Annotated in this window: 48 protein-coding genes and 2 pseudogenes; 28 read left to right on the top strand and 22 right to left on the bottom strand. The window is 71.2% G+C overall.

The window, feature by feature from the left end:
- The first annotated feature begins 148 nt into the window (after nt 1–148).
- Nucleotides 149–1,060, top strand: a complete 912-nt coding sequence (locus HNR01_RS20470; RefSeq protein WP_183669437.1) for an outer membrane protein — start codon at nt 149–151, stop codon at nt 1,058–1,060.
- 174 nt (nt 1,061–1,234) lie between these two features.
- On the opposite strand, the gene trxA is transcribed toward HNR01_RS20470, so the two are convergent.
- On the bottom strand, nt 1,235–1,555 hold the full coding sequence (gene trxA / locus HNR01_RS20465; protein ID WP_012456650.1) for a thioredoxin: 321 nt from the start codon (nt 1,553–1,555) through the stop codon (nt 1,235–1,237).
- 346 nt (nt 1,556–1,901) lie between these two features.
- Here trxA and HNR01_RS20460 point away from each other — a divergent pair, with 346 nt between their 5' ends.
- Entirely contained in the window at nt 1,902–3,200 is a 1,299-nt protein-coding gene (locus tag HNR01_RS20460) for a PQQ-dependent sugar dehydrogenase (protein WP_183669435.1), read from the top strand.
- 107 nt (nt 3,201–3,307) lie between these two features.
- On the opposite strand, the gene addA is transcribed toward HNR01_RS20460, so the two are convergent.
- Nucleotides 3,308–6,742 carry a double-strand break repair helicase AddA gene (gene addA / locus HNR01_RS20455; protein WP_183669433.1) on the bottom strand — a complete coding sequence of 1,145 codons (3,435 nt, stop codon included), beginning with the start codon at nt 6,740–6,742 and terminating at the stop codon, nt 3,308–3,310.
- Nucleotides 6,739–9,876 carry a double-strand break repair protein AddB gene (addB, locus tag HNR01_RS20450; RefSeq protein WP_183669431.1) on the bottom strand — a complete coding sequence of 1,046 codons (3,138 nt, stop codon included), beginning with the start codon at nt 9,874–9,876 and terminating at the stop codon, nt 6,739–6,741. Before addB ends, addA begins: the two co-directional genes overlap by 4 nt.
- A 239-nt stretch (nt 9,877–10,115) precedes the next feature.
- Between addB and HNR01_RS20445 the strand changes: the two genes are divergently transcribed.
- The gene (locus HNR01_RS20445) at nt 10,116–11,552 is read left to right on the top strand and encodes a phospholipase D-like domain-containing protein (RefSeq protein ID WP_017483693.1); all 1,437 of its coding nucleotides are present in this window, start codon (nt 10,116–10,118) and stop codon (nt 11,550–11,552) included.
- Here HNR01_RS20445 and HNR01_RS20440 read toward each other — a convergent pair.
- A complete protein-coding gene (locus HNR01_RS20440) occupies nt 11,443–12,222 on the bottom strand; it encodes an endonuclease/exonuclease/phosphatase family protein (RefSeq protein ID WP_183669429.1) in 780 nt (259 codons plus the stop codon). The two genes, HNR01_RS20445 and HNR01_RS20440, sit on opposite strands and share 110 nt — an antisense overlap.
- A 79-nt stretch (nt 12,223–12,301) precedes the next feature.
- Nucleotides 12,302–13,099, bottom strand: coding sequence for an enoyl-CoA hydratase (locus HNR01_RS20435; protein WP_183669538.1), 798 nt, complete (start codon nt 13,097–13,099; stop codon nt 12,302–12,304).
- 135 nt (nt 13,100–13,234) lie between these two features.
- On the opposite strand from HNR01_RS20435, the gene HNR01_RS20430 reads away from it, so the two are divergent.
- The 10 genes from HNR01_RS20430 to HNR01_RS20385 all read left to right on the top strand — a co-directional run bounded on the left by HNR01_RS20430 (nt 13,235) and on the right by HNR01_RS20385 (nt 27,387).
- Nucleotides 13,235–13,846: a nitroreductase family protein gene (locus HNR01_RS20430; protein WP_183669427.1), complete on the top strand. Its 612-nt coding sequence runs from the start codon at nt 13,235–13,237 to the stop codon at nt 13,844–13,846.
- A 140-nt stretch (nt 13,847–13,986) separates the two neighbouring features.
- Nucleotides 13,987–15,609: an AMP-binding protein gene (locus tag HNR01_RS20425; RefSeq protein ID WP_375373187.1), complete on the top strand. Its 1,623-nt coding sequence runs from the start codon at nt 13,987–13,989 to the stop codon at nt 15,607–15,609.
- Nucleotides 15,610–15,806: 197 nt separating this feature from the next.
- Nucleotides 15,807–17,213, top strand: coding sequence for an adenosylhomocysteinase (gene ahcY, locus HNR01_RS20420; protein WP_153874793.1), 1,407 nt, complete (start codon nt 15,807–15,809; stop codon nt 17,211–17,213).
- A gap of 559 nt (nt 17,214–17,772) precedes the next feature.
- Nucleotides 17,773–20,298 carry a sensor histidine kinase gene (locus HNR01_RS20415; RefSeq protein WP_183669425.1) on the top strand — a complete coding sequence of 842 codons (2,526 nt, stop codon included), beginning with the start codon at nt 17,773–17,775 and terminating at the stop codon, nt 20,296–20,298.
- A gap of 153 nt (nt 20,299–20,451) precedes the next feature.
- Nucleotides 20,452–22,071 carry a bifunctional tRNA (adenosine(37)-N6)-threonylcarbamoyltransferase complex ATPase subunit type 1 TsaE/phosphotransferase gene (locus HNR01_RS20410; protein ID WP_017483701.1) on the top strand — a complete coding sequence of 540 codons (1,620 nt, stop codon included), beginning with the start codon at nt 20,452–20,454 and terminating at the stop codon, nt 22,069–22,071.
- A 46-nt stretch (nt 22,072–22,117) separates the two neighbouring features.
- On the top strand, nt 22,118–22,864 hold the full coding sequence (locus HNR01_RS20405) for a nucleotidyltransferase family protein (RefSeq protein WP_017483702.1): 747 nt from the start codon (nt 22,118–22,120) through the stop codon (nt 22,862–22,864).
- 46 nt (nt 22,865–22,910) lie between these two features.
- Nucleotides 22,911–23,360: a tellurite resistance TerB family protein gene (locus tag HNR01_RS20400; protein WP_153874797.1), complete on the top strand. Its 450-nt coding sequence runs from the start codon at nt 22,911–22,913 to the stop codon at nt 23,358–23,360.
- Nucleotides 23,361–23,616: 256 nt separating this feature from the next.
- Nucleotides 23,617–25,596, top strand: coding sequence for an ATP-binding protein (locus HNR01_RS20395; RefSeq protein ID WP_183669534.1), 1,980 nt, complete (start codon nt 23,617–23,619; stop codon nt 25,594–25,596).
- Nucleotides 25,597–25,726: 130 nt separating this feature from the next.
- Nucleotides 25,727–25,930 (top strand): DUF3311 domain-containing protein, encoded by a 204-nt coding sequence (locus HNR01_RS20390; protein ID WP_183669423.1) that lies wholly within the window; start codon nt 25,727–25,729, stop codon nt 25,928–25,930.
- Complete coding sequence (locus HNR01_RS20385; RefSeq protein ID WP_183669421.1) at nt 25,927–27,387, top strand: sodium:solute symporter family protein; 1,461 nt, start codon at nt 25,927–25,929, stop codon at nt 27,385–27,387. Before HNR01_RS20390 ends, HNR01_RS20385 begins: the two co-directional genes overlap by 4 nt.
- A 23-nt stretch (nt 27,388–27,410) precedes the next feature.
- Here HNR01_RS20385 and HNR01_RS20380 read toward each other — a convergent pair whose 3' ends face one another.
- The 5 genes from HNR01_RS20380 to HNR01_RS20360 form a co-directional block, all read right to left on the bottom strand.
- Nucleotides 27,411–28,295, bottom strand: a complete 885-nt coding sequence (locus HNR01_RS20380; protein ID WP_017483707.1) for a metallophosphoesterase family protein — start codon at nt 28,293–28,295, stop codon at nt 27,411–27,413.
- Complete coding sequence (locus HNR01_RS20375; RefSeq protein WP_183669420.1) at nt 28,292–29,215, bottom strand: diacylglycerol/lipid kinase family protein; 924 nt, start codon at nt 29,213–29,215, stop codon at nt 28,292–28,294. Before HNR01_RS20375 ends, HNR01_RS20380 begins: the two co-directional genes overlap by 4 nt.
- Before the next feature lie 85 nt (nt 29,216–29,300).
- Nucleotides 29,301–29,813, bottom strand: coding sequence for a DUF3016 domain-containing protein (locus tag HNR01_RS20370; protein ID WP_183669418.1), 513 nt, complete (start codon nt 29,811–29,813; stop codon nt 29,301–29,303).
- Nucleotides 29,810–30,025 carry a hypothetical protein gene (locus tag HNR01_RS20365; RefSeq protein ID WP_012456626.1) on the bottom strand — a complete coding sequence of 72 codons (216 nt, stop codon included), beginning with the start codon at nt 30,023–30,025 and terminating at the stop codon, nt 29,810–29,812. Before HNR01_RS20365 ends, HNR01_RS20370 begins: the two co-directional genes overlap by 4 nt.
- Nucleotides 30,026–30,233: 208 nt before the next feature.
- The gene (locus HNR01_RS20360; RefSeq protein WP_183669416.1) at nt 30,234–30,803 is read right to left on the bottom strand and encodes a ComEA family DNA-binding protein; all 570 of its coding nucleotides are present in this window, start codon (nt 30,801–30,803) and stop codon (nt 30,234–30,236) included.
- 313 nt (nt 30,804–31,116) lie between these two features.
- Between HNR01_RS20360 and HNR01_RS20355 the strand changes: the two genes are divergently transcribed.
- Nucleotides 31,117–32,310: a patatin-like phospholipase family protein gene (locus HNR01_RS20355; RefSeq protein WP_043376930.1), complete on the top strand. Its 1,194-nt coding sequence runs from the start codon at nt 31,117–31,119 to the stop codon at nt 32,308–32,310.
- A gap of 31 nt (nt 32,311–32,341) precedes the next feature.
- Here the strand turns inward: HNR01_RS20355 and HNR01_RS20350 are convergent, their stop codons facing one another.
- The 5 genes and pseudogenes from HNR01_RS20350 to HNR01_RS20330 all read right to left on the bottom strand — a co-directional run.
- Nucleotides 32,342–32,521: a hypothetical protein gene (locus HNR01_RS20350; protein WP_375373188.1), complete on the bottom strand. Its 180-nt coding sequence runs from the start codon at nt 32,519–32,521 to the stop codon at nt 32,342–32,344.
- A gap of 281 nt (nt 32,522–32,802) precedes the next feature.
- Nucleotides 32,803–32,931 (bottom strand): TFIIS helical bundle-like domain containing protein, encoded by a 129-nt coding sequence (locus HNR01_RS20345; RefSeq protein ID WP_183669413.1) that lies wholly within the window; start codon nt 32,929–32,931, stop codon nt 32,803–32,805.
- A 112-nt stretch (nt 32,932–33,043) separates the two neighbouring features.
- A complete protein-coding gene (locus HNR01_RS20340) occupies nt 33,044–34,213 on the bottom strand; it encodes an MFS transporter (protein ID WP_183669411.1) in 1,170 nt (389 codons plus the stop codon).
- A gap of 75 nt (nt 34,214–34,288) precedes the next feature.
- Nucleotides 34,289–35,287, bottom strand: coding sequence for a l-ornithine N(alpha)-acyltransferase (gene olsB / locus HNR01_RS20335; RefSeq protein ID WP_183669409.1), 999 nt, complete (start codon nt 35,285–35,287; stop codon nt 34,289–34,291).
- 214 nt (nt 35,288–35,501) lie between these two features.
- A pseudogene (locus tag HNR01_RS20330) lies at nt 35,502–35,906 on the bottom strand (DUF2267 domain-containing protein); the annotation flags it as partial.
- A 131-nt stretch (nt 35,907–36,037) separates the two neighbouring features.
- Between HNR01_RS20330 and HNR01_RS20325 the strand changes: the two are divergent.
- The 7 genes and pseudogenes from HNR01_RS20325 to HNR01_RS20295 all read left to right on the top strand — a co-directional run bounded on the left by HNR01_RS20325 (nt 36,038) and on the right by HNR01_RS20295 (nt 41,425).
- The gene (locus HNR01_RS20325; RefSeq protein ID WP_183669408.1) at nt 36,038–37,582 is read left to right on the top strand and encodes a helicase HerA-like domain-containing protein; all 1,545 of its coding nucleotides are present in this window, start codon (nt 36,038–36,040) and stop codon (nt 37,580–37,582) included.
- A gap of 232 nt (nt 37,583–37,814) precedes the next feature.
- Nucleotides 37,815–38,123: pseudogene (rplU, locus tag HNR01_RS20320) on the top strand (50S ribosomal protein L21); the annotation flags it as partial.
- Nucleotides 38,124–38,259: 136 nt separating this feature from the next.
- Nucleotides 38,260–38,526: a 50S ribosomal protein L27 gene (gene rpmA / locus HNR01_RS20315; protein WP_017483720.1), complete on the top strand. Its 267-nt coding sequence runs from the start codon at nt 38,260–38,262 to the stop codon at nt 38,524–38,526.
- Between the two features lie 186 nt (nt 38,527–38,712).
- Entirely contained in the window at nt 38,713–39,312 is a 600-nt protein-coding gene (locus HNR01_RS20310; RefSeq protein ID WP_153874807.1) for a GNAT family N-acetyltransferase, read from the top strand.
- On the top strand, nt 39,309–39,788 hold the full coding sequence (locus HNR01_RS20305; protein ID WP_183669406.1) for a hypothetical protein: 480 nt from the start codon (nt 39,309–39,311) through the stop codon (nt 39,786–39,788). Before HNR01_RS20310 ends, HNR01_RS20305 begins: the two co-directional genes overlap by 4 nt.
- A gap of 34 nt (nt 39,789–39,822) precedes the next feature.
- Nucleotides 39,823–40,857 (top strand): GTPase ObgE, encoded by a 1,035-nt coding sequence (gene obgE, locus HNR01_RS20300; RefSeq protein ID WP_017483724.1) that lies wholly within the window; start codon nt 39,823–39,825, stop codon nt 40,855–40,857.
- Between the two features lie 124 nt (nt 40,858–40,981).
- A complete protein-coding gene (locus HNR01_RS20295; RefSeq protein ID WP_183669404.1) occupies nt 40,982–41,425 on the top strand; it encodes a hypothetical protein in 444 nt (147 codons plus the stop codon).
- A gap of 70 nt (nt 41,426–41,495) precedes the next feature.
- Here HNR01_RS20295 and HNR01_RS20290 read toward each other — a convergent pair whose 3' ends face one another.
- The 7 genes from HNR01_RS20290 to HNR01_RS20260 form a co-directional block, all read right to left on the bottom strand.
- The gene (locus tag HNR01_RS20290) at nt 41,496–42,431 is read right to left on the bottom strand and encodes a LysR family transcriptional regulator (protein ID WP_183669402.1); all 936 of its coding nucleotides are present in this window, start codon (nt 42,429–42,431) and stop codon (nt 41,496–41,498) included.
- 94 nt (nt 42,432–42,525) lie between these two features.
- Nucleotides 42,526–42,816: a formate dehydrogenase subunit delta gene (locus HNR01_RS20285; protein ID WP_017483727.1), complete on the bottom strand. Its 291-nt coding sequence runs from the start codon at nt 42,814–42,816 to the stop codon at nt 42,526–42,528.
- 229 nt (nt 42,817–43,045) lie between these two features.
- Nucleotides 43,046–45,898 carry a formate dehydrogenase subunit alpha gene (gene fdhF / locus HNR01_RS20280; protein WP_183669400.1) on the bottom strand — a complete coding sequence of 951 codons (2,853 nt, stop codon included), beginning with the start codon at nt 45,896–45,898 and terminating at the stop codon, nt 43,046–43,048.
- 11 nt (nt 45,899–45,909) lie between these two features.
- Nucleotides 45,910–47,469 carry a formate dehydrogenase beta subunit gene (locus HNR01_RS20275; RefSeq protein WP_183669399.1) on the bottom strand — a complete coding sequence of 520 codons (1,560 nt, stop codon included), beginning with the start codon at nt 47,467–47,469 and terminating at the stop codon, nt 45,910–45,912.
- Nucleotides 47,466–47,939, bottom strand: a complete 474-nt coding sequence (locus tag HNR01_RS20270) for a formate dehydrogenase subunit gamma (RefSeq protein WP_017483730.1) — start codon at nt 47,937–47,939, stop codon at nt 47,466–47,468. The genes HNR01_RS20275 and HNR01_RS20270 overlap by 4 nt, the downstream gene beginning before the upstream one ends.
- 324 nt (nt 47,940–48,263) lie before the next feature.
- The gene (locus HNR01_RS20265; RefSeq protein ID WP_183669397.1) at nt 48,264–49,481 is read right to left on the bottom strand and encodes a serine hydrolase domain-containing protein; all 1,218 of its coding nucleotides are present in this window, start codon (nt 49,479–49,481) and stop codon (nt 48,264–48,266) included.
- A 73-nt stretch (nt 49,482–49,554) separates the two neighbouring features.
- A complete protein-coding gene (locus tag HNR01_RS20260; protein WP_183669395.1) occupies nt 49,555–50,049 on the bottom strand; it encodes a DUF427 domain-containing protein in 495 nt (164 codons plus the stop codon).
- 100 nt (nt 50,050–50,149) lie between these two features.
- On the opposite strand from HNR01_RS20260, the gene otsB reads away from it, so the two are divergent.
- The 7 genes from otsB to HNR01_RS20225 all read left to right on the top strand — a co-directional run.
- On the top strand, nt 50,150–50,905 hold the full coding sequence (gene otsB / locus HNR01_RS20255) for a trehalose-phosphatase (protein ID WP_183669393.1): 756 nt from the start codon (nt 50,150–50,152) through the stop codon (nt 50,903–50,905).
- A 90-nt stretch (nt 50,906–50,995) separates the two neighbouring features.
- Nucleotides 50,996–51,997, top strand: a complete 1,002-nt coding sequence (locus tag HNR01_RS20250) for a glucokinase (protein ID WP_183669391.1) — start codon at nt 50,996–50,998, stop codon at nt 51,995–51,997.
- A 161-nt stretch (nt 51,998–52,158) separates the two neighbouring features.
- Nucleotides 52,159–53,055 carry a DUF3108 domain-containing protein gene (locus HNR01_RS20245; protein ID WP_183669389.1) on the top strand — a complete coding sequence of 299 codons (897 nt, stop codon included), beginning with the start codon at nt 52,159–52,161 and terminating at the stop codon, nt 53,053–53,055.
- Nucleotides 53,056–53,262: 207 nt separating this feature from the next.
- Nucleotides 53,263–53,607: a hypothetical protein gene (locus HNR01_RS20240; protein ID WP_183669387.1), complete on the top strand. Its 345-nt coding sequence runs from the start codon at nt 53,263–53,265 to the stop codon at nt 53,605–53,607.
- Nucleotides 53,608–53,695: 88 nt separating this feature from the next.
- A complete protein-coding gene (locus HNR01_RS20235) occupies nt 53,696–57,094 on the top strand; it encodes a helicase-related protein (RefSeq protein ID WP_183669385.1) in 3,399 nt (1,132 codons plus the stop codon).
- A gap of 22 nt (nt 57,095–57,116) precedes the next feature.
- A complete protein-coding gene (locus tag HNR01_RS20230; protein WP_096487203.1) occupies nt 57,117–57,392 on the top strand; it encodes an RNA-binding S4 domain-containing protein in 276 nt (91 codons plus the stop codon).
- 121 nt (nt 57,393–57,513) lie between these two features.
- A partial coding sequence (locus HNR01_RS20225; RefSeq protein ID WP_246417579.1) for a GTP-binding protein occupies nt 57,514–57,671 on the top strand: 158 nt, incomplete at its 3' end.

Raw genomic sequence — 57,671 nt, 5'->3', positions numbered from 1 at the left:
CGCGAAATCTGGTTTCGGCATCGTCCTGAGCGGGTTGCAACCGCCTACCGGCCGGATTGTCGCGCGGCGGGTGTGTCCTGCTCGCTACATCTCGGGCCAGAGAAATGGTCTAGCTTGCCGGCGATCGGGTTTCTGCTGGGGATCAAAAATGAAAAAGCTTCTGACTTCTCTCGCCGCCTTCACGGCGCTGACCGCCGCGGCCTCCGCCGCCGATCTGCCGCGCCGCGCCGCGCCGCCGCCGGTCTTCACGCCCGTCCCGGTGTTCACCTGGACCGGTTTCTACGCCGGTCTCAACGCCGGTTACGGCTTCGGCGTCGAGGACTCCCTGGCGCCGACGCAGGTCGTCACGATCGATCGTCGCGTCGTCGGCGGCCCGGTCGGCGCGATCGCCGGCTTCGCCTTCGACAACGGCGGCCGCAGCGACGGCTTCGTCGGCGGTGGTCAGATCGGCTACAACTATCAGTTCACCCCGGGCTCGGGTGTCGTGATCGGTATCGAAGCCGACGCTCAGTACGCTGACCTCGGCGGCCGCTTCGGTCGTGCGGGCGTCTGCGGCACGGGCGGCATCGCCTGCGCCGTGACGCCGGGCGGCTTCGTGCAGCCGGGCGTGACCCTGATCAACCCAACCGGTCTCCAGGGCCTCGACTTCTTCGGCACCGTCCGCGGCCGTATCGGGTACGCCTTCGACCGCGTCCTGTTCTACGGCACCGGCGGCTTCGCCTACGGCAGCTTCGGTGGCGGCCGCGCCGTCGACACCGACGACTTCAAGACCGGCTACGCGGCTGGCGGCGGCGTCGAGTACGCGCTCCCGACCGACTCGTTCCTGAACTTCTTCCGCTCCTCGGCGGTGACGCTCAAGGTCGAAGGCCTGTACGTGAACTTCGACGGCAACAACAGCCGCTACGGCTTCGCCAACGCCAACGGCGTGATCGTGACCGCGACCCCGCTGACCGCGGCCGGCCCGATCTCGCCCTCGACCATCCTCAACAACACCGCGCGCCGCGACGTCGACTTCGCCGTCATCCGCGCCGGCCTGAACTACAAGTTCGGCAGCTACTAAGCCGAACCTCCGATAAAGGGTCTCGAAACCAGGAAGCCCGGCCGCAAGGCCGGGCTTCTTGCGTTTCAGGATCCGCGGCATCGCACTCAGGGATGGCGCCGCCCGCGCGCATGAAAAAGCCCGGCCTCGCGGCCGGGCTGTCTCGGTTCGGCTCGGCCGGAAGGCGGCGTCGCGTCAGGCGCTGGCCTGGATCCAGCGGGAGAGGTCGCCCTTGGGAGCGGCGCCGACCTTCTGGCTGGCGAGCTTGCCGTCCTTGAAGATCATCAGGGTCGGGATCGAGCGGATACCGTAGGTCGAGGCGATGCCGGGGTTCTCATCGACGTTGACCTTGGCGATCTTCACCTTGCCCTGAAGATCGACGGAGATCTCCTCCAGCGCCGGGCCGATCTGCCGACAGGGGCCGCACCACTCCGCCCAGAAATCCACTACGACGGGCTCGGCGGACTGCAGAACGTCCTGCTCGAAGCTCGCATCGGTCACTTTCACGGTCGCCATCTTACGTCCTTTCGACACGCGGTCCCATACGGGCCCATGGGAGGCCTCGGCATGGACGGCACCGGGGAGTGGGTTCGGCGCCTCACGGTGGCTGAGAATTGGCGACGCCCCCCCGTCCGGTCAAGGCGTCGCGCCCCGGCAGCGGGTCTGGCGCGCCGGACCCACATGGGTCGGGCCTCGCTCGTCCCCGCAATCCCCGCGCCGATCTTCCCCCGCGCCGATCTTCGCGCCGATGCTCGCGCAAAGCCGCCGCCTTCGGGCGCCTGCGGCGCCGCAGCCCTCGCCGCGGGCCGCCCGCGCCCCATTTGGCGGGCAGGATCGGCGACCCGTACAAGGATCAATCGACGTGACGCGCACCCTTTCCCTTCTGCTCGCCACCGTCGCGGCCCTCGGCCTCGATGCCTCCGCCTTCGCGCAAGCCCCCTCCGGACAGACCGGCGGCGAGGATACCCGCGCGCCGCGCATCCAGGGCGAATCGTTCCAGGCGCCGGCCGCGCCGAGCGCCGGCTCCACCGTTGCGGAGAAGGATCCGCCGAACACCGAGTACAAGCCGCTCCTGCCCAACCAGACCCGCGCGCCGGAGCCGGCGCAGAAGACCGAGATCGAGACCGCGGTGGTGGCGAAGGGCCTGGAGAGCCCCTGGGCCATGGAGTTCCTGCCCGACGGGCGGATGATCGTGACCGAGAAGGCCGGCAAGATCCGCCTCGTGGCCAAGGACGGCAGCGTGGGGCAGCCGGTGGCGGGCGTGCCGAAGGTCGATTCCAGGGGGCAGGGCGGCCTGCTCGACGTGGCGCTGAGCCCGAGCTTCTCAGCCGACCGCACGATCTACTTCAGCTACAGCGAGCCGCGGGACAAGGGCAACGGCACGACCGTGGCGAAGGCCAAGCTGGTCGAGAGCGACGGCAAGGCGCGGCTCGACGACGTCAAGGTCATCTTCCGCCAGATGCCGACCTATGACGGCGACAAGCATTTCGGCTCGCGCCTCGTCTTCGCGCCGGACGGCAAGCTGTTCGTCACGGTGGGCGAGCGCTCCGACAAGCAGACCCGCGGGCAGGCGCAGGACCTGACCAGCGGGCTGGGCAAGGTCTTCCGCATCGACACCGACGGCAACGCGCCCAAGGACAACCCCTTCACCGGCGGCGAGAAGGCCAAGCCCGAGATCTGGTCCTACGGCCACCGCAACGTCCAGGCCGCCGCCCTGGACAATCAGGGCCGGCTCTGGACCGTGGAGCACGGTCCGCGCGGCGGCGACGAGCTGAATCGTCCCCGCCCCGGACTCAACTACGGCTGGCCCGTGGTCACCTACGGCATCGAGTATTCCGGCGAGAAGATCGGCGACGGCCAGACCCAGGCCGGCGGCACGGTGCAGCCGGTCTATTACTGGGACCCGGTGATCGGCCCGTCGGGCATGGCGCTCTACGACAAGGACCTGTTTCCGGCCTGGAAGAACCAGTTCCTCATCGGCGGCCTCGTCAGCACCGGTCTCGTCGTGCTGAAGCTCGATGGCGACAAGGTCGTCACCGAGGAGCGCATTCCCCTGGAGCACCGCGTCCGCGACGTGCGGGTCGGCCCCGACGGCGCCGTCTACGCCGTGACCGAGGATGACGGGCAGATCGTCAAGCTGACGCCGAAGAAGAGCAGCTGAGGCTGCAGAGGCGTCGTTGCGAGGTGAAGCTGAGATGATGCAGCGGCGCGGTCCCTTGCGAAAGGGCCGCCCCGCTACATCGCTGACGCTCGCGAGGACGGGGAGCGTCAGACAGCCCCATCAACCCGGCGCACCACCGGACCCGAGGTCCACACCAGCAAGGCGGTGATCGCGTGGTCCGGCCAGATCGCGGCGGCGAGCCGCGCGTAGAGCGCGACCTGCGCCGCCTCGCGCTCGGGCAGCGGCGCATCGTCGGCGGGTGGGCGGCCGGTCTTGAAGTCGCACAGGATCACCCGGCCGGCCTCGACGAAGAGGCGGTCGATCCGGCCGGTGACGTCCCGCTCCGCGCCGTCCACCACGATACGGCCTGACAACGCGACCTCGGCCCGCGCCTGTGCCGAGAACAGCGGCGCGAGATCCGGCGCCTCGATCAGCCGCAGCACGGAGCGCACGAGGTCCCTGCGCTTGCCCTCCTCCAGGGCCGGTGCGCGGGCGCGGGTGAAGCGGTCGGCCGCTTCCGCCCGGCGGGCCGGCTCGATCCGGGGCAGGTGTTCGAGGAGCGCGTGGACCAGGGCGCCGCGGCGGCGGGCCTCGGCGTCGCCGAGGCGGCGCTGGGGCTGGCGCTGGCCGTCCGCAGCTCCGAGTGCACCCGAGGGACTCAGCGGCGGCGCGGCCTCCGCCTCCGGCGCAGCCTTCGCGAACAGCCAGTCCGGCACCGCCTCGGGCTCCGGCACGGTCGTGTCGTTCGCCGCGGCGGCGAGCGCGGCGGTCGAGCCGTCGCGCCAGATCGTGATCGGCCCGTGCTCGGTCTCGATCGCCTCGCCGGGGCCCAGCCCCCGCTCCAGGCCGATGCGGACCATCTCGCACCATGAGGCCGGCGTCTCCCGCGTCGCCCCGCGATAGGGGGCGATGACGAGATGGTCGGCGGCCCGGGTCATGGCGACGTAGAGCAGGCGATTGTGCTCCTCCCGCGCCCGAACCTGAAGTGCCGAGCGGGCCTTGAGCGTGGCGGCGCAATCCTGCGTCCGCCCGCCGGTCCAGACCGGCGGCAGCGGGCCGTCGGCGGAAGGGTCGAGGCCGAGCAGCGGCGGGTCGTTGCGCCCGAGCGGCTCGCAGCCGTCGATGACGACGACGACGGGGGCCTCGAGGCCCTTGGCGCCGTGCACCGTCATCACCCGCACCTCGTCGCGGCCGGCCTCCAGGTCGCGCTTGACCGAGAGGCCTGACTTGCCGCGGCCGGGCCGCACCACGTAATCGGCCAGGAACGCGTCGAGGCAGGGGGCGTCGCCCCCGGTCTCGGCCTCCGCGGCCTGGGCGAGGAACACGTCGATGGCGTCGCCCGCCTCGCCGCCGAGCCGCGCCACCAGCCGGCTGCGACCGCCATGGGGGCCAAGCAGGGCGGCGTAGAAGCCGAACGGGCCGTGCTCCGCCGCGAGCCGGATCCAGAGCTGCAGCGCTGTGAGGCCGCGGATCGCGGCCGCATCACCCGCTTCCGCGTGGCGGGCGAGCGCGTCCTCCAGCGTCTCCGAGAACGGGCGCCGGGCGCAGATGCGGGTGAGGTCGTCGTCGGTGAGCCCGACGAGCGGTGTCTTGAGGGCGGTGGCCAGCGTCAGGTCGTCGGCGGGGAGCAGCCCGGCGCGGCCGACCGCGACGAGGTCGAGCACGGCGATGTGGCCTGCGACCTCCAACCGGTCCTGGCCCGCCACCGGCACGCCGAGGCCTTTGAGGGCCCGGATCACCTCCTCGAATGCCGCCGAGCGCTTGCGCACGAGGATCAGCACGTCGCCGGGCCGCCAGACCCGGCCGCAGGCATCGCCCTTGGTCGTCCAGGCCTTGACCGCGCGGGCGATGCGGCGGGCGGTGACGATAGCCGGCGCGTTGGGCTCCGGAGCATCGACGGGCGCCGCCCAGGCGTCGGGCTCCTCGGCCTCCGCCGGCTCCTCGATGCCCCACAGTTCGACCGCGCCGGGCACCCCGGCGCGGGCGGAGGCGTGAACGGTGCCCGGCGCGCCCGCCTCGAAGGACAGGCCGGCGAAGTGCTCCGGAACGCCGAACACCGCATCGACCGCCGCGAGGACGTGGCTCGCGGTGCGGAAGGACAGCCGCAGGCTGACATCGGCGAAGTCGTGCCCGGCCCCCTCCGCCGCCCGGCCCCAGGCGCGGCGGGTCAGCTCGAATTCCCGCGGGTCGGCGCCCTGGAAGCTGTAGATCGACTGCTTGGGATCCCCCACGGCGAAGCGGGTGCGGGTGAGCCCGCGCGCGCCTTCGCCCGCCGCGAACTCGGCGGTGAGCGTGCGCAGGATCTCCCATTGCTGCGGGTTGGTGTCCTGTGCCTCGTCGACGAGGACGTGGTCGACGCCGCGGTCGAGCTTGTACAGGACCCAGGAGGCGCCGACCCGCGAGAGCAGGTCGAGGGTCTTGTGGATCAGGTCGTCGAAATCGAGGGCGCCGAGCCGGGTCTTCTGCGCCTCGACCCGGCGGTGGATCTCGGCGGCCAGCCGAAACAGCCCCTGTGTCCGGGCTAGGGCGCGGGCGGCGCGAAGATCGTCGAAGAGCGGGATGAGGCGCGCCTGCTCGTCGAGCAGCGCCTGCTTGACGTCCTCCGGCACCGCCTTGGTGCCGAAGGATTTCGCCGCGCGCGGCTCGTCCTTGTCGGTGAAGAAGACCGCGCGGTAGGGCGCCAGCGCCTTGCCCGCGTCCAGGGCGAACTGCGCCTCCACGAGGCCGTCGGCCAGCCGCTCGTCGGTGCTCTTGCCGGTCCGCAGCCGGCCCGCGACCTCGCGCCAATCGCCGAGCGTGCTCCCGCGCAAGATCTCCGCCTCGATGGTCTCGACGCGGGCGCCGTCCCGCAGCGCCAGGGCGCGAGGCAGGCGGGCGAGCGCCGGTTCCAGGGCGCGGTGGTCGGCGAACAGGGCACGGGCCCGCATCGCGGCGCGGATCGCCTCGCGGAGCGTATCGCCGGAGGCTTCCGCGCCGACCACCGCCAGCGCATCGGAGAGTTCCTGGTTGCCGCCGAGGATCGCGTCGGCGAGGACGTTGTCGGTCTCGATCTCGAACGCCTCGCGCGACTGGTTGTCGTCGAGCACGACGAAGCGGGCCGGCACGTTGGCCTCGAACGGGAACATGTGCAGCAGCCGCTCGCAGAGCGCGTGCAGCGTCTCGATCTTGAGGCCGCCCGGCGTCTCGACGGCGCGGGCGAACAGGCGCCGGGCGAGCCGCAGGGTGTCGCGGGCGGGCCGCTCGCCGGTGAGTTCGGTGAGCTCCGCGGTCAGCGCCGCGTCGTCCAGCGTCACCCAGCGGCCGAGACGCTGGAACACCCGGATCGACATGTTGGCCGCCGCCGCCTTGGTGAAGGTGAGGCAGAGGATCCGGCCGGGCGGCGCGCCGTCGAGGAGCAGGCGCAGCACCCGGTCGGTGAGCACCTTGGTCTTGCCCGCCCCCGCATTGGCCGAGACCCAGGCCGAGAGGCGCGGGTCGGCCGCCCGGCGCTGGGCCGCCTTGGTCAGGTCGTCGACGGTGAAGCCGGTCAGCGGGGCGTTCACGCGGCCTCTCCTTCGCCCGCCAGAGACCATTCGAGCACGCGGGCGAGGTGATCGTACTCGTTGTAGGCGCGCACATATTGCGGGTAGGGGCGCGACAGGAAGGCGGCCTCACCGGTCATGTAGCGGGCGATCAGGCCGCGCAGGCGCTCCAGATGCTCCTCGACGATGGCCGCCACCGCCCGCGCATCGCCCGGCGGCGCCTTCACGGGAATCGGCCGGAACGGCTCGCGCCCGCCCGAGGCGTGGACGTAGAGGAGATCCGGAACCGACGCCGCCTTCAGGCCCTCGAAGGCGCCGTGCATCAGCATCGCCGCCTCCAGGGTGAGCTGCGGCGAGAAGCCGGCGAAGACCGTGCGGTTGCTCGGCGGGGTGCCGGTCTTGAAATCAACGATGCAGTAGCCGCCGTCGGCGCGCGCCTCGATCCGGTCGGCACGGGCCGAGAGGGTGAAGGTCTTTTCCCCCAGCGGGATCGTGAGCTTGCCGGACCGCTCGGCGTGGATCGCGCGCAGGCCCTGGCGCTGGCCCGCCTCCCATTCGAGGAAGGCCACCGCCATCCGCTCGTAGCGGGGAAACCACTCGGCGTAGAGTTCGGGGTACTGGTCCTGGAGTGGGCCGAAGGCCTCGAAGGCGATGGTGTAGAGCAGCGTCTCCGCGTCGGCCGGCAGCGGGCCGGGATGGGCCGCGGAGAAATCGCCGAGGATCTTGTGGATCAGGCTGCCGCGCTCGGCCGCGCCGGGGACCACAGCCATCGGCTCCAGCGCCTCCAGCCCCAGGATGTGCCGGGCGAAGATCGAGTACGGGTCGCGCACCAGCGTCTCGACCTCGGTGACGCTGAGGCGCGACGGGAACAGGTCGGGATCGGGTCGCGGCGCGGGTCGGGTCAGGCGCAGCGGCGGCGCCTCCTGGCCGCGGTCGAGGATCGCGGCGAGCCCGCGCAGACGCTGGCCGCGGGCGGTGGCGCCGGCCCAGACCGCGTCGCCGCCGAAGGCGCGCAGGCGCTGGAGGAAGCGCGAGGGCACCGTCGGCGAGCCCTCGCGCTTGGCCGCGCGGGTCACCACGGCGTCGTGGGTGCCGAGGGCCTGGACGAAGTCGTGGGCGGCCTGACCGATCCGGCGCTCCGGTGGGCTCAGGCCGACCTGTCCGCGCATCGGCCGGTTGAGGAAGGCGTCCGTCGTCTGACGCACCGGCCAGACCGTCTCGTCGAGCCCGCCGAGCACGATCCGGTCGACGGAGAGCAGACGGGCTTCGAGCGGGCCGAGGATGCGCAGGCGGGGATGCGCGCTCCGCTGCGCGCAGGCCACCGTCCGGTCGCGGGCGAGCGCGGTGAAGAAGGCGGCGTAGTCGGAGAAGCGGCCCGGCAGATCCTCCTGCTCGGCCGATTCGAGGTCGTCGAACAGGCCGTCGAGGGTATCGAGGGAGGGATCGTCGATGGGCTCATCCTCATCCGTCCCACCCATCATCCGCTCGCAGGCCTCGCGGTGGAGGGCGGCCAGCGCCACGAGGTTGCCGATGGCGGGGTGGAGGTCGGTGCGGAAGGCGTCGAGGGCGATCTCCAGGCGGTCGAGGATGTTCTCGGCCAGATCCCAGTCGATCGGCTTCAGGCGCCGCTTCGCCCGCGGCACCCGCTCGGTGGCGTTGCGTTGGAGCGCCACCGCGGCGCGCATGCCGTCGAAACTGTTCTTCGGGATCGGGGCCGGGCCGCGCAGGCCGCCGATCTCCAGGGCGGCGGCGGCGCGCACAACCTCGCTGCGGGTCAGTCCCAGCCGGACGAAGGGATGGGCCAGCAGCGCGATGACGCGGGCCGGCGCCACCTCGGCGGCCAGTTCGGCCACGAGCCGGGCGAAGCGTCCGGCCTGCGAGCGGGCGAGGCTCAGCCCCGCCGAGTCCTCCGCCGCGATGCCCCAGCGGGCGAGTTCGGCCGAGACCCGCAGCGCCAGCCCGCGGTCGGGCGTGACGAGGGCGGCGGTGGCGCCGGGCGTCTCCAGCGTCTCGCGGAGCGCCAGCGCGGCGACCAGCGCCTCCTCGCGCTCGTCCGCCGCCTCGACCACGGCGAGGCCGGCCATGCCCTCCCGCGCCAGGGTCAGCCGCTCGGTCGGGTCGAGCCGGGCCCAGGCATCGGTGGTCTCGGCCGGGCGCAGGGCCTGCGACAGCAGCCGCTCCCGCGCCAGGGCCTCGGGCGAGGGATCGCCGAGGGTCTCGACCTCCGCCCGGCCGGCGGCGAGGCCCCTCGGCCCGGTCAGCGCCCGCAGGATCGCCTGCGGATGGCCGTGGGCGATCTCCTCGCGCGTGCCGCCGGCGCCGTCGATCGCCTCCCAGCCCTCGTCGTCGAGATGCAGGTCGAGCCCCGGCAGCACCACGGCGCCGCGGGGGAGGCGGGCCACCGCCGCGATCAGCCGGGCGGTGGCGGGCACCGATCCGGTCGAGCCCGCGACGATCACCGGATCGTCCGGCCGGTCGCGTTCGAGCCGGGCGGCCTCGGCGAGCACGAGGCGGCGGGCGCGGGCGGCGGGGTCGGCCAGCGAGCGGGCGGCGAGGATGTCGGGCCAGTGCTCGGCGGCGATCCTCAGGAAGTCGAGGGTGAGGCGGAAGTAGCGGGAATGCTCGGCCTCCACTGCGGCGGCGATCTCGCTCCAGGGCAGCCCCTCGACGGTGAGGGCGTCCATCAACCCTTCGAGGTCGGCGGCGAGCGCCACCGCGTCGGCGGGGGAGGAGGGCACGAGGAAGGGCACCTCGTCGTCGATGGGCAGGAGCTCGCGGTCCACCGTCTCCGCCCATTTCTGGACGAGGCGCGCCAGGATCAGGCGGCGCTCCAGCGCGGGGATCGAGGGATAGAGCAGATCGTCCGGCGTCTCGAGAAGCGTGTTGGAGGAGAGGTCGAGCTCCGCCTCGTCGGCTTCACCCAGCGGGATCATCCGCGGCAGCAGGGCCGCCCCGCCGAGCCGCTGGGCGAGAACGGTCGAGAGCGCCCGCACCGCGCGCTGCGTCGGCAGGTAGAGCGTGACGGAGGCCAGCGCGAACGGATCGCGGCCGACCTCGCCGACGAGGCGGCCCGACACGAGGGCGTCCGCCAGCGTCGGCAGGAACGGGGTGCCGGGGGGAATCGTGAAGACGCGGGGAGCGGCGCTCGCGGACATGCTCGACGGTGTGAGACCTGACGCTGTGAGGAACGTGACCGACCGGACGCCACGCCCCTTGGCCGACCACCTGAGAACAAGATGGTGAAGGCTTTCGAAAGGCGGCGGCCGGAGCAACAGCCGTTCGAGGTTTGTTCTAGCATGCGGCGGTGATTTGTGGCGAGCCGCCTGTTCGCCGCCCCAGGCTTGGCTTATCTCCTGCGCCGTTCCCCGACAGGGCAGGGCGGCAAGGCGGACCGGTGGAAGAAGTCCTCACCCGATGGCTCGGCACGACGGCCTCGCTGCGCACCGAGATCGTCGCGGCGATCGGCCTCGTGCTGTCCCTCGGCGTCAGCACCCACGTGCTGCTGCGCAAGCGGGTGGTGGGCGCGGCGATCGGCTGGATCGGGCTGGCATGGCTGGCGCCGGTCTTCGGCACGCTGCTCTACCTCACCTTCGGCATCAACCGGGTCGAGCGGCGCGCCCGGCGGCTGAAGCGGCGTCCCTCACAGGCCGTCGACGACACGCCGCAGCCCTCCGCCCACGTGCCCGAGCCCTACCGCGCGCTCGACCGGGCGGTGCAGGCGATCACCGGTCTGCCGACGGTGGCGGGCAACCGGATCGAGGTATTCCGCAACGGCGACGAGGCCTATCCGGCGATGCTGGCCGCGATCGCCGAGGCCCGCCGCAGCGTCGCCCTGTCGAGCTACATCTTCCGCGACGACGAGATCGGCCAGGCCTTCTGCGCGGCGCTGCACGCGGCGCAGGAGCGGGGCGCCGAGACCCGCGTGATCCTCGACGGCATCGGCAGCGGGTACTTCTTCCCCGCGGCGTGGCGCCGCCTGCGCCGCCTCGGCGTGCCGGCCGGCCTGTTCATGCATTCCGTGCTGCCCTGGCGGATGCCGTTCCTGAACCTTCGCACCCACAAGAAGCTGCTGATCATCGACGGGCGGACCGCCTTCACCGGAGGCGTCAACATCTCCGACGGCAACCGCGTCCGCGAGAAGCCGGCCTTCCCGATCCGCGACACGCATTTCCGGATCGAGGGACCGGTGGTCGAGCACCTGACCCAGGCCTTCATTGCCGACTGGCTGTTCGTCAGCGACGAGGAGCTGGAGGGCGAGGCGTGGCTCCCGCCGCTTGAGCCGGCCGGCGCCGTGACCGCCCGCGTCGTCACCTCCGGGCCCGACGCCGACATCGAGAAGATCGCCACGGTCATCCTGCAGGTCATCGCCTGCGCGAAGTCGTCGATCCGGCTGACGACGCCCTACTTCCTGCCCAACGACCTCATCGTGAATGCCCTCTGCCTCGCGGCCACGCGGGGGATCGAAGTCGATGTCGTCATCCCGACGAAAAGCGATCACCGCTTCGTCGATTGGGCGACCCGCGGCCATATCGACCCGCTTCTCAGGAGCGGCGTGCGGATCTGGATCGACGGGCCGCCCTTCGACCACTCGAAGGCGATGACCGTCGACGGGCAATGGTGCTTCATCGGCAGCGCCAACTGGGATTCGCGCAGCTTCCGCCTGAACTTCGAGCTGAACGTCGAGGTCTACGACGTGCCGCTGGCCCGCACCCTCGAAGCCTTCATCGCGGGGAAGCGGCGGACCCGTCTGACGCTGGACGACCTCGGCGCCCGTTCGCTCCCCGTGCGCCTGCGCGACGCAGCCGTCCGACTGCTTCTGCCATACCTCTGAGCCGGCCGACCGCGGCGGCCCCCTCCGGCGCGGGCGCGAGGCGCACCACGATCGGGTGATGGTCGGACAGCCCGCGGGGCAGGACCGCGCGCTCGTGGCAGACGAGGCCGCGCACGAGGCAGCGGTCGAGCCGCAGCGGCAGCACGTTGACCATGGCATGGGTCGGTCGCCGGGGGCCGACATCGCGAAACCCCGGCACGAGGGCCGGTCCGACGATGTTGTAGTCGCCGAGCACCGCGGCCTGCTGCGGCAGGTGGCTCTCGATCCGCCGGAGCTGGCGCCGGTTCAGCACCTGCCCGTGGGAAAGGTGGACGTTGGCGACGCCGAACTCGCCCCAATCGAGCACTTGGCAGACCCGGTCGATCAGCACGCCGGAGGGGAGGGCGACGATCTCGGGCGGCTTCGTCCAGGGGATTGGGCTCCACATCGCCAGCCCGTGGATGCGCCCCGGCAGCTGCGCCCAGGCATAAACGCCGCCGACCCGGTCCTTGAGCGCGGCGATCTCCCGCGTCGCCTCCTGCATCAGCAGCAGGTCGGGCCGCTCCTGCTCGATCAGCGTGACGAGGCAATCCACCGCCGCGCCGGTGCGGCGCAGGAGGTTCCAGCTCACGATTTTTTTCGTGTCCGGACCCGGTTCGGGGGAGATCGGAGGAGGGCGTCTGAGGAGCATGCGAGTCCGATTGCCCAGGGGTCGTGACGGCTTGAGGGCGCCGCGGAGGCAATGCGCGGGCGGACGATCGGTTCGCGCCTCACCGCGCCTTACGGTCGAGAAAAGCGCCGATCCCCTCCTCCGCCGCCCGTGCCAGCATGTTCTCCGTCATCACCCGGCCTGCATGGGCGTAGGCCTCGGCCAGCGGCATCTCCAGCTGCTCGTAGAAGGCCCGCTTGCCGACCCGCACGGTGTACGGACTGCGCGCGGCGATGCCCGCGGCCAGCGCCTGAGCGGCCGCCAGGGCACCGCCCGCCTCCACCACCTCGTTGACGAGCCCGAGACGCCGGGCCTCCTCCGCATCCGCCATCTCGGCGGTGAGCAGCATCCGCATCGCCGCCTTGCGCGAGAGGTTGCGCGAGAGCGCCACCATCGGCGTCGAGCAGAACAGGCCGATCTGCACGCCCGGCGTGGCGAAACGCGCCTGAGCCCCCGCGACCGCCAGATCGCAGGAGGCCACGAGCTGGCAGCCCGCGGCGGTCGCAACACCCTCCACCGCCGCGATCACCGGCTGGGGCAGGGCGGGGATCGCCGACATCACGCCCGAGCACAGCGCGAACAGCGCCTCGAACCGCCTCGCGCCGCGGTCGGCCTCGGCCCGGTAGCCGGTCATCTCCTTCAGATCGTGGCCGGCGCAGAAGGCGGGGCCGGACGCCGCCAGCACCACGGCGCGCACGCTCCCGTCCTCCGCCAACCCGGCGAAGGCATGGCGCAGGGCTTCGAGCAGGGCGAGGGAGAGCGCGTTGCGGGCCTGCGGCCGGTTGAGGGTCAGGGTGGCGACGCCGTCGCGGTCGGCGCGCAGCAGAAGGGGGGTCGGGCCGGTCTCGCTCACGGGCATCCTCATCGCACCGATGTCGTCCACCTCGTTCTCGCGCGCGGCGCGGGACGCGGCAACACCACCCCCTAGCCCCCACTTGTGCACTGCCATACGGTGCGCCGCATCAAAGTTCCGCCAGCCTGGAGCCCGCCCCCGGTGACGACCGAGACCACCCGCCCGACGACCCGCACGCCCGACCACGCGATCGACTCGATCTTCCTCGAGCGCTGGTCGCCGCGCGCCTTCACCGGCGAGGCGGTGCCCGAGTCCGAGCTGCTCCGGATGTTCGAGGCGGCGCGCTGGTCGCCCTCGTCCTACAACTCGCAGCCCTGGCGCTTCGTCTACGCGCTGCGCGGCACCCCGGAATGGGAGGGGTTCTTCGACCTTCTCGTACCGGGCAACCAGAAATGGGCGAAGGATGCCGGCGCGCTCGTGATCCTCGTCTCGAACACACGAATGAAGGTCGGCGACGAGTTCAAGCCCTCGGCCAGCCACTCCCTCGATGCCGGCGCGGCCTCGCTCGCCTTCGCGCTCCAGGCCAACCGTCAGGGCTGGCACGTTCACGGGATGGGCGGCTTCGACAAGGAGCGGGCGGTGACGGCGCTGAACGTGCCCGAGCATCATCGGGTCGAGGCGGCCTACGCGGTCGGGCGGGCCACGCCCTGGGCCGACCTGAGCGAGGAGCAGCAGGCCAAGGAACAGCCGAACGGCCGCCGCCCGATCACCGATTTCGCCTTCCGCGCCGGGTTTCCGCAGCGCGAAGACTGAGCCCCGTCACTGCGCGTCGAGTGCGGATTGCGACCGGCGCGGCGAGGGCGGATGAGAGGCGATCGGTCCCGCTGCGGCGGGACCGGCAGGACGAAGCACGACCGGCGCCGGGGGGCCGCCGCAGGTTCGGGGACATTGCCGTGCCGGAGCCGGCCGACACTTACGAAAACCTCGGCGCGGATTTCCGCTGGGAGATCCCGGAGCGCTACAACATCGCGGCCGATGTCTGCGACCGCTGGGCGCTGACCGAGCCCGACCGCACCGCGCTGCTCGTGCTCGGGCCCGACGACCGGCCCGAGACGGTGAGCTACGGCCGCCTGCGCTCCGACTCGCTGCGGCTCGCGGCGGCGCTCGCCGCGCGCGGCGTCGAACCGGGCGACCGGGTGGCGGTGCTGCTCCCGCAATCGGCCGCGGTGGTGATCACTCACTTCGCCGCCTACCGATTGGGGGCGATCGCGCTGCCGCTCGCCGGCCTGTTCGGCGAGGCGGCCCTGCTTCACCGGCTCGCCGATTCGGGCGCGCGGGCCATCGTCACCGACGCCGCCGGGCTCGCCAAGCTGGAACGGCTGCGGGCCGAGCTGCCGGATCTCGTCACGATCCTCTCGGTCGATGGGGCCGCGGAGACCGCCGAGGATTTTTTCGCGGCTCTGGAGGCGGCTCCGGACGGGTTCGAGACGCGGGCGACCGGGCCGGACGATCCGGCGCTGATGATCTACACCTCCGGCACGACCGGTCTCGCCAAGGGGGCGCTCCACGGCCACCGGGTGCTGCTCGGCCACCTGCCGGGCTGGACGCTGATGCACGGCTTTCCCCCCGCGGGCACCGGGCTGATGTGGACCCCGTCCGACTGGGCCTGGGCCGGCGGGCTCCTCAACGTGCTGATGCCGTCCTTGCGCCTCGGCATGCCGGTGGTCGCCCGGGCCTCGGGCCGGTTCGAGCCGGAGTCGGCGTTTAGGCTGATGGCCGATCTCGGCGTCACCCACGCCTTCCTGCCACCGACCGCGCTGCGGATGCTGCGGGGCGTGCCCGATCCGCGAAAACGGTTCGACCTCTCGCGGTTGCGCAACATCGCCTCCGCCGGCGAGGCGCTCGGGGCCGAAACCTTCGCGTGGGCGGAAGCCGCTCTCGGCCTCACCATCGGCGAGGCCTACGGCCAGACCGAGTGCAACCTCGTGCTGGCCTCCTGCGCGCAGGCCGGCGTGGCGCGGGCCGGCGCCACGGGGAAGCCAGTGCCGGGCCACCGCGTCGCGGTCCTGCGCGGGGACGGGACGGAGGCGGGAACCGACGAGACCGGCGAGATCGCCGTGCGCGCCCCCGACCCGGTGCTGTTCCTCGGCTACTGGAATCAGCCGGAGGCGACCGCGAAGAAATTCCGCGACGGCTGGTGGATGACCGGCGACCAGGCCCGGCGCGATGCCGACGGCTACATCCGCTTCATCGGCCGCGAGGACGACCTCATCACCTCGGCGGCCTACCGGATCGGCCCGGCCGAGATCGAGGCCTGCCTCTGCGCCCATCCGGCGGTGGCCCTCGCCGCCGCGGTCGGCGTGCCCGACCCGCTGCGCACCGAGACCGTGAAAGCCTTCGTCACCCTGCGCGCGGGCTTCTCTCCCTCGGACGCGCTGGCCGCCGAAATCCTCGCCTTCGCCAAGGCCCGGCTCTCCGCCCACGAGGTGCCGCGCGCGCTCGCGTTTCGCGACACCCTGCCGATGACGACGAGCGGCAAGATCATCCGGCGACAATTGCGGGACGAGTCGGCCTAGGGCCGCGGCGGCATCCTTGTGCCAGCCCCACCCTGGAGTTAAACGCATAAAGACATCTTTATGTCTTGATTGCTCCCTAAGCCGAGCCCTGCTACAGGGATGGCCGACCCGGCCGGGTGAACCGGCCGATGCGCCGGGCCGAAGCGCCGGAACGACTCGCTGTTTCGCGCCGGCCACGACTGAAAAGGGATACCGAGATGGCAGCTGCCAAGGATTACATCGTCCGCGACATCGGGCTGGCCGATTACGGCCGCAAGGAGATCTCGATCGCCGAGACCGAGATGCCGGGCCTGATGGCGACCCGCGCCGAGTACGGCGCGAGCCAGCCGCTCAAGGGCGCCAAGATCGCCGGCTCGCTGCACATGACGATCCAGACCGCGGTGCTGATCGAGACGCTCAAGGCGCTCGGCGCCGACATCCGCTGGGTGTCGTGCAACATCTACTCGACCCAGGACCATGCCGCCGCGGCGATCGCCGCCGCCGGCATTCCGGTCTTCGCCGTGAAGGGCGAGACCCTGGAGGAGTACTGGGACTACACCTCGCGCCTGTTCGACTGGCATGACGGCGGCATGCCGAACATGATCCTCGACGACGGCGGCGACGCCACCATGTTCGTCCACCTCGGCCTGCGCGCCGAGAACGGCGACACCGCCTTTCTCGACAAGCCGGAATCCGAGGAGGAGGAGATCTTCTTCGCCCTCCTGAAGAAGAAGCTCGCCGAGAAGCCGAAGGGCTGGTTCGCGGGGCTCGCCGACTCGATCAAGGGCGTCTCCGAGGAGACCACCACGGGCGTGCACCGCCTCTACAACCTCGCCAAGGAGGGCAAGCTGCTCTTCCCGGCGATCAACGTGAACGACTCGGTCACCAAGTCGAAGTTCGACAACCTCTACGGCTGCAAGGAGTCGCTGGTCGACGGCATCCGCCGCGGCACCGACGTGATGATGGCCGGCAAGGTCGCCATGGTCGCGGGCTTCGGCGACGTCGGCAAGGGCTCGGCCGCGTCCCTACGCAACGCCGGCTGCCGCGTCATGGTCTCGGAGATCGACCCGATCTGCGCGCTCCAGGCCGCGATGGAGGGCTATGAGGTCGTCACGATGGAGGAGGCCGCGCCGCGCGCCGACATCTTCGTGACCGCCACCGGCAACAAGGACATCATTACGATCGACCACATGCGGGCGATGAAGGACCGGGCGATCGTCTGCAACATCGGCCACTTCGACAACGAGATCCAGGTCGCGGGTCTCAAGAACCTCAAGTGGACCAACATCAAGCCGCAGGTCGACGAGATCGAGTTCGCCGACGGCCACCGCATCATCCTGCTCTCGGAAGGGCGGCTGGTGAACCTCGGCAACGCGACCGGCCACCCGAGCTTCGTGATGTCGGCCTCCTTCACCAACCAGACGCTCGCCCAGATCGAGCTCTGGACGAACCCCGGCAAGTACGAGCGTCAGGTCTACACGCTGCCCAAGACCCTCGACGAGAAGGTCGCGGCCCTGCACCTCGAGAAGATCGGCGTGAAGCTCTCCAAGCTCCGCCCCGATCAGGCGGCCTATATCGGCGTGCCGCAGGCCGGCCCGTTCAAGCCCGAGCACTACCGCTACTGATCGGACCTCGCCGGGCCCAGCATCCCCTCTGGATGCCGGGCCCGGGGACGTCCCCACGTGATCCGGGCCACGTGATCCGGGCATGGGCCGGAAGCGGGTCGGGTTCGACCGGATCAGCCTCCAGCAACAAGATTCGCGAAAGAAGCCCGGCCCACGGCCGGGCTTCTTTCGTCTGGCGGCAAGCAGATCGCCAGCACCGGCCGCCTGGATGGATTCGGCGACACTGTTTTCGCGTCGCGCCGCCCCCCTGGATCGCCGCTCCCGGCACCGCCCGGCCCGCCGATCACCCGTGAGACTTCGTCAAGGGGCCATTTCGGTGGTGTGGCTTTTGGGTGCTGTGCGTCGCCGGAATGCAGGGCGGACCCGTTCGAAGCCATAAAGGCGCTTCCAGCCGGAATCGCCCCCGCGTTACAGTGGCGCGAATCTTCGGAAGCAGGTGCCCGCGCGTCGGCGAGCCGGACGCGACGGCAGGCATGTGCCCGGCGCTTTCCGGGAACTTTCCAGGCCGTGGGCGCAAGCCCCGCGGAGCGCCGGGCATGGTGGGTTGTGGGGGCGGGACATGGGTCTGGAACGGGCGGCGCGCGTTCTGTCGCGCGTCGGCGTCCTCGTCGTCGCGGCGCCGGTGGCCGCACTCGCCGAGGGCGCTCCGTCCATCGAAGCGAAGCCGATGCTGGGAGCGATGCAGACGCACAACGTTGCCGGCCTCGCCGTCGTTCTCGGCCTGATCCTGTTCGCGACCATCCTGTCGCTCGTCTACCTGCGCGAGCGCGTCAGCTGGACACGCAAGGAACGCGTGTATCAGGACGAGCTCGCCCAGCTCCGTGGCGCCCATGACCGGGCCGAGATGCTGCTCCATTCCGAGCGCCAGGTGCTCGTCGCCTGGGCCGGGCGCGGCGAGCCGAGCATTGTCGGCGACGCGGGGTTCGCCCAGGACCTTCGCCAGGATCTGCGGAGCCAGGATGCGCGCGGGAGCCAGGGCGGCTCGCGGCACCTGCTGACCTTCGGCACGTGGCTCACGCCCCAGGACGCGCAGCTCCTCGAGGCGGCGGTCGCCGCACTGCGCGAGCGCGGCACCGGCTTCCGGACGAACCTGCGCAGCCTCGCCGGGCGCTTCATCGAGGCGCAGGGGCAGGCGGTGGGCGGCCGGGCGCTGCTGCGCCTGCGCGAGACCACCGAGGAGCGCCGCGAGCTGATCGAGCTGCGTCACACGCTGGACGAGGCCAAGCGCGGCCTGACCGCGCTCGCAGGTCTGCTCGACGCGATCCCGCAGCCGGTCTGGCACCGCAGCCCGGACGGGGCGCTCGCCTTCGTCAATGCCGCTTATGCCGCCGCCGTCGAGGCCCCGAACCGCGAGGCCGCCCTGAACCACGGCCTCGAACTTCTCGACCGCGGCGCCCGTGAGCAGATCGCCCGCCAAGTGCGGCGGCCCGGCCTCGCGCCCCAGCCGCTGCGCCTCTCGGCGGTGGTGGCGGGCGCGCGCCGCACCCTCGACGTCAGCGAGAGCACCCTGGAGACCGGCCGCGTCGGCATCGCCGTCGATGTGTCGGAGCTGGAGAGCGTGCGGGCCGACCTGCAGCGGCAGATGGATGCCAATGTGCGCACCCTCGACCAGCTGCCGACCGCGGTGGCGATCTTCGACGCGCGCCAGCGCCTGATCTTCCACAACGCCGCCTACCAGCGCCTGTGGGATCTCGATCCGGCTTTTCTCGAAGGCCGCCCCCTCGACGGCGAGATCCTCGACCGCCTGCGCGCCGCCCGCAAACTGCCCGAGCAAGCCGATTTCCGCTCGTGGAAGGCCGATGTGCTCGCCGCCTACCGGGCAGTCGAACCGACCGACACGCCCTGGTACCTGCCCGACGGACGCACCCTGCGGGTCGTCGCCGACCCCAATCCGCAGGGCGGCCTGACCTATCTCTACCACGACGTCTCGGAGAGCATGAAGCTCGCCTCGCGCTACGACGCGCTGATGAAGGAGCAGGCCGAGACGCTTGAGGCGCTCAAGGAGCCGGTGGCGGTGTTCGGCGCCGACGGGCGCCTGACGGTGGCCAACCGCGCCTTCGCCGTCACTTGGCGCCTCGACCCGGCGACGCTGGCGGGCAAGCCGCACGTCGATGCGGTGATCGCCGCCTGCCGCGCGCTGACGCCGGACCAGAGCCCCTGGGCCGGTATCCGGCAATCGATCACCGGCCTGTCCGAGACCCGCAGCGGCCATGCCTGCCGCCTCGACATCAACGACGGCACCGTGCTCGACTGCTCCTCGCAGCCGCTGCCGCTCGGCGCCACGCTGCTGACCTTCATCGACGTCACCGCGAGCGCCAATGTCGAGCGGGCCCTGACCGAGAAGAACGACGCCCTGGAGCGCGCCTCGCAGCTGCGCGACACCTTCGTCCACCACGTCTCCTACGAGCTGCGCTCGCCGCTCACCAACATCATCGGCTTCACCCAGCTCCTCGGCGACGAGACCGTCGGCGCCCTCAACGAGCGCCAGCGCGAATATTCCGAGCACATCATGCGCTCGTCCGCCGCGCTGCTGGTCATCATCAACGACATCCTCGACCTCGCCTCGATCGATGCCGGCTCGCTCGAACTCCAGCGCGAGACCATCGACGTGCGCTCCACCGTCGAGGCCGCCGCCCGCGGCATCGAGGACCGGCTGGCGGAATCCGATATCGGCCTCGACCTCGACGTGCCGGAGGACATCGGCAGCGTCTTCGCCGACGGCAAGCGGGTGCGCCAGATCCTGTTCAACCTGCTCTCCAACGCGGTCGGCTTCTCCGAGCCCGGCCAGCAGGTCCGCGTCGAGGCCCGACGCGAGGGGACGGCGCTGCGGCTGACGGTGATCGACCGCGGCCGCGGCATCGCGCCCGAGATCATCGACCGGGTGTTCGACCGGTTCGAGAGCAACACGCTCGGCACCAAGCATCGCGGCGTCGGCCTCGGTCTCTCGATCGTGCGCTCCTTCGTCGAGCTGCATGGCGGCCGCGTCGAGATCCACTCGGCGCCGGGGGCGGGCACCCGGGTCACCTGCCTGTTCCCGGTCGAGACGCCGCCGGGCAACAACGGGCTCGCCGAGGCCGCCGAGTAGCGGAGCGCCGGCGCGATCGGGCCGAGAGCGGTCGACGCCGAAGGGCGGGGCTCAACGCGGACGCGGAAAAAGGGTTAAACATCCCCCGCTAGGATGGTTGAGGCTTAACCCTGATCGGGGTGGCCGTTCGCGGGATTGCGGAGGATTGGGGCGTTGAGCGAGGTTCCGGACAGCACGGCGGGAAGCCCGCGGCCCGGCCCGTCGCAGGGGGAGGCCCCGTCGGCTCAGCGGCGCGGCGCCTGGGAGGTGCTGCTGCCCGAGGAGGGCGCCACCGAGGACATGGCCGCCTTCCTGGCCGGCATCCTCCGGCCCGGCGACCTCGTGGCCCTGTCCGGCGGGCTCGGCGCCGGCAAGACCACCCTCGCCCGGGCGATGATCCGCGAGCTGGCCGGCGACCCGGCGCTCGAAGTGCCGAGCCCGACCTTCACGCTGATGCAGCCCTACGAGACCCGCGCCGGCCGCGCGGTGATCCACGCCGACCTCTACCGCCTGCGGGGCCCCGACGAACTGGTGGAACTCGGCTTCGACGAGCTCTCCGAGACCGCGATCACCCTGGTCGAGTGGCCCGAGCGGCTGGGCGCCCGCGACAACCCCACCCTGACCGTCGAACTGTCCCTGCGGGCGGAGTTCGGCGAGGAGGCGCGCCTCGTGCGGATCGACGGCAGCCGCGACATGCGCGAGCGGCTGGAACGCGCCCGCGCCGTCCGGGCGCTGCTCGCCCGCAGCGGCTGGGACGAGGCCGACCGGGTTCTGATGCAGGGCGATGCCTCCTCGCGCGCCTACGAGCGCCTCGTGAAGCCCGGCGGCGAGACCGCCGTGCTGATGATCTCGCCCCCCCGCCCCGACGGGCCGCCGGTGAAGGACGGAAAGCCCTACAGCGCCGTCGTCAAGCTCGCCGAGAGCGTCCACGCTTTCGTCGGCATGGACCGGGCGCTGCGCGCGATCGGCTTCTCGGCGCCGAAGATCCTGGGCGAGAACCTCGATGCCGGCCTGCTGATCCTGGAGGATCTCGGCGCCGAGCCGGTGACCGAGAACGGCGCGCCGCGGCCCGAGCGCTACGCCGAGGCCGTCCGGCTGCTGGCCAAGCTCCACGCCACCGACCTGCCGACGACGGTGCCGGTGAGCGAGGGGATCGACCACGTCATCCCGCCCTACGACCTCGAGGCCCTGCTGTTCGAGGCGGAGCTGCTGCCGGAATGGTACGCCCCCGCCATCCGCGGCACGACGCTGTCGCCGGAGGCGCGCGCGACCTTCCGCGACCTCTGGACCGAGGCGCTCAGGGACTTGGTCGCCGAGCCCGCCACCTGGACCCTGCGCGACTACCACTCGCCCAACCTGATCTGGCTGCCCGAGCGGACCGGGCTGGAGCGGGTGGGGGTGATCGACTTCCAGGACGCGGTGATGGGCCACCCGGCCTACGACGTCGCCTCGCTGCTCCAGGACGCCCGGGTCGATGCCAGCGCCGATTTCGAGCTGCGGCTGCTCGGCCTCTATATCCGCGAGCGCCGCGGTCGCGACATCGGCTTCGACATGCAGGCCTTCGCCCGCGCCTACGCCGTGCTGGCGGCGCAACGCGCGACCAAGATCCTCGGCATCTTCGCCCGCCTCGACAAGCGCGACGGCAAGCCGGGCTACCTCGCCCACCTGCCGCGGATCGAGGGCTATCTCGCGCGCAACCTCGCTCATCCGGCGCTGGCGTCGGTGCGGGCCTGGCACGAGACCCACCTGCCGAGCCTCGTCGCGGCGCGGCCGGACGCCGACCCGTCTCCTTGATCTCCGCCCTGACCGCTCTCCTTTCGAACCGGCCCGCGAACGCGTCATGAGCGACGAGCAGAACCCCAAGAAAATCACCCGCGCCTTCGTGCTCGCGGCCGGCCTGGGCAAGCGCATGCGCCCGATCACCGCGACGCTCCCCAAGCCCCTGGTCGAGGTCGCCGGCAAGGCGCTGATCGACCACGCCCTCGACCGGGCGGCGGCAGGCGGCATCGAGACGGCGGTGGTCAACGTCCACTGGCTCGCCGACCTGATGGAGGGCCACCTCGCCCATCGCACCGGTGCGCCGGAGATCGTCGTCTCCGACGAGCGCGACGCGCTGCTCGAGACCGGCGGCGGCGTGAAGAAGGCGCTCGACCGGTTCGGCGACGAGCCCTTCGTGGTGTTCAACTCGGATTCGTTCTGGCTGGAGGGGCCGCGGCCCAATCTCGGCCGGCTGATCGAGGCCTGGGATCCCGACACGACGGACATCCTGCTCCTCGTCGCTCCCACCGCGACGAGCCTCGGCTACGAGGGGGCGGGCGACTTCTACATGGACCCGGACGGCCGGCTGAGCTGGCGCGGCGAGCGCGAGGTCGCGCCCTTCATCTATGCCGGCGTGGCGATCCTGAAGCCGGAGCTGTTCGCCGACACGCCGGAGGGCTCCTTCTCCCTGACCCTGCTGTTCGACCGGGCGATCAAGCGGAACCGGCTCCAGGGGCTGCGCCTCGACGGGCAGTGGCTGCATGTCGGCACGCCGGAGGCGATCGAGGCGGCCGAGGCGCGGGTGCGGGAGAGCGCCCGGATCGTTTGACCGGCATCCCCGTTGTCGGGGCTCTGCCGCGGGGTTTTGTCAGGACATGAGCCTTCTTCACGACGCGGTCGAGCGGTTCCGCACCACGCTCAAGGCCTATGCCGGCGACGAGACGCTGATGCAGGCGGCCGTCTCGGCCTGCGCCAACGTCGCGGTCGCCGACGGCGAGTTGATGAGCGAGGAATTCGAGACGGCGCTGGCCGGCATCCGGGCGAACCCGATCATCGAGAAGGGCTACGACAGCCTGATGCTGGAACACGCCCTCTACGAGGCGCTCGGCCGCGCCCGCACCCGCGCCGGCCGCGCGGAGAACCTCGTGCGCATCGGTGCCATCGCCGGACGATCCGAGGAGCAGCGCCGCAACGTCTTCCTCGTCGCGGCGGACGTGGCCGACCACGAGGGCATCGGAAGCGAGGAGCACGCCGCGCTCGCCGAGGTCGGCGCCGCCCTGCGGCTCGACGGAGACGCGCTGCTCCGGCGGTTTCCGGAGGTGTGAGCCGGACCCGAGCATCCTGAACACTTCATCTCCCCGCATGCCGGGAGAGGCGAAAGCTCGGCGGAGCGGATCGGCAAAAGTCCGTCGTTCCCGCTCACATCCCCTTAAGCCTCTTTCTCAAGCGGCGCTTCACGCGCGGCTGGCACTGTCGCTCCCCTGACGTGCCGGGCCTCCGGCTCGGGCCGGCCTTGAGGGGACCTGCGTGGAACCGATAACCCTTGCGGTGAGCGTGATCGGCCTGAGCATCGCCGCCGCGATGCTGGCGCTGGTCCTGGTGTCGCTCCGCCGCACCTCCGTGGTGCCGGATTCCGATGTGACAGAGGCGCTTCAGGACCGGCTCTGGCAGATCGCCGAGAGCGAGGAGCGCTACCGGGTTCTGGTCGAGGCCACGACGGAGGCCGTGGTCCAGCGGGACGGTCAGGGACGGATCACCTTCGCCAGCGAGGGCTTCGCCGCCCTGCTCGGCGTGAAACCGCTGGATCTGATTGGCTCGACGCTGACCCCGCAGGTGATCGAGCGCGGCGCGAGCGAGCAGCGCTCCGACGGCGTCAGGGTGATCGAGGAGCGCCTGCTGCCGGTGGACGGCGTGCCGCGCTGGTTCTCCTTCATCGAGATGGCGGGGACCGGCAGCGCGAACGGTCCGAGCTCGCTGCGGGCCGGGCACGACGTCACCGAGCGCGTCGAGGCGGCGCGCTCGCTCGACGAGGCGAAGAGCCGGGCCGAGGCCGCCAACGTCGCCAAATCGCGCTTTCTCGCCACCGTCAGCCACGAGTTGCGCACGCCGCTGAACGGCATTCTGGGCATGGCCGACCTCCTGCTCGAGACCCGGCTCGACCCCGAGCAGCGCACCTATGTCGAGGCGTTCCGCACCAGCGGCAAGGCGCTGCTCGGCCTCGTCGACGGCATCCTCGACTTCTCCCGGATCGAGGCCGGCCGCCTCGACCTCGCCGCCGAGCCCTTCGACATCGCCGCCGTGGTCGAGGGCGTGGTCGAGCTGCTGGCGCCGCGCGCGCAGGACAAGGGCCTGGAGATCGCCCTGGACATCGCCGACGACCTCGCGGCCCTGCGCGTCGGCGACGCCGACCGGGTGCGGCAGATCCTCGTCAACCTCGCGGGCAACGCCATCAAGTTCACGCAGAGCGGCGGCGTCGGCGTCGGCCTGGCGCGCGCGGGGGAGGGGCTCGTCCTCACGGTGGAGGATACCGGGCCGGGCATCCCCGAGGAGCGCATCCCGATCCTGTTCGAGGAGTTCGAGCAGGGCGACGACAGCGCGAGCCACGAGGGCACGGGGCTGGGGCTCGCCATCACCCGCCGCCTGGTGGAGCGCATGAGCGGCACGATCGAGGCCCGCTCGACGGTCGGGCGCGGCTCGACCTTCCGGGTGGTGCTGCCGCTGCCGGCGGCGGAGGGGGCAATGGCCCCCGGAAGTCCCGGCCTCGCGCCGCGAAAGGTGCTCATCGTCGCCGATTCCGCCTTTCAGGCGCCGTTCCTGGCGCGGCGCCTCAGCCGCTCCGGTGCGGCGGCGGTGGTCGTGAACAGCGTGGAGGCCGGCCTCGACGCGCTCTCGGGCGTCGCCTTCGACGCGCTCATCGCCGACCGCAGCCTGGGCGATGCCGCCGTGCGGCGGCTCGCGGCGGAGGCCGCCCGCAGCGGCGTGCGCTGCAGCCTGATCCTGCTCTCGCCCTTCGACCGGCGCGAATTCGGCGCCCCGAACGCGGCGGGCTTCGACAGCTACCTGATCAAGCCGGTGCGGGCCCGCTCGCTGTTCGACCGCCTGCTGGAGCCGCGGTCCGCCGCCTCCGCCGAGGCGCCGGCCGAGCCGGCCGCGGAGCCGGCGCTCGCCGGCGGCGCGCCGGGCCGCCGGGTCCTGCTGGCGGAGGACAACCCGATCAACGCGCTGCTCGCCACCAGGGCTCTGGAGCGGCTCGGCGCGCGAGTGATCCACGTCCGCGACGGGCTCGAGGCGCTGGCGGCGGCGGACGGGCAGGGACCGTTCGACCTCGCCCTGATCGATATCCGCATGCCCGGCCTCGACGGCCTGGAGGTCGCCCGCCGCATCCGCGTCCGCGAGGCCGAGGCCGGCGCGGCCCCGCTCCACCTCGTGGCCCTCACGGCCAATACCGGCCGCGAGGACGTCGCCGCGGCTCACGCGGCCGGCTTCGACGGCTTCCTACCCAAGCCGCTCAACCTGCGCGCCCTGCCGGGGCTGCTGGACCGCCGCGCGGAGGCGGCCTGAACGCAAAAAGAGGATTTCATCCCCTCGCCCTGGTGCGAATTCTGCCTCATGGTCCCCGCCGACACGACGGGGAACGCATGACTGGACCACGAGGCTGTCATCCTGGGGCATCGCCGGGGAGGGGCCGGCGATGAAGCTGATCCAGTGGCTCGCGGCTCTGCCCGCCCTCGGGATGCTGGCGGGACCGTTCTTCCTCAACCGGGTCGAGCCCCTGGTGCTCGGCATGCCGTTGCTGCTGGCGTGGCTCGTCGGCTGCACGGTCGCGACCTCGGCCATCATGGCGCTGATCTACCTCACCGATCCCGCCAACCGGGAACCGGGGGAGGGACCATGAACGCGGCGCTTCCGATCATCGCGCTCGCCGTGGTGGTGGCGCTCGGCCTCGGCCTGCGGGCCCGCTCCGGGCACGACATGGACATGGAACAGTGGAGCGTGGGCAAGCGCGGCTTCGGCACGCTGCTCGTCTTCCTGCTGATGGCAGGCGAGATCTACACCACCTTCACCTTCCTCGGCGGCTCGGGCTGGGCCTACGGCAAGGGTGGGCCGACCTACTACATCCTCTGCTACCTGACGCTGATCTACGTCATCTCCTACTGGATCCTGCCGCCGGCCTGGCGCTTCGCCAAGGAGCGCAACCTGTTCTCGCAGCCCGACTATTTCGCCGCGCGCTACGACAGCCGGAGCCTCGGTATCCTGGTCGCGCTGGTCGGAATCGTGGCGCTCGTTCCCTACATGGTGCTGCAGCTCAAGGGCCTCGGCATCATCGTCGCCACCGCCTCCTACGGCGCGATCTCGCCGACGCTGGCGATCTGGATCGGCGCGGTGGTGCTCACCGTCTACGTCATGGTCTCGGGCGTGCGCGGCTCGGCCTGGACCGCCGTGCTCAAGGACTTCATGATCCTGTTCGTGGTGATCTTCCTCGGGATCTATCTCCCGTATCACTACTACGGCGGCATCGGCGCGATGTTCACCGCGATCGACGGCGCCAAGCCCGGCTTCCTCGCCCTGCCGGACCGCGGCCAGAGCGCGACGTGGTTCGCCTCGACCACGCTGCTGACGGCGCTCGGCGGCTGGATGTTCCCGCACATCTTCGCCTCGATCTACACTGCGAGCGACGCCCGTACCTTCCGGCGCAACGCGGTGTTCCTGCCGCTCTACCAGCTCATGCTGCTGTTCGTGTTCTTCGCGGGCTTCGCCGCGGTGCTGCAGGTGCCGGGGTTGACGGGGCCGGACGTCGATCTCTCGCTCTTCAAGATCGCACTCCAGACCTTCCCGCCGTGGTTCGTCGGCATCATCGGCGCCACGGGTGTGCTGACCGCCCTGGTGCCGGGCTCGATGATCCTGATCGCCGGCTCGACGCTGATCGCACAGAATCTCTACCGGCCGCTGGCGCGCAACGCGACCGACGCCACCACCGGCCGTCTCGCCAAGGGCATCGCGCCGCTGCTGGCCCTCGCCTGCGTCGGTTTCACCCTGTACGGGGGCGAGACCATCGTGCAGCTCCTGCTGATCGGCTACGCGGTCGTCACCCAGCTCTTCCCCGCCTTCATCTTCAGCCTCATGCCCAACAACCCGCTCACCCGGGCAGGGGCCATGGCGGGCATCCTCGCCGGCGTGGCCGCGGTCGCGGTGACGGTGGTCGGCGGCTACACGCTCGCCAAGCTGTTCCCGGGCCTGCCGGGGCCGGTGCAGGATCTCAACATCGGCGTCGTGGCGCTGGCGCTCAACCTCGCCGTGGCCTTCGCCGTCAGCCTCGCGGGCCGCGGGGGGCAGCGGACGGCAATCCCCTGAGGCCCGGGAGGATGGCCGGGCGGTCAGCGCCCGGCCGGTTCCGGCTCGCCGGCGCGTTCCTCCGTTGCGTCCGGCACGGAGTCGTCCACCCGCGCGTCCTCGAAGGCCTCGCCGGTCCAGATGCGGACGGTGACGGTCGCCCGGCCGTCCTCGACGACGATCCGGTTGTAGGCGTTGGGCTCGTTGCCGCGCAGCCGCGTCGAGGTGGCCGAGCCCGCCTGCACCGCGAGCAGCCGGGCGCCGCCGGCCTGCGCCCGGCCGCGGTCGACCGCGACCGTGTCGGGCTCGGTGCCGGTCTCCGGCGCCTCGGCAAAGCGGGCGTAGTGGCGGTGGAGATGGCCGGCCAGCGTCAGCCCGACGCCGTGGCGGCGGAAGGCGTCGAGAGCCTCGTCGGCGCGGCCGACGAGGCGGGCCTCCGCGTCCCAGGGCGGCGGCATGAAGGGGTGGTGGCCGACCACGATCCGGAACACGTGGTCCGGCAGCGCCGCCAGCCGCTCCTCCGTGCGGGCGATCTGCGCCCGGGTGATCTTCCCCTGCGACCAATCGGTCTCCGGCGCCCAGGTCCGCACCGTGTTGAGGCAGACCACCGCGATCTCGTCGTCGAGGAAGGTCGGTTCGGTGTCCCGCGCGATGAAGCGGCGGTAGCGGCCGAAGGGATGGAAGAAGCGGGTGAAGAGCTTGAAATAGGCGATGTCGTGGTTGCCCGGCACCGCGATCCAGGGTGCGGTGAGACCGTCGAGGAAGGCGCGCGCCTCCGCGTATTCCTTGCGCCGCGCCCGCATGGTGAAGTCGCCGGAGGCGACGATCAGGTCCGGCGGATCGCGGTTCAGCTCGTCGGCGAGCCCCTCGACCACCGCCGTGTCGGTGCGGCCGAAATGCAGGTCGGAGATGTGGGCGATCCGTCTCACTCTGCCAGCTCCTTGGACAGATCCTTGGCCGCCTCGGGGACGATCACGGTCAATGCGCGAGGCATCAGGCGGTAGCGCAGGGGCGGGGCGATCAAGCGGACCTCTCCATCGTTCATCACCCGCAAGGCCCGCCTCCGGGCGGAGACGGCGAAACGGGTCGCACCGCGACGCTCCAGGCCCGGCAGCTGCCGCCAGCGGCCGAGCCCGAACCCGAGCGCCAGACGGGCGATGCGCCACGGCGAGAGGCGGCGGGCGATGTAGAGCGTCAACTCGCCGCCATCGACCTGGCTCCGTTCCAGAATCCGTCCGGGCCCCTCGGCGTAGTCGTTGTTGACCACCGCGAGCAGGCGGAGGCGCAGCCGCGTCCGCCGCCCGTCCTGCGAGAGCACCGCCGAGAGGCGCGGATAGGGGCCGAGATGGCGCAGGCTCGCCGCGGCGAGCCGCAGGAGCGCCGCGAGGCCGAGGCGCCGCCCGCGAAAGGCCTCGCGGTGGCGGACCATGCGGGCGGGCATGCCAAGCACCGAGTTGATGAGGAAGAGGTGCCCGTTGACGCTGCCGACATCGACGGCGCGGCTTCGCCCCGCTGCGAGGACGGCGACCGCCGCGTCGAGATCGAGCGGGATGCCGAGATCCTTCGCCAGCAGGTTCATGGTGCCGAGGGGCAGGATGCCGAGGGCGACGCCGCTGCCCGCGAGCATCCCGGCCGCGCAGTTGAGCGTGCCGTCGCCGCCCGCCACCGCCACCGCCGCGACGCCCTCGATGCGCAGGGCGGCCCGCAGGCGCTCGGGCAGGGGCAGGGTCTCGTCCGGTTCGGGAAGGAGGTCGAGGCCCGCCGCCCTCAGCCGCGCGCGGACCGCGTCCGGCGTCACGCCGCCGGCGAAGGCGCCCGACGCGGGGTTGGCGACGAGGACGATCCGCATGTGGCTCCGAGACCCGCCCGTATCCGGCCCGTGACGGCGCGGACATGACAGGCTCGGGCGTCGGCCGTGTGACGAAACCCGTCGATCAGCCCGGCGGGGGGCGCCGCTGCACGAAGCGCGCCTGGAACCAGTCCCGCAGCACCTCGCGCTCGTAGAAGAAGGTCTGCCCCGACGAGAGGCGGGTGGCCCGGAGCAGGAAGTTGATGTCGCTCACGGTCTCTTCCGCCGTCAGCACCGTGCGGCCGCGCTCCTTCAGCGCGTAGCGCAGGCGGAAGCGGGGCGGGGTGATGTCGGTCACCACCCGCACGCCCTGGGCGGCACCGAAGCTCGGCTGGTCGAGCCCGGCGAGGTCGATGTCGAGCACCGCGATGTCCAGCGCCTGGCCCGGTGCCAGCACCGCGTCGCCGAGCGTCTCGAACAGGCGGCGCATCTCGGCCAGCACCACCCGTAGCGACAGGCCCGAACCGAAGCGGTTCTGGGCATCGGTGTAGCGCTCGGGCGCGACGAAGGTCACCCGTACCTGCGCCGCCGCGGGTGAGGCGGCGAGGGAGAGCGGAGCGGCCAGAGCCGCGAGCAGCGCGAGCGCCGCTGCCCTCATTGCTGCGAGCGCTTGAGGATCGCCTGCAGGGCGCGGGCGACCGGCTCGGTGATCGTGCGCCGGTACTTGCGGTGGACGAGCTGACCGTTGTGGTAGATGTCCTGCTCGACATAGAGCCGCTCACCGTCCCAGCGGACGATGTTGTCGGATTCCGTCGTCTCCTCGACGCCCAGATCCCGGCGGAGGATCGGTGCGCCGGATGTCGTTTGCATGGAGCGGCCTCGGCCTTCGCTTGAGAATATGTCGGTCCTGTTTAGGGCCTCGACGCGCGCTGTACCAGGGTCGGATGCACGGGGCGGGCAGCGGAAGGCGGTCCAGCGGTTTCGCTCGCGCCCGGTTGTCTCGCGGGCAGCGGCTGCCCCGCCGATGGCTCGACGGCATCGGCGGTGGCTTCTCGCGCCACGGGCCCGGCGACGGCCGCTACTGCACCGTCACCTGATCCTTGATGCGCTGATAGGTGGCGCGGTTGAGGACACGCTTGCTGAGAAGCTGATCGACGGAGGCGTAGGGGCGGTGCTGGATGATCGTCCGACCGATGGCGCCGCCGCCCTTCAGACCGTTCAGCTCGGCGAGCGAGGCGGTGTTGAGATCGGTCAGCGCGACGGCGGCGGGCGGGGCATTCTCCTCGGCCTCGACCACCGGATCCGGCGGCGGGGACGGCGCCGCCCGCACCACGGGGGGCGGTGCCGGCTCGGCCGGCGGCACGGGATTGGCCCGCGGGAGCGGGGGAGGCGGGGCCTCGACGGGTGGGCGGACCGCCTCCCTTGTCGGTTCCCGCATCGGCTCGGCCTGACCCACCACCCGCACCGGCTCGGGGGGGGGCGACGGGGAGGGACGTCCGGCCGGACGGGCGGGCGTCGCCGTCGAGGGGGCCGGCGCGGCGGCTTGCTGCTCGGGGCCGTGCAGCCAGAACGATTGGACGATCCAGGCCAGACCCGCCGCCGCCACGATCAGGACGAGAACCCGCAGGATCGCCGATCCGCTCAGCACGGGCGCCTCCCGCCCAGGACGCAGGACAACATGGCGGTCTCGTGCTCGGCTCCGGACATCGCGGGGATCCTAACCTGCGGACACCGCTCAAACATATGACAAATCCGAGAGATGCGACATGGCGCCGTGCCGGCCCGCCGAGGCGATCGGGATCACCGCGGGCCAGGCTTCGGCCGGCCCTCCTCGCGGACGTTGTTGCAGCGCGGCATCAGCCCGCGCCCGAGGACGTCCGCCCTGTGCGGGAACGCAATACGGCCAAGCTCGTTTGGTATAGGCTGGCCCCACTTCCTTCGGGCTTGTTCAGGTCATGTCGATGCCAAAGGGTTCCCGCTGGTCGCGCCTGCTCCTCGCCGCGGCGGTTGCCGGACAGGCCGCGGCCTGTTCCTCGTTGCCGCGGACGAACTACACCAAGGAGGAGGCGGAGGCCGCGACCGTGCCCGGCATGGTCGGGGTGCGCGCCTATGCCGACGCCAGCGCCGTCGATTTCGTGGCGATGGCCGCCGGCCCGCAGAAGAAGCGTCAGGCCTTCAGCTATCTGGCCTTGTCGGGCGGCGGCGGTGACGGGGCCTACGGCGCGGGCGTGCTCAACGGCTGGACCGCCTCGGGCAAGCGGCCGGACTTCACCATCGTCTCCGGCGTCTCGACCGGCGCCCTGATCGCGCCCTTCGCCTTCCTCGGACCGGCCTACGACCCCTACCTCACCGACATCTACACCAGCGGCATCGCCGAATCGCTGGTGCAGAGCCCGAGCCTCGCCAACGTGCTGTTCGGGTCCGGCCTGTTCGGCGACGGGCGGCTGCGCAACCTGATCGCCCGCTACGTGACGCCCGACCTGCTCCAGGCCATCGCCGAGGAGCATGCCAAGGGACGCCGCCTGCTCGTGGTGACGACGAACCTCGACACGCAGCGCGCTGTTATCTGGAACATGGGCGCCATCGCCGCCAGCGGCGCGCCGAACGCGGTCTCGCTGTTCACCGACGTGCTCACCGCCTCCGCCAGCATCCCGGCGGTGTTCCCGCCCCAGCTCCTCGACGTGCAGGCCGAGGGCCGCGCCTTCCAGGAGATGCATGTCGACGGCTCGGTGGTGACACCGGTCTTCACCCTGCCGCAGAGCTTCCTCGTGCGCGACGGGCGCTTCCGCAACGCGGGCAAGGCCGACATCTACGTCGTCATCAACGGGCGGCTGGAGCCCGAATTCGACGTGACGAAGAACAACACCCTGTCGATCGTCGAGAAGTCCTTCACCACCGCGAGCCGCGCCCGCTCCCGGGCGACGCTGGTGGCCACCGACGTGTTCGCCCGGCGCAACGGGATGGGCTTCAACCTGACCTACATCGACGAGAGCGCGCCGCAGACCACGACCGCCCGCGGCTTCGACACCGCCTACATGCGCAGCCTCTACCAGTACGGCTACGAGGCCGGCCGCACCGGCCAGTTCTGGCAGCCGAGCGTGCCGGCCGCGCCGCTGGTCAAGAGCGTGGTGCGCGAGGCGGTGGCGGGCCGCTGACCCGCCGCCTCGCCCACGTCACCGGGCGATCCTAGAGCGCGATGCGCAGCGGCTCGACGCTGAGGCGAACCGCGCCCGCGCGGCGGCCGGTCTCGGCGACCGCGTACTGGAACGCCGCCTCACGGCTGCGGAAATAGCCGCCGCCGAGACCGTGACTTTCCAGGGCGATCCAGCGGCCCTGCCCGTCCTGTCCGACGATGTAGCTCGGCAAGCCTCGGCTCGCCTCGGATTCGGCCGGGAGGGATTCGGCGGCCGGGGCAACGTGGTGCAATGGGGACATGATCGCAGATCGGGTCGCGCGGTCCGGTCAGGTGAACCGCGACAGGAACCTGTACCTTCGCCTGTAAGGATTCGAGAGAGGAAGGGAGGCCCGGGCATAACGGCCTCATCAGGAAAAGGCCACCCGAGCGGGCGCGGCCGGTGACCGGCAGCAAAAAGGGCCGTGCCGCCCCTTCGAGCGGCCGGCCCTCGGGCCTGCGCTTGGCGGCGAGACTACTTGCGCAGGAGCTTTGTGACGAGGCGGCCGATCGGGGAGCTCGATTCGGCGTTGCGCTCGTCTCGGGCGACGACGCGGTCGTCGGTGCCGAGGATCTTGGTGACGATGCGTCCGATGAGGCTCATGTTCGGGCTCCTTCGCGTCGGGAGGACGGGCAACGGTGCAGCTTCGACAGGATAACGAGGGCCGCCGGGGCGGCGTTCCGTGCCCCGTCGCATCGGTCCGTCTCTGAGCGCGTCAGGCCGCCCACTCCCGCACGAGGCTGCGAACCACCGGCACCGCGTAGAGCGCGAACAGCAGGCTCATGGCGACGGCGAAGCCCTGCGGCGGGTGCAGGTCCATGCCGCCGCCGATCAGCGGCGGCCCGAGCATCAACCCGGCATTGTAGAGCATCACGAAGGCGGCGTTGGCGCCCGCCAGATCAGGCCCGCGCAGGCTGGCGCCGAGATGGGCGAGGCCGACCGTGTAGAGCGTGCCGACGATCCCGCCCCAGGCGAAGAGCAGGGCGGTGAGCCCCGGCAGCGAGGCGGAGGCCGCCGGGATCAGCGCCGCTCCGAGCGCTCCCGCGAGGCTGCCGCCGAGCAGGACGAGGCGCCGGTCGACCCGGTCGGCGAGGAGGCCGACGGGGATCTGGAACACCACGTTGCCGAGCGCCACCGCACTCACGAGGGCGGCGGCGGTCTGCGCGTCGAGGCCGATGCGCAGGCCGTAGAGCGGCAGGATGGCGAAGGCGCCCGCCTCCACCGCGCCGTAGAGGGCGGCGGCCAGCACCGCGAGCGGCGCGAGGCGCAGATAGGTGACGATCCCGCCCCCCTCGTCGTGCCCGAGCGCGGGCGAGAGATTGCGGGCCAGCACCAGCGGCGTGAGGCCGAGGAAGAACAGGGCCGAGCCGGCGAGATAGGGCGCGAGTCCCTCGGTGCCGAGCAGCGTCAGCAGGGTCGGCCCGATGGCGAAGCCGATGGCCAGCACCGTCGCGTAGATGCCCATCACCAGACCGCGCCGCTCGGGGGGCGCCGCGTCGTTGATCCAGTACTCGGAGAGGACGAAGAGCACGCCCATCGTCGTCGAGAAGACGAAGCGCAGGGGAAACCACAGGACGAGGTGGGGCATCAGCTTGAAGGCGGTGAGGCACAGGCCGCCCAGGATGATCGCCAGGATCAGCAGGCGCACCACGCCGACCCGCGCGGCGAGCCGCGGCACGAACGGCACCGTGAGAATCGCCGCGAGCCCGGCCACGGCGGTGTTGAGGCCGATGACCACGCTCGACGCGCCCATCCGCTCCATTTCCAGCGACAGGAGCGGGATCGACAGGCCGAGCCCCGTGCCCACCACCGCCACGCAGGCGATCGCGGCGGCCATCGCGCCGAGGCGGTCGCGATCGGAAAGGGGAGCGGAGACGGCGGGCATGACCCTCGGACGCGGCGTCAGGGTGGGGGGACGCCCGCCTCAGCAGGGCCGGGCCGCCCCGGCAACCCGCCGCGCTCAGGCGGCGTGCCGATCCGCACCCGCGCCGAAATGGCCGATGTAGCGCGCCGCGATCGCCGAGACCGGCAGCACCACGAGCACGTCGGTGGTGCCGAACTGGCGATCCACCACCGCCCCGTCGCCGAAGGTGGCGCCGACCCGGAGATATCCCTTCACCAGGGGCGGCAGCGCCATCAGCGCCGCCTTCGGATCGACCGCCTCCTTCGCCAGCCGGTCCATCGCGACGTAGCGCTCCGGCAGGGCACGGGCCCGCCACGCCTCGGGAGCGCGGGCATGGTGGTGGAGGAAGCTCAGGGGGAGCGCCAGGCGATCCGGATCGGTGCCCTCCAGGCTGGCGCAGCCGAGCATCGCGTCGATGCGGTGGTGCAGCACGTAGGTCCAGATGCCGTGCCACAGGAGTTCGACGGTCCGCTTGGTGCGGTAGGGCTTGAGGACGCAGGAGCGTCCGAGTTCGAGGAAGCGCTTACCCGGATGGCGCTCAAGAAGGGGCGCGAGGTCGTACTCGCCCGAGGAGTAGAAGCCGAAATGCGCCTCCGCCCGGTCCTGGCGCAGCAGCCGGTAGGTGCCCACCACCTTCGGCCGGGCCTTACGGAAGGGCTTCGCCTCGGTCGCGGCGTGGTCGATCACCAGGAGATGATCACAGATCGCGTCGTAGGCATCGACATCCCGGCGCTTGAGCGCCGCCATGCCGGTCGGCACCGCCGACATCTCCTCGTAGAACACGCGGAAGCGCAGGCGCTGCGCCCGCCGGATCTCGGATTTGGTGGTGGCCAGCCGCACTTCGAGCGGGCCGATCCGGCCCAGGCTGGGATCGAGCCCCGGCTCCGTCAGGAGACGCTTCGCGCGGGATTTCAGCAGGATCGGCGCTGATCCGGGCAGGGCGAGGTCGCCGCCCTCGAAGGTCTGGCGGAAGCGGGCGAAGGGCGCCTGGACCTTGGTCTCCCAGCCGGCCTTCCACGCCGCCGTGGCCTCGCGCGGGGAAAAATTCGGCAGCATGGGCGGCGCGATTCCGTCGTGGCGGAGGCCGCGCGATGCGTCCTCTTGCGCGGCGACAACATCACGAAGGCCGCACGCTTTTATGACGGAAATCTCCTCGATTTGACAGCGACTTGCGCGAAGCCGTTGCCAGGCTCCGCGCGAAGTCCCCATGCTAGCCGGCGAATGAAAACCGGCTAACGATCCCAACGGTTTACCGGATGACCCTGCCGTCTCAGACGAACTGGTTCAGCCCCGGGATCGAGCCGACGATCGGACCCATCACGTCCTCGCCGGCCTTCTCGCGACCGTAGGCAAACAATTCATGGCCGAGCGGCTGCATCTGGTTCATCGGCACGCCGGCCGAGATCAGCTTCTGGCCGAGCGCCATCACGCCGCCGCCCATCATGCCGCCGAGCATGCCCATCAGTCCGCCGCCGCCCTCCGACGCATTCGCCTCGGCGAGCGCCGCCTCGGAGCCGGGAAGCGCGGCCATCAGCTGGCTGACCTCGGTGGCCGGCCCCTCCTTCTGCAGGAAGGCGAGGATGTGCCCGATCGCGGTCTTGGCGGTCGCGGCGTCGAGGCCCGTGCGGTTGGTGACGCGGGCAATCAGCTCTTCCATGAATCGCTTCCTCTCTGGCGGATTTTTCGTCTGTCCGACGCGGCGGCGGCGAAATCAAGGGTTGCCGCTGTCCCGCCCCCCTGGATCGGGCGCGCGGGGCGCCATACCCTGTCGTCCGCAACGGTCACGGTTCGGGCGAGGGCGGCGAGATGGCGGGCGAGGGAACGATTCTGGTCGGCCGGAGCACGGGCCCGCAGCGCAAGCCCGAGGTGCTGACCCTGCGGCTGGCCAACCGCCACGGCCTCGTGGCGGGCGCCACCGGCACGGGCAAGACCGTGACGCTGCAGGTGCTGGCCGAGGGATTCTCCAATGCGGGCGTCCCGGTCTTTGCCGCCGACATCAAGGGCGACCTGTCCGGCTTGGCCGCCGCGGGCGAGGCGAAGCCGCATTTCGTCAAGCGCGCCGAGGAACTCGGGATCGCTTACGAGCCCGACCGCTTCCCGACCGTGTTCTGGGACGTGTTCGGCGAGCAGGGCCACCCGATCCGCTGCACCGTCACCGAGATGGGCCCGCTGCTGCTCGCCCGGCTGCTCGAACTCAACGATACGCAGGAGGGCGTGCTCAACATCGCCTTCCGGGTCGCCGACGAGAATCAGTGGCCGCTGATCGATCTGAAGGACCTGCGCGCGCTGCTCACCTTCCTGTCGGAGAACGCCAAGGAGCTGTCGGCCACGTACGGCAACGTCTCGGGCGCCTCGATCGGCGCGATCCAGCGGGCGCTGCTGGTGCTGGAGAACCAGGGCGCCGACAAGTTCCTCGGCGAGCCGGCGCTCGACCTGCACGACTTCATGCGCACCGACCGGGAGGGCCGGGGCTTCGTCAACATCCTGGCCGCCGACCGGCTGATGCAGCGGCCGCGCCTCTACGCCTCGTTCCTGCTGTGGATGCTCTCCGAGCTGTTCGAGCAGCTTCCCGAGGTCGGCGACCTCGACAAGCCGAAGCTGGTGTTCTTCTTCGACGAGGCGCACCTGCTGTTCAACGATGCGCCGAAGGCCCTTCTCGACGCGGTCGAGCAGGTGGTGCGCCTGATCCGCTCGAAGGGCGTCGGCGTCTATTTCGTGACGCAGAACCCGCTCGACGTGCCGGAGACGGTGCTCGGCCAGCTCGGCAACCGGGTGCAGCACGCGCTCCGGGCCTTCACTCCCCGCGACCAGCGCGCCGTGCGCGCCGCCGCCGAGACCTTCCGCCAGAATCCCGGCTTCGACGTGGCCTCCGCCATCACCGAACTCGCCGTCGGCGAGGCGCTGGTGAGTTTCCTGGAGGCCAAGGGCACGCCCTCCATGGTCGAGCGGGCGCTGATCGCCCCGCCGCAGGGCCGCGTCGGGCCGCTGACGCCGGCCGAGCGCGCCGAGATCATCCGGCAGAGCCCCCTGCGCGGGAAATACGACGAGGCGGTCGACAACGAGAGCGCCTACGAGATGCTGGCCAAGCGCAAACACCTGGATTCCGCCCCGGCGGAAGCCGCGAGCCAGAGCGAGGGCGGCCTCTCGGGCATGCTGGGCGGATGGCTCGGCGGCCTTCTCGGAGGCGGGGAGGAGGCCGCCCCCAAGGGCAAGGGTCGCTCCCGCCGCCCGCCGCCGAGCCTCGCCGAGCAGGTCATCGGCAACGCCGCCCGCTCGATGGCGCGCAAGGTCGGCACGGAGGTCGGCGACGCGATCCTCAGGAACGTGCTGGGCGGGCTGACGAAGCGGTAGGCCAGCCACCGGCCTGCCGGCCTGCGCACCGGCCAGCCTTCTTGACAGAATCCCTGCGCCCGACTATCCGGCCGGCAACGCGCGGCTTCCTCGACGAAGTCCGCGCGTTTCGCGTTCGCGTGCACACGGCCAAGTCGAAGCGATCGACCCCGACCCGCGCGGATGACCTGAACAAGAAGACGGCCCAGGCGCTCACGGTGCCGGAGGCCGGCAGAGAACACGAGAGACAACGATGTTCGCAGTCATCAAGACCGGCGGCAAGCAGTACCGCGTCGCCGCCAACGACGTCATCACCGTGGCCACCCTCGAGGGTGAGGCCGGCGCCGCCGTTACCTTCGGCGACGTGCTGCTGTTCGGCGACGGCGAGTCCACCCAGGTCGGCGCCCCGCTGCTGTCGGGCATCGGCGTCACCGGCGAGATCGTCCAGCACGGCCGCACGCGGAAGGTCATCGCCTTCAAGAAGCGCCGCCGCCAGAACTCGCGCCGCCGCCGCGGTCACCGTCAGGACTTCACGGTCGTGCGCATCACCGAGATCAGCGCCGGCGGCAAGTCCTCGAAGGCCGAGCCGCGCAAGACCCGGAAGGCCGAGCCGGCCGCCGAGTCCGCCCCGGCCGCCGCCGAGTAAGACCGGCCGCGAGCCTCGAACGCAGATCTGAAAAGAATTCCGGAGCAATCCCATGGCACATAAAAAAGCAGGCGGCTCGTCCCGCAACGGCCGCGACTCCGCCGGCCGTCGTCTCGGCGTCAAGAAGTTCGGCTCCGAGGCCGTCATTCCGGGCAACATCATCGTGCGCCAGCGCGGCACGAAGTGGCATCCCGGCACCAATGTCGGCATGGGCAAGGACCACACCCTGTTCGCCCTCGTACCGGGCAACGTGCAGTTCGAAACCCGGCGCGGACGCGCGTTCGTCACCGTCGTACCGCTGGCACAGGCCGCGGAGTAACGGCGGACGCTTGTCGCTGACGACGAAGCGAGCGTCCCGCCGGTGTCCCACACCGAACCGGCGGACGGGTCGCTAAGGCTTCAGGCGAAGCTTCGAGCGGATCGGAACACGGGGGAGGATGGGGCACCATCCTCCCCCTTCGTCGTCCCGGACGGCGCCTCGGCGCCCTCACATGACCGGCCCACGATGTTCCCCGATCTCACCCGCGACGACGTCTTCCGCATCGAGACGCGACGGCTCTGGCTGCGCTGGCCCACCGCCCGCGACGCCGAGGCCGTATCGCGGCTCGCCGGCGATCCGGCGGTGGCCGAAATGACCGCGCGGATTCCGAGCCCGCTTCCGCTGCACGAGGCAGAAGCCTTCGTGATCCGGTCGCGGGCGGCGAACACCGCCGGGGAGGGGCTGATCATGGCCCTGTGCCGGCGGGCGGCGCCCGCGAGCCTGATCGGGGTCGTCTCGGTCGAGCACCGGCCGGACGAGGCGGAGCCGCATCTCGGCTACTGGCTCGGGCGCCCGTTCTGGGGCGAGGGGCTGATGACCGAGGCGGCCGAGGCCATGGTGGACGCCACCTTCGCCTATGCCGGGGGGCGGGCGCTCGCCTCGGCGGCGATGGTCGGCAATACCGGCTCGCGGCGGGTGCTGGAGAAATGCGGGTTCCGCCTCGCCGGAGAATCCGCGCCGGTCTTCGAGGCGCGGGGCGGCGCCGTGCCGAGCTACACCTTCCGGCTCGACCGGGCGGCGTGGCTCGACCGGCGCGGGACGGTGGCGGGGGGGCCCGCGTTATGAGGACGCGAACGGTCGCCGGCCTCGGGGCCGGCTTCACGGCGATCGCCCTCGGCAGCCTGATCTTCGCGATCACCCGGGACGTGCCGCCGCCCCCGATCGAACCCGCGGCGGCGGCCGCTCCGAAGCCTCGGGGCGAAACCCGGCTCTACTGCGAGTTCTACGATTTCACGGGCCGCACGCCGAAGGTCGGGTTCTACTTCGCCGGCCTGGCGGGCGGCGGCACCGCCTACGGGCAGCTGTTCCAGCGGGAGGCGGACGGATCGCAGACGCTGTTCGACGAGCGCCCGACTTGGACCTACGATCGATCGGGCGAGGCACCGACCCTGCGCTCGCCGGACGGCGCGACCCAGATCAACCTCTACGGCGATGGCGGCGCCAACGGCCGCCAGCCGGATGCCGGCGGGTGGTTCGAGGCGGGCCTGCGCAGCATCCAGTACCTCAACCTCGACGGCCAGTGCCGTCGCACCGAAAGCTGACCGGTCCCCGGTCCCGAATCCGAGGCGAAGCACCGTGAAATTCCTCGACGAAGCCAAGGTCTACGTCCGCTCCGGCGACGGCGGTCCCGGCTGCGTCTCGTTCCGGCGGGAAAAGTTCATCGAGTTCGGCGGCCCGAACGGCGGCGACGGCGGCCGGGGCGGCGACGTCTGGATCGAGTGCGTGCAGGGGCTCAACACCCTGATCGACTACCGTTACCGGCAGCACTTCAAGGCCAGGAAGGGCGAGCACGGCATGGGCTCGAACTGCCACGGCGCCAAGGGCGACGATGCGGTGCTTCAGGTGCCCGCGGGCACGCAGGTCTTCGCCGAGGACGGCGAAACCCTGATCGCCGACATGACGGAGGTCGGCCAGCGGGTGCGGCTCGCCAAGGGCGGCAATGGCGGCTTCGGCAACGCCTACTTCACCACCTCCACGAACCGCGCCCCGCGCCACGCCAATCCCGGTCAGGAAGGCCAGGAGATGTGGCTGATCCTGCGCCTCAAGCTCATCGCCGATGCCGGCCTCGTCGGCCTGCCGAACGCGGGCAAGTCGACCTTCCTGGCGACCGTCACCGCCGCCAAGCCGAAGATCGCCGACTATCCCTTCACCACGCTCCATCCCGGCCTCGGCGTGGTGCGCTCCGACGCCCGCGAATTCGTGCTGGCCGACATTCCAGGACTCATCGAGGGTGCGCACGAGGGCGTCGGCCTCGGCGACCGCTTCCTCGCCCATGTCGAGCGCTGCCGGGTGCTGCTGCACCTCGTGGAGGGCACGAGCGAGCATGCGGGCAAGGCCTACAAACTGGTGCGGCGCGAGCTCGAAGCCTATGGCGGCGGCCTCGCCGACAAGCCGGAGATCGTGGCGCTCTCCAAGGCGGACGCGCTCGACGCCGACACGCTCAAGCAGCAGCTGGCCCGGTTGAAGCGCGCGGCCGGGGGCAAGCCGCTGGTGCTCTCGGCCGCCTCGGGGCAGGGGGTGCAGGAGGCGCTGCGGGCGATCCAGGCCCAGCTCGACGGGCAGGACGCGACGGAGGCGGCGGACGTGCCCGCCGAGCCGTGGCACCCGTGACCTTGGCGCCCGTGCTGTCAATGCTGAGCGCGCTCCCTTGAACGCACCCCGCGCGTCCGGAGCGGCGCTACGCCTCAGCCCGCTCCCACAGACGCGCCTTGCCGCTTCGTCCTAACATCGCGCCATGCGCACGGCCCTCGCCCTTCTCCTCGTCCTCGCCGCCTCGCCGGCCCTGGCGGAATCCTCCTGCTCCGACCTGATCGAGCGGGTGCGGGCCGCCACCGGGGCCGAAGTCGCCGAGCGCAACGCCGATTTCGCCCGGTTCGATGCCGGCCCACAGACCTCGCTGACGCTCTCCTGCGCCGGGGATCAGTCCTCGGTCGGCGCACAGTACAAGGGCGAGACCGTGCCGCCGGAGTACGACGCGCTGTTCGTGAAGGCAGGGCATGCCGTGACGGGGATCGCGCCGGACCGACTGAAGGAAGCCGCCCGCCAGGCCCGCGACGGCTCGCAGGCCAAGCGTCACAGCACCGTCGATGTCGATGGCGCCCGCGTGACCTGCGCCGTCATGCGCAGGGACCAGGGTGCGCTGACCCAATGCGCCCTGCTCCAGCGGCCGAGCACCTGATTTCCCCGGGGGCGGTCGGATCGCCGCCCCGATGACCGGTCCAGGGGGTAATCTCTTCGGAATCGCGAACTCAGCTCGTCGCCGGGTCCTGCGGTGCCGCCGAGACCGGATCGTCCGCGTCGAGGGTACGGGCCACGGTGCGGGCGACGCTGACCAGCGCGGTGACCATCGGCGTGGCCGGATCGCGGCGCGGGGCGACGAGGCCGATGGCGTGGCGCAGATCGGGTTCGACGATCGGGATCGCCCGCAGCCCCTCGGTCGGCCCCAGGGCGTCGGCGAGGATCGCCGGCATCACGCTCGCCCATTGCAGCGTGCGCACATGGGTCATCAGCACGACCATGGAATTCGATTCCAGCGTCGGCGCCGGCTCGCCGCCGGCCGCGCGGAGCTGCTGGTCGATGATGCGCCGGTTCTGCATGTTCGGCGTCAACAGGCAGAGCGGAATCTTCGCCAGCTCGGCCCAGGTCACGCTGGCCCGGTCGTCGTAGGGTCCCCCCGCCGCGGTGAGCAGCTGGTAGTGCTCGGTGTAGAGCGGCACGGCGATGACGCGGCCGAGCGGCTCGTTGTCGAGATAGGTCAGCCCCGCATCGGCCTCGAGGTTGTCGATCAGCGAGAAGATCTCCTCCGAGGTCGTGGAGATGACGCTGAAGCGCACGTTCGGGTAGCGCGCCCGGTAGGGCGTGGTCAGGGCGGCCACCATCGGCAGGGCGGTCGGCACCGCGGCGATGCGCAGGTGGCCGGAGAGACCCCGGCGCAGGGCGGCGACGTCGTCCTGCATCGCCCGGGTATCGCCGACGATGCGGCGGCCCCAGGCCAGCACCCGGTCACCCTCGGGGGTGAATCCCTGGAAGCGCGAGCCGCGCTGGACGAGGCGCACGCCGAAGCGGTCCTCCAGGCTCTTCACCCCGGCCGAAAGGGTCTGCTGGGTGACGCCGCAGGATTCCGCCGCGCGCCCGAAATGTTGCTCGCGGGCGAGCGCCAGCAGGAATTCCAGCTTGTCGATCACGTATGCGCCGCCCCGACGCCCGCGGGCAGGGCGGGCTCCCGCCGTGGTAGGACGATTGCGTCAGGCTTCTCAAGCCATCGGGCCGCGAAGCGTATCAGCCCGCGTCGCTGGCGCCCTCGCCCGCGAGCTGCGGGTTGCGGGTGGCCGGGCGCACCGGGCTCTCGGTCGTCGGCTCCTCGCGAAGCGCCTTGTGCACCAGGGGGTCCAGCCGCTCGCCGGCCTCGTCGGCATAGCCTTCGAGGTCGCGGCGCATCTTCGGCGTCCAGAACGCCACGATATGCTTGTGGATGCCCGACACCGCCTCGTCCTCCGGATAGGACCGGAAGAACAGGGCGATCTGGTTGGCCATCCGAACCAGCTTGTCGTTGAGATTCGTCGCGCTCATCGCCTGCTCGGGCTTGTGTGTCTTGATTCGATGCCGTGCCGGCCCGGCTCGCCGGTCCGTCCTCGCGGGGCGGAACCGAAGCGATCCAGGGCGCCGCTCGGTCCGGAGCGGTCACGCGGCTGGATTGCTCCGCTTTCCGCTCGCGAGGATGGACGACGCGGCCGCTTCGTACGGTCAGAGTCGAGGGAGTGAGGGCGGACCGAAGGCCCGCCCCCGGAACTCGGAGAAACTACTCCGCGGCTTCGGCGATGCGGGTGAGCGAGAAATCTTCCTCGAAGAATTTCGCCTGCCAGTCGGAGGGCCGGTTCGTGCGCCGCACCTGCACCGCCGTCACCTTGTATTCGGGACAGTTGGTGGCCCAGTCCGAAAAGTCGGTGGTGATGACGTTGGCGCCGGTCTTGGCGTGGTGGAAGGTCGTGTAGACGATCCCCGGCTGCATCCGTTCGGTGACCTTGGCCTTCAGCGCGATGTCGCCCGAGCGGCTCTCCAACGCAACCAAGTCGCCGTCGACGATGCCGCGCATCTCCGCGTCGAAGGGATGGATCTCCAGCACGTCCTCCTCGTGCCAGCGCGAGTTCTCGGTGCGCCGGGTCTGCGCGCCGACATTGTACTGCGAGAGGATGCGTCCGGTGGTCAGGATCAGCGGGAACTTGCCCGTGGTCCGCTCGTCGGTCGGCACGTATTCCGTGATCATGAAGCGGCCCTTGCCGCGCACGAACCGGTCGACGTGCATCATCGGGGTGCCGAGCGGCGCCTTCTCGTTGCACGGCCACTGGATCGAGCCGAGTTCCTCCAGCTTCTGGTAGGAGACGCCGGTGAAGCTCGGGGTGAGGCGGGCGATCTCGTCCATGATCTCGGACGGGTGGCTGTAGTTCATCTCGTAGCCGAGCGCGCGGGCGAGCAGGATCGTGCCCTCCCAGTCGCCGTAGCCGCCGAGGGGCGCCATCACCTTGCGCACGCGGCTGATGCGCCGCTCGGCATTGGTGAAGGTGCCGTCCTTTTCCAGGAACGAGGCGCCCGGCAGGAAGACGTGGGCGTACTTGGCCGTCTCGTTCAGGAAGATGTCCTGGATCACGATGCACTCCATGGCCTTGAGGCCGGAGGTGACGTGATGGGTGTCGGGGTCGGACTGCGCGATGTCCTCGCCCTGGATGTACATGCCCTTGAACGTGCCGCCGACGGCCTCGTCCAGCATGTTGGTGATGCGCAGGCCCGGCGCGCTGTCGAGCTTGGCCCCCCAGATCGCCTCGAAGCTCTCGCGGGTGGCGTCGTCCGAGACGTGGCGGTAGCCCGGCAGCTCGTGCGGGAACGAGCCCATGTCGCAGGAGCCCTGCACGTTGTTCTGGCCGCGCAGCGGGTTCACGCCCGCGCCCACCATGCCGATATTGCCGGTGGCCATGGCGATGTTGGCCATGCCCATCACCATGGTCGAGCCCTGGCTGTGCTCGGTCACGCCGAGGCCGTAGTAGATCGCCGCCTTGCCGCCGGTGGCGTAGAGGCGGGCGGCCTCACGGATCGCCTGCGGATCGACGCCGGTGATCGCCTGCGCGGCCTCCGGCGAGTTGCGCTCCTCGGCGATGAAGCGGGCCCAGGACTCGAACTCGGCCAGATCGCAGCGCTCGCGGACGTAGTCCTCGGCGATCAGCCCCTCGGTCACGATCACGTGGGCGAAGGCGTTGATGAAGGCGACGTTGGATCCGGGCTTCAAGGGCAGGTGGTAGTCGGCCTTGATGTGGGGCGACTTCACGAGGTCGATCTTGCGCGGGTCGGCGACGATGAGCCGGGCGCCCTCGCGCAGGCGCTTCTTCATGCGCGAACCGAAGACCGGGTGGCCGTCGGTCGGGTTGGCGCCGATGACGAGGATCACATCGGATTCCTCGACCGACTTGAAGTCCTGCGTGCCGGCGGAGGTGCCCAGCGTCGACATCAGGCCGTAGCCGGTCGGCGAGTGGCAGACGCGGGCGCAGGTATCGACGTTGTTGTTGCCGAAGGCCGCGCGCACGAGCTTCTGAACGAGGTAGGCCTCCTCGTTGGTGCAGCGCGACGAGGTGATGCCGCCGACCGAGTCGCGGCCGTACTTCGCCTGGATGCGCTTGAACTCGGAAGCGGCGTGGTTGATCGCCTCCTCCCAGGAGACCTCCCGCCACGGATCCGTGATCTTCTCACGGATCATCGGCTTGGTGATGCGGTCCTTGTGGGTGGCGTAGCCGTAGGCGAAGCGGCCCTTGACGCAGCTATGGCCCTCGTTGGCCTTGCCGCCCTTGTAGGGCACCATGCGGATGACCCGGTCACCCTGCATCTCGGCCTTGAAGGCGCAGCCGACGCCGCAATAGGCGCAGGTCGTCACCGCCGAATGGTCGGGCTGGCCGAACTCGTGGACCGTCTTCTCCTGCAGGGTCGCGGTCGGGCAGGCCTGGACGCAGGCGCCGCAGGACACGCATTCGGACTGCATGAAGTTGGTCGGGCCGGCGGCGACGCGGCTGTCGAAGCCGCGGCCCTCGATGGTGAGCGCGAAGGTTCCTTGCGTCTCCTCGCAGGCGCGGACGCAGCGGTTGCAGACGATGCACTTCGACGGGTCGTAGGTGAAGTAGGGGTTCGACTCGTCCTTGGGCAGGTAGCGGTCGGAGGACGGCTTGACGTGGTTGTCGCCGTCATAGCCGTAGCGCACGTCGCGCAGGCCGACCTGACCGGCCGTGTCCTGAAGCTCGCAATCGCCGTTGGCGGCGCAGGTCAGGCAGTCGAGCGGGTGGTCGGAGATGTAGAGCTCCATCACGCCCTTGCGCAGGCGGTGCAGCTTGTCCGACTGCGTGTGCACGACCATGCCGTTCTCGGCCGGCGTGGTGCAGGAGGCCGGCGTGCCGCGCCGTCCGTCGATCTCGACGAGGCACATGCGGCAGGAGCCGAAGGGCTCCAGCGAGTCGGTGGCGCAGAGCTTGGGGATCTTGGTCCCCATATGCATCGCGGCGGCCATGACCGAGGTGCCCGCGGGCACCGTCACGCTCTCGCCGTCGATGGTCAGCGTCACCGTCTGCTCGTTGAGCCGGATCGGCGTGCCGTAGTCGATTTCCTTGATGAGGGTCATCGGCTGCCTCCTCACTCGGCCGCGACGGGGAGATCCCCCGCGCGCCGAAAATCTTCCGGGAAGTTGGTGATCGCGCTCATCACGGGCATCGGCGTCAGGCCGCCCATGGCGCAGAGCGAGCCGTCGGTCATGATCTCGCAGAGATCCTCGACGAGCTTGAGATTGGCCTCCGGGCGGATGCCGGAGATGACCTTGTCCATGGTCTCGACGCCGCGGGTGGCGCCGATGCGGCAGGGGGTGCACTTGCCGCAGGATTCGGTGGCGCAGAACTCGAAGGCGAAGCGGGCCTGTCTGGCCATGTCGACCGTGTCGTCGAACACCACGATGCCGCCATGGCCGACGAGGCCCTTGTTGGCCGCCATCGCCTCGTAATCGAGGGGCGTGTCGAGCAATTCGTCGGGGAAGTAGGCGCCGAGCGGACCGCCGACCTGCACCGCCCGCACCGGACGGCCCGAGGCCGTGCCGCCGCCGAACTCGTCGATGACCTGCCGGATGGTGATGCCGAAGGCGTACTCGATCAGGCCGCCATGCTTGATGTTGCCAGCGAGCTGGATCGGCAGGGTGCCGAGCGAGCGGCCCATGCCGTACTCGGCATAGGCCTTGGCGCCGTGCTCCATGATGTAGGGCACGGCCGTGAAGGTCATCACGTTGTTGACCAGCGTCGGCTTGCCGAGGAAGCCCTTGAGCGCCGGGATCGGCGGCTTGGCCCGGACGATGCCGCGCTTGCCCTCGAGGCTCTCCAGCAGCGAGGTTTCCTCGCCACAGATATAGGCGCCGGCCCCGAGCCGGACTTCCAGATGGAAGCTTTTGCCACTTCCCAGGATGTTGTCGCCTAGCACGCCGGCCTTGACGCCGTTGGCGATGGCGTCGCGCAGGGTCTTGAAGCTCTGCGGGTACTCGGAACGACAGTAGATGTAGCCCCGCGTGGCGCCGGTCGCGACCGCGGCGATGGTCATGCCCTCGATCAGGTTGAAGGGGTCGCCCTCCATCATGATCCGGTCGGCGAAGGTGCCGGAATCGCCCTCGTCGGCGTTGCAGACCACGTATTTCTGGTCCGACTTGGCCAGCATCACCGTGTTCCACTTGATGCCCGCCGGGAAGCCGGCGCCGCCGCGCCCGCGCAGCCCTGAATCGCGCACCTGGGCGACGATGCCCTCGGCCTCACACTTCAGCGCGGCTTCGAGACCGCGATAGCCGCCATGGGCCCGGTAATCCTCGACCGAGACCGGATCGACCACGCCGCAGCGATGGAAGGTCAGGCGATGCTGCTTGGCGAGAAAGGGAATTTCCTCGGGCTTGCCGAGGCGGAGGGCGTGCGCGCCGCCCTCGACGAAGCCGGCGTCGAGCAGGCCCTCGACATCGCCCGGGGTCACGGGGCCGTAGGCGATGCGGCCCTCAGACGTCGCGACCTCGACCATCGGCTCGAGCCAGAGCAGGCCGCGGGTGCCGGTGCGGACGATGCGCACGTCGAGGCCGCGCCGTTCGGCCCCGGCGAAGATGGCGCGGGCGACGCGGTTGGCGCCGAGCCCGAGGGCGACGGCGTCCTGCGGGACGTAGACGGTGATGCTCACGCGCGGGCCTCCTTGAGGGCGGCGTCGAGGGATTCGGCGGAGAGGCGGGCCAGCGGCTCGTCATCGACGAGGGCGGCCGGCGCGTTGGCGCACAGGCCCAGGCAGTAGACCGGCTCGACGGTGACACCGTCGGCGCTGGTGCCGTGCCAGTCACAGCCCATCCGCGAGAGGATCTCGCCGTGCAGCCGGTCGGATCCCATCGCTTGGCAGGCCTCGGCCCGGCACAGCTTCACGTGATGGCGCCCGGCCGGCGGCTCGCGCCGGAAGTCATGGTAGAAGGTCAGGCAGCCATGCACTTCGGCGCGGGACAGGTTGAGCGCCTCGGCGATCATCGGCACCGCTTCCGCGTCGACGTAGCCGAAGGTTTCCTGCAGAGCATGCAATATAGGGAGAGTCGCGCCCTCCAGAGATTGCAGCTCGGCGACGATCCCGGCCGCGCGGGTGGCGTTCCAAGGCTCGGCACTCGCCATGTTTTCCTGCCCAACTTGGTTTTGTTCTAAGGCTGGATCCAACCAGCGCCGGCACTAAAGTTCAATCAAGCTGTCTCGTGAGACGACAAAAAATCTCGATCAAAACGACGAGTTTGCACTGCATCAACCGTGTAATCAGGGTTTAAGATTTTTTTGAAACCACACTCAAGCTTTTCTTGGGAGCGCCAGGCAAGGCGGCGCATGGGCAGTCGATTCTACAATTATCGTAAGGGCTTACGTGCGCGCGACCGGCTCGCGGGCCCGCCACGAGGCTGCCCGCCGTCCCTCTCGGAGATGCGGTCGACGGCGGGATCGCGGCCCGCTTCAGACGTCGATCGCGGCGTAGGTCAGCACGCGCAACTCACGCCGCAGGGGCAGCGCCGAGGAGGGGACGAGCTGGGCGAGCAGCACCACCGCCATGTCCTCGTCCGGATCGATCCAGAACGAGGTGCTCGCCACCCCGCCCCAGGAGACTTCCCCCGGCGTGCCGAGGATCTGGGCGCGGGCGGGATCGAGCATGACCGAGAATCCGAGCCCGAAGCCGATGCCGGCATAGGAGGATTCGGCGAAGCGTGGCTGCCCCATGGCGGCGAGGTCGCCGGGCAGGTGGTTCATCAGCATCAGTTCCACGGTCTTGCGGCCGAGAAGCCGCACCCCGTCGAGCTCGCCGAGATTCAGGATCATCCGGCAGAAGCGCAGGTAATCGGCGGCGGTGGAGACGAGCCCGCCCCCACCCGAGGCCAGCGGCGGCGGCGACAGGAAGCGGCTGCCGACGCTGTCGTCGTAGAGGCGCAGTCTCCCGGCGCGGTCGAAGGCGTAGTTCGCCGCAAGCCGCGCCTGCTTCTCCTGCCGGACGAAGAAATCGGTGTCGTCCATGCCGAGCGGGCGCAGGATGCGCGCGCGCATGAAATCGGCGAAGTCCTGGCCCGACACCACCGACACGAAGTGGCCGAGCACGTCCGTGGCCACCGAGTAGTTCCACTCCGCTCCCGGCTGGGCCAGGAGCGGCTGCTGCGCGAGCCGCGCGACCAGTTCGCCGAGCGGCAGGGTCGAGGTCTGGAAGTCGATCTCGTTCTGCCGGTAGAGCGCGTCGACGAGGGTCGCCTCCATGAAGCCGTAGGTCAGACCGCTGGTGTGGGTGAGGAGGTCGCGGATGGTGATGGGGCGGAGCGCCGGCTCGGTCTCGAGCTTGGCCCGGTTGCCGCCGGTCACCACCCGCATCTCCCCGAACTCGGGCAGGACGCGCGCCACCGGATCGTCGAGCTGAAACAGCCCCTCTTCGTAGAGCATCAGCACCGCGAGCGAGGTCAGCGGTTTCGTCATCGAGTAGATGCGGGTGATCGTGTCGGCGGCGAACGGTTTTTCCCGCGCGAGGTCGGCGTGACCGTGGGCGCGGAAGAAGGCGGTTCTTCCGCCGCGAAGAACGCTGACCGAGAGGCCGGCGAGGCGCCCGCTCTCCACGTAGCGCCGCATCCAGGCGTCGATCCGCTCCAGGCGGTCGGGGCAGAGGCCGACATCTCGGGGATCGGTCTCGACCTGCATGCAAGGCTCCTCGCGTTCGTGTCCTAAGGCCGGTGTAGCGGCCTCAGATGGAGCGGCGCCAGCCCGGAAGCGGTTACCAGCCCATCGTGCCGGGTCCGCCCTTGAACGGGCCGACGAGGCCCGGCGTGATCCAGCCGCCGTAGAAGCCGCCGGGCTGCGGCTCGGCCCGCACGTCGCCGACGAGGCAGGCATCCATCGGCCCGGCATAGAAGGCGACGTAGCCGGCGATCGACCGGAAGTCCGGCGTCGGGTCGGGATAGGCCCAGGCCGCCCCCGGCGCCCGCTTGGCGCCGCCCGTCACGTCGAACAGCACCGCCCGGCCCTTCCACTCGCAGATCCCCGCCCGGCGCGGGGGCCCGAGCACGCCCGCCGCGATCGCCTCGGGCGGGAAGTAGTAGGTCGGCGGGTGACTCGTCTCCAGCACCCGGAATCCGGCCGTGGTCGCGGCGATGGTCTGACCGCCGAGGATCACCGTCAGGCGCTCCGGCACCGGCTCCAGCCGGGGCGGGCGGGGATAGTCCCAGACGCTTTCCTGCCCCGGGCCGGGGCGGACGGGGATGGGGCGCACGGGGTCCTCCGTAGGTGTCGCATCGGGGGTGGCGCATCACCGGTTTGTCGCAACCCGCCCCCATGCTAGCGCAGGGAGAGCCCGAGAGAAGGACGACGCCGTGAGCGACACCGCAGACTACGCCCTGTTCCTCGATTTCGACGGCACGCTCGTCGAGATCGCACCGAGGCCCGATGCGGTGCGGGTCGATCCCGATCTCGTGCCCGCCCTGGAGCGGCTGCGCGAACGGCTCGGCGGGGCGCTCGCGATCGTCACCGGGCGGCCGGTCGCGGTGATCGACGACTTCCTGACGCCGGCCCGGTTCGACGTCGCCGGCCTGCACGGCGTCGAGCGCCGGGTGGACGGGCGCTTGAGCGGGGGACGGCCGGAGGATCACCCGGACCTTCGCGCGGGCGTCGAGCGGCTGCACGCGGAGACCGCCCGCTACGAGGCCGTGCTGATCGAGGACAAGGGCGCCTCGGTCGCGGTGCACTGGCGGCTCGCCGCACCGGGGGATGCGGAGGCGGCCGAGGCGATCGTCAAGGCCGTGGCGAGCGATCTCGGCGCCGCCTACCGGCTCCAGCTCGGCAAGGCGGTCGGCGAGATCGTGCCGGCGGATGCCACCAAGGGCCACGCGATCCGCGCGTTCCTGGAGGCCCCCCCCTATGCCGGCCGCCGGGCGATCTTCCTGGGCGACGACCGTACCGACGAGATCGCCTTTGCCTCGGTCAACGAGGATGGCGGGGTCAGCGTGCGCATCGGCGAGGGCGCGACGGTGGCGAGCCGGCGCCTGACCGATCCGGCCGCGGTGCGCGCGCTGCTCACGGCCTGGGCCGAGGGCGCGCCGATCGACCCGGAGGCGCTGCCCGCCGCCTGACACCGGTCGCCGCTTGGTTCACAACTTGCCGAACGGCCCGCGCACCCTCTGTTAGGGTCGCGGCGAAGCACGGCGAGAAGCGAGAGGCGGATGTTCGAATTTCCGGTGCTGATCGGCGATGTCGGCGGGACCAATGCCCGCTTCGGCCTGATCGAGACCAAGGGCGCGCCGCCCCGTCTCCTCTCCCGCGAGGCGACCCACGGCCACCCCGAACCGAGCGCGGCGATCCGGGCCTCCCTCGCTCAGAGCGGGGCACCGGCGCCCCGCTCGGCGATCCTGGCGATCGCGGGCCGGGTCGATGCGCCGGCCGTCCAGCTCACCAATGCCGATTGGCTGGTGGATGCCGCCGCCATCGGCCGGGATTTCGGGCTCGCCCGGGTCGCCCTCGTCAACGATTACGTGCCGGTCGCTGCCGGCGCGGCCGGCATCGCGCCCGACGACCTGACCCCGATCGGCCCGGAGATGAGCGAGGCCCGAGGCCCCCGCCTCGTGCTGGGGCCGGGCACCGGCTTCGGCGCCGCCGCGCTGATTCCCTACGAGGACCGCCTCGCCATCGTCTCGACGGAGGCCGGCCACACCGATCTCGGACCGACCGACGCCGAGGAGGCCGCGATCTGGCCGGCGGTCGAGCGCGTCGAGGGGCGGGTGACGGTGGAGACGCTGCTCTCCGGCCCGGGACTCGCCCGGCTCTGCGCGGCGATCCGCGCGGTGCGGGCGGGGGGCGACGGATCCCTGTGCGACCCGGCCGAGATCACGAATACCGGGCTCTCGGGCGAGGATCCGCACGCGCAGGCCTCGCTCGCCCTGTTCAGCAGGCTGCTGGGCCGGGTCTGCGGGGACCTTGCCCTGACCTTCCTCGCCACCGGCGGCGTCTATATCGGCGGCGGCATCGCCCCGCGGATCGTCCCCGTCCTGCGCGGGGGCGGCTTCCGCGAGGCCTTCGAGCGCAAGGCGCCCTTCGCCGAGCAGATGCGCAGCATCCCCACCAGCATCATCACCGTGAAGGACCCCGCCTTCAGCGGCCTCGCGGCGCTGGCGAGCGAGAGCGGCCGCTTCGTCTATCACGGGCAGAGCTGGATGCCGGGCGGCTGAGCCGGCGGTCGGGCTCCGAAGCCAGTCCCGCTGCAGGCGACCGCGCGCATCCCCCTGGCGCCGGCCGAACGGTCTGTTAACCATGGGTCGCGATAAGCTCGACCGTCCGGCCCGCCTCGTCCCGAGACGGCCGGAGCGTGGAGCCGCCCAGAGTCCCGACCATGCGCGCCAAGCCTTCCCTTTGCGCCCGCTTCCTCGTCCTCGCCGGGGCGCTCGCCCTCCCGGCCGCGGCAGGGGCCGCACCGCGGGCCCACAAGACCAAGGCGGCGCCCGCGGGCGTCGCGGTCGATTACAGCGTCAACCTTGCCGGCATTCCGATCGGCAACGCCCAGCTCACCGGCGCCTTCGAGGGCGCGCGCTACCGCGTGGACGTCTCGGCGGTGCTGACCGGCCTCGTCGGCGCGGTGACCGGCGGACAGGGCTCGGCCCGCTCCTCGGGCAGCATGGCCGCCGCGCCGCTGCCGAACGCCTTCTCGATCGCCACCCGCACCAGCAGCTCGGGCATCGCCGTGCGCATGGCGCTGGCGAACGGCAACGTCACCCAGGCCGAGGTGACCCCGCCGCTCCTCGACACCGGCGACCGGGTACCGGTCACGGCCGCGGCCAAGCGCGGCGTGATCGATCCGGCCAGCGCCCTGATGATGCCGGCCCGGGCCCGGGCCGATCTCACCGACCCGGAGAACTGCAACCGCACGCTCCCCGTCTTCGACGGCGCGACCCGGTTCAACGTGGTCCTGAGCTACGGCGAGACCCGGCAGGTGGAGAAGCCCGGCTACAGCGGCCCGGTTCTGGTCTGCAACGCCCGCTACGTCGCCATCGCCGGCCACCGGCCCGACCGGCCGGGAGTGAAGTTCATGGAAGACAACCGCGACATGTCGGTCTGGCTCGCCCCCGTCGAGGGAACGCGGGTGCTGGTGCCGATGCGGATCGCCGTTCGCACCACCCTCGGCACCAACATCATCGAGGCGGTCCGCTGGACCCGGACCGGCACCGCGACCGCCACCGGCGGCGAGGCCCAGCCGGCCGCCGTCGCCGATGCGAGCCTGTCGCAGCGGTAGTTTTTCGCACCGGGATGCGGCTCGCCCGTACCGCTCCCGCCCTCATCCTGAGGTGCCGACGCGAAGCGGCGGCCTCGAAGGATCCTCCAGGGGTCGCGCGGGATCTGGAGCCTCCGTCAATGCCCGCTGACGCGGGCACCTCACGATGAGGAAGGCGGGTTGGGACACGAATTCGAACGGGGTTCGAAAGCGGTCAGAGGGTTTTCCATGCTCCGGTGCACGCCCCCTACAACCCGGAAAAGCGCACTCCGGCTCCTCTGCCTCGCCCCGCCGCTCCTCGCCGCGCCCGCCGCCTGGGCCGGGGAATCCCTCACCACCGGTCCCGATTGCGGCCCCGACGCCTTCTCCTCGGCCCAGGTGATCGAAGGCCGACCGCCCCGGCGCGGCCCGCTCACGGCGATGCCCGACACCCTCTGCACCGACCTGACGCCGCAGCAGCCGCAGCCGCGGATCGACATCTACGCCTATCCCAGCCTCGGCGCCCCGGCTGGCGCCCCGGGCGCCGGCATCCCATATGAGGGAAGGCCGCAGCGTTACCTCCCGTCCCGCTAGCGGCCGTTCTCCGTCGCAGGGCCCACACGCCCGGCTGCCCTCCGCTCCGCCGACGGCCCTCAGCGCCGCAGGGATCGCCGCCCTCCGCATGACGCTCCGCACCCTTCACCGCGAGGCCCGCGCGCGCGGCGTCACGGCGGTGCTCGGCCCGACGAATACGGGCAAGACCCACATGGCGATCGAGCGGATGCTGCTGCATCCGACGGGCATGATCGGCCTGCCGCTGCGGCTGCTCGCCCGCGAGGTGTACCTTCGCGTCGTCGCCAAGGTCGGCTCCGAGAACGTCGCCCTCGTCACCGGCGAGGAGAAGATCAAGCCGGACCGGCCGCGCTACTGGATCTGCACCATTGAGGCGATGCCGCGCGACCTCGAGGTCGCCTTCGTGGCGATCGACGAGATCCAGCTCGCCGCCGACATGGACCGCGGCCACGTCTTCACCGACCGCCTGCTCTACCGGCGCGGGCGCGAGGAGACGCTGCTGATCGGCTCCTCGACCATGCTGCCGCTGGTGCAGGCGCTGATCCCCGGCGTGCAGACGACGACGCGGCCCCGCCTCTCGAGCCTGACCTTCGCGGGCGAGAAAAAAATCTCGCGGCTGCCGCACCGCACGGCGATCGTCGCCTTCTCGGCGGAGGAGGTCTACGCCATCGCCGAACTGATCCGGCGCCAGCGCGGCGGGGCGGCGGTGGTGCTCGGGGCGCTCTCGCCCCGCACCCGCAATGCGCAGGTCGAACTCTACCAGTCCGGCGATGTGGACTACCTCGTCGCCACCGATGCGGTCGGGATGGGGCTCAACCTCGACGTCGACCACGTGGCCTTTGCCGCCAACTGGAAATACGACGGCACCCGCTTCCGCAAGCTGACGCCCGCCGAGATGGGCCAGATCGCCGGGCGCGCCGGCCGCCATACCTCCGACGGCACATTCGGTTCGACAGGACGCTGCCCGCCCTTCGAGCCGGAGATGGTCGAGGCGCTGGAGACGCACGATTTCGAGCCCGTGCGCATGCTGCAATGGCGCAATCCCGATCTCGATTTCGCCTCGCTGGAAAAGCTGCAGGCGAGCCTCGACGAGCATCCGCACGAGCAGGGCCTGACCCGCGCCCCCATGGGCGAAGACCAGCAGGCGTTCGAAATCCTGATGCGCGAGGACGACATCCGCGACATGGCGAAGGGGCCGGCGGCGGTCCGGCGCCTGTGGGACACCTGCGGGGTGCCGGACTACCGCAAGGTCCATCCGCAGACCCATGCCGACCTCGTGGCGCAGCTCTACCGCTTCCTCATGCGCGGCATGGCGGGGCGCATCCCCAACGACTGGTTCGCCCGCCACGTGGCGGCGATCGACCGGACCGACGGCGACATCGACGCCCTGTCCCAGCGCATCGCCCAGGGGCGCACCTGGACCTTCGTGGCGAACCGCCCCGACTGGTTGCTCGATCCTCTGCATTGGCAGGGCGAGACGCGTCGGGTAGAGGACAGATTGTCCGACGCCCTGCACGAGCGCCTCGCGAGCCGCTTCGTCGACAGGCGCACCAGCGTCCTGATGCGGCGCTTGAGAGAGAAGACGATGCTGGAAGCCGAAATCACCTCCGGCGGTGACGTCACCGTCGAGGGTCAACATGTGGGCCGTCTTCACGGCTTCCAATTCGTGCCCGACCCCCAGGCCGAGGGCCACGAAGCCAAGACCCTGCGCTCCGCCGCGGAGAAGGCGCTGGCCGGCGAGATCGAGGCGCGGGCCGACCGCTTCGCCTCGGCGGCCGACGCCGCCCTGGTGCTCTCGCACGACGGCGTGATCCGCTGGACCGGCGACCCGGTCGCCAAGCTGACGCCGGGCGACAAGCTGTTCGAGCCGGGCATCCGCCTCGTCGCCGATGACAGCCTCGCCGGCGCGTCCCGCGAGAAGGTCGAGACGCGGCTGACCGCGTGGCTGCGGGCGCATATCGTGCGCCTGCTCGGGCCGCTGATGGAGATCGAGTCGGCCGCCGACCTCACCGGGCTCGCCCGCGGCATCGGCTATCAGGTGGTCGAGGCGCTCGGCGTGCTGGAACGGGCCAAGGTGGCGCACGAGATGCGCAGCCTCGATCAGGACGGGCGCGCCAACCTCCGCCGCCACGGCGTGCGCTTCGGCGCCTACCACATCTTCCTGCCGGCGCTGCTGAAGCCGGCGCCGCGCACGCTCGCCGCCCAGCTCTGGGCGCTCAAGAGCGGCGGCCTCGACCAGCCGGGTCTCGACGAGATCGCGCATCTGGCCAGCTCCGGCCGCACCTCGATCAAGGTCGATCCCAACATCGCCAAGGGCCTCTACCGCGCCGCCGGTTTCCGGGTCTGCGGCGAGCGTGCGGTGCGCGTCGACATCCTCGAGCGCCTCGCCGACCTGATCCGCCCGGCGATCGCCTACCGCCCCGGTACCACGCCGGGCGAGCCCCCGGCCGGCACCGCCGACGGCGACGGGTTCGTGGCTACCGTCAACATGACCTCGCTGGTCGGCTGCTCGGGCGAGGATTTCGCCTCGATCCTGAAGTCGCTCGGCTACGTGGCGCAGACCCGCCCCGGCCCGGCCATCACCGTGCCGCTGGTCGCCGCCGCGCCGACCGTGCCCGCCGCGCGAGCCGCCGAGGCCGCACCTTCGGACGAGACGGTGACCGAGGCGCCGGCTCAGGACATGGCCACCGAGACGGCGGGCGACCCCGCCGTCGAGCCGACCTCCGAGGACAGCGTCGAGGCGCCGACGGAGGCCGCCGCTTCCGAAGCCGAATCCGCTGCGGCGGAGACGGCCGAGTCTCCCGCCGAGTCGACGGCTCCGACCGAGGAGCCGGCACGGGCCGAGGCCGCGACGGGGGAAACGCCTTCCGAGACGGCTGCCACTGAAGCTGCTGCCCCCGAAGCTGCGGCGCCGATGCCGGCCGAGACCGCGGTCGCTGCGGAGGAGGCTGCGGTGACCGGCGAGGTCGAGGCGGTGGACGCCGCCGATTCGGCGCTTCCCGCCGAAGAGCCGACGACGGAAGAGCCTGCCACGGAAGCCGTCGTCGCCGAAGCCGGCACCGAGCCGGCCGAGCCGGCGGCGCCCGAGACCGTCGAGGTCTGGCACCTGCACCGCCCGCAGCGCCATTCCGGCCAGCGGCCCGGCCGCGGCCAGGGACGTCAGGATGGGCGCCAGGACGGACGGCAGGAAGGTCGGCAGGACGGCCGCCAGGATGGACGCCACGGCGAGCGGCGGGGCGACGGCCCACGCCGTCCCCGCGAGGACCGTCCGGAGGGCGGTCGCCCGGCCCGCGCCGAGGGGCGGGGGGACGGGCGTCGGGACGGCGAGGGGGGTCCACGCCGCGATCACCAGGGCCCGCGCAACCGGCCCGACCGCCGCGACGACAACCGCCGCCCGAACGCCGAGCCGCGTCCGCCGCGCCGCGAGCGCCAGCCCGATCCCGATTCGCCCTTCGCGGCGCTCGCCGCACTGAAGGCGAAGCTCGAATCCGACGGGGGCAAGCGCTGAGAGCGCTTCGCCCGAGCGCGGAATGAGCGAGGGCCGCCAGCGCCTCGACAAGTGGCTGTGGTTCGCGCGCTTCGCCCGGACCCGCTCGATGGCGGCCCGTCTCGTGACCGACGGCCATGTCCGCGTGAACGGTACCCGCGCCGATGCACCGGCCAAGGCGGTCCATTGCGGCGACGTCCTGACCGTCGCCGCGCCCCACGGCACGATGCTGGTGCGGGTGCTCGATCTCGGCGAGCGCCGCGGCGGCGCACCGGAGGCGCAGCGGCTCTACGAACCGGTCGGCGACGGCTCTTCCTAAGGGCTCAAACGCGGCAATTCGGTCTCCCGGCAAACCTGCCGCTTGATCATCGCCGCGCAAGCCTCTAAGCGGACCGCGCCTTTACGCCCGGCAGCGGCCGGTCCCGCGGTAGGATTGCACGATGGCCAAGGAAAAGTTCACCCGTTCGAAGCCGCACTGCAACATCGGCACGATCGGGCACGTTGATCACGGCAAGACGTCGCTGACGGCGGCGATCACGAAGGTTCTGGCGGAGTCGGGCGGGGCGACCTTCACGGCCTACGACCAGATCGACAAGGC

The sequence above is a fragment of the Methylorubrum rhodesianum genome, assembly GCF_014199985.1.
In the GTDB taxonomy this organism is placed as follows: domain Bacteria; phylum Pseudomonadota; class Alphaproteobacteria; order Rhizobiales; family Beijerinckiaceae; genus Methylobacterium; species Methylobacterium rhodesianum.
The sequence above is the reverse complement of the archived record's forward strand: the minus strand, read 5'-3'. Positions and strand labels throughout refer to the sequence as shown.

Coding starts and splice junctions, on each gene's coding strand:
- HNR01_RS20470 (WP_183669437.1), top strand. CDS start 149: ATGAAAAAGCTTCTGACTTCTCTCGCCGCCTTCACGGCGCTGACCGCC.
- trxA (WP_012456650.1), bottom strand. CDS start 1,555: ATGGCGACCGTGAAAGTGACCGATGCGAGCTTCGAGCAGGACGTTCTG.
- addB (WP_183669431.1), bottom strand. CDS start 9,876: ATGTCCGCGAGCGCCGCTCCCCGCGTCTTCACGATTCCCCCCGGCACC.
- HNR01_RS20440 (WP_183669429.1), bottom strand. CDS start 12,222: ATGCTCCTCAGACGCCCTCCTCCGATCTCCCCCGAACCGGGTCCGGAC.
- HNR01_RS20435 (WP_183669538.1), bottom strand. CDS start 13,099: ATGCCCGTGAGCGAGACCGGCCCGACCCCCCTTCTGCTGCGCGCCGAC.
- ahcY (WP_153874793.1), top strand. CDS start 15,807: ATGGCAGCTGCCAAGGATTACATCGTCCGCGACATCGGGCTGGCCGAT.
- HNR01_RS20415 (WP_183669425.1), top strand. CDS start 17,773: ATGGGTCTGGAACGGGCGGCGCGCGTTCTGTCGCGCGTCGGCGTCCTC.
- HNR01_RS20405 (WP_017483702.1), top strand. CDS start 22,118: ATGAGCGACGAGCAGAACCCCAAGAAAATCACCCGCGCCTTCGTGCTC.
- HNR01_RS20400 (WP_153874797.1), top strand. CDS start 22,911: ATGAGCCTTCTTCACGACGCGGTCGAGCGGTTCCGCACCACGCTCAAG.
- HNR01_RS20395 (WP_183669534.1), top strand. CDS start 23,617: ATGCTGGCGCTGGTCCTGGTGTCGCTCCGCCGCACCTCCGTGGTGCCG.
- HNR01_RS20390 (WP_183669423.1), top strand. CDS start 25,727: ATGAAGCTGATCCAGTGGCTCGCGGCTCTGCCCGCCCTCGGGATGCTG.
- HNR01_RS20385 (WP_183669421.1), top strand. CDS start 25,927: ATGAACGCGGCGCTTCCGATCATCGCGCTCGCCGTGGTGGTGGCGCTC.
- HNR01_RS20375 (WP_183669420.1), bottom strand. CDS start 29,215: ATGCGGATCGTCCTCGTCGCCAACCCCGCGTCGGGCGCCTTCGCCGGC.
- HNR01_RS20370 (WP_183669418.1), bottom strand. CDS start 29,813: ATGAGGGCAGCGGCGCTCGCGCTGCTCGCGGCTCTGGCCGCTCCGCTC.
- HNR01_RS20365 (WP_012456626.1), bottom strand. CDS start 30,025: ATGCAAACGACATCCGGCGCACCGATCCTCCGCCGGGATCTGGGCGTC.
- HNR01_RS20355 (WP_043376930.1), top strand. CDS start 31,117: ATGCCAAAGGGTTCCCGCTGGTCGCGCCTGCTCCTCGCCGCGGCGGTT.
- HNR01_RS20345 (WP_183669413.1), bottom strand. CDS start 32,931: ATGAGCCTCATCGGACGCATCGTCACCAAGATCCTCGGCACCGACGAC.
- HNR01_RS20340 (WP_183669411.1), bottom strand. CDS start 34,213: ATGCCCGCCGTCTCCGCTCCCCTTTCCGATCGCGACCGCCTCGGCGCG.
- olsB (WP_183669409.1), bottom strand. CDS start 35,287: ATGCTGCCGAATTTTTCCCCGCGCGAGGCCACGGCGGCGTGGAAGGCC.
- HNR01_RS20325 (WP_183669408.1), top strand. CDS start 36,038: ATGGCGGGCGAGGGAACGATTCTGGTCGGCCGGAGCACGGGCCCGCAG.
- rpmA (WP_017483720.1), top strand. CDS start 38,260: ATGGCACATAAAAAAGCAGGCGGCTCGTCCCGCAACGGCCGCGACTCC.
- HNR01_RS20310 (WP_153874807.1), top strand. CDS start 38,713: ATGTTCCCCGATCTCACCCGCGACGACGTCTTCCGCATCGAGACGCGA.
- HNR01_RS20305 (WP_183669406.1), top strand. CDS start 39,309: ATGAGGACGCGAACGGTCGCCGGCCTCGGGGCCGGCTTCACGGCGATC.
- HNR01_RS20295 (WP_183669404.1), top strand. CDS start 40,982: ATGCGCACGGCCCTCGCCCTTCTCCTCGTCCTCGCCGCCTCGCCGGCC.
- HNR01_RS20285 (WP_017483727.1), bottom strand. CDS start 42,816: ATGAGCGCGACGAATCTCAACGACAAGCTGGTTCGGATGGCCAACCAG.
- fdhF (WP_183669400.1), bottom strand. CDS start 45,898: ATGACCCTCATCAAGGAAATCGACTACGGCACGCCGATCCGGCTCAAC.
- HNR01_RS20270 (WP_017483730.1), bottom strand. CDS start 47,939: ATGGCGAGTGCCGAGCCTTGGAACGCCACCCGCGCGGCCGGGATCGTC.
- HNR01_RS20265 (WP_183669397.1), bottom strand. CDS start 49,481: ATGCAGGTCGAGACCGATCCCCGAGATGTCGGCCTCTGCCCCGACCGC.
- HNR01_RS20250 (WP_183669391.1), top strand. CDS start 50,996: ATGTTCGAATTTCCGGTGCTGATCGGCGATGTCGGCGGGACCAATGCC.
- HNR01_RS20245 (WP_183669389.1), top strand. CDS start 52,159: ATGCGCGCCAAGCCTTCCCTTTGCGCCCGCTTCCTCGTCCTCGCCGGG.
- HNR01_RS20240 (WP_183669387.1), top strand. CDS start 53,263: ATGCTCCGGTGCACGCCCCCTACAACCCGGAAAAGCGCACTCCGGCTC.
- HNR01_RS20235 (WP_183669385.1), top strand. CDS start 53,696: ATGACGCTCCGCACCCTTCACCGCGAGGCCCGCGCGCGCGGCGTCACG.
- HNR01_RS20230 (WP_096487203.1), top strand. CDS start 57,117: ATGAGCGAGGGCCGCCAGCGCCTCGACAAGTGGCTGTGGTTCGCGCGC.